Here is a 56,720-nt window from a genome sequence, read left to right as displayed (position 1 = left end):
GCCAGAATGACAGTCTGGTCAAGCGCGTGGATGGCTTCGGTTACGCGTCTTTTGTTGCGCAGATCAAGCAATGTGGTCGGTTCATCCAGCACAATATAGGCAGGCTCCATCACGAGAACGCCAGAGATCGCAAGCAATTGTTTCTGCCCGCCGGACAGCAAATGCGCCGGGTGTTCGCGCAGGTCGGACATGTCGTATCGAGCGAGAATCTCGTCCGTTTTGCGCCGGATATCTTCTTTCGGAAAGCCAAGGTTCTTCATGCCAAAGGCGAGGTCTTCTTCGACCACAGGAAACACGATCTGATTGTCTGGGTTTTGGAATACAAATCCAACCTTCTGACGAATATCTTTACCGTGCGTTCTGGTGTTTTGACCGTCGATCAAAACGTCGCCGGTGGTGGGCAGCACCAACCCATTCAACAGCCGCGCGAATGACGATTTCCCTGATCCATTGGCACCGATAATGGCGATCCGGTGTTCACTCAGGGCAAGCGAGATGTCCCGCAACACTGTGCGGTCCCCATAGGAAAGCGTGACGTTTTTTATCTCGATCATCGGTGCGGCTCTTGGTGCAGTTGGCTGCGTTTACACCAAAGGCTGCGCCGGTTGAAGGTGCGCGAGCATGCCGCAGAGATATTTGTCTCCATTTGGAAGGGATTCACACCTGAGACGGCAACCAGAGTACGATCCATGGGAAAGACACCAGCAAAGCGATTGTGATAGCATCCGCAATGAAAAAGGGTGCAACACCTTTGAAAACGTCCTGCACGCTGACTTCGGGGCGCACTCCGGCCACCACGAAACAGTTGAGGCCAATCGGCGGTGTAATCAGGCAGAATTCGGCCATTTTGACCACGAGGATACCAAACCAGATCGCACACATCGGGCCGGACATGCCAAAGGCACTGTCAGCGGCCGAGACCATTTCGCCACCGTTCAAGGCCATGACGGCAGGGTAGACGACAGGCAGGGTCAACAGCAGCATTCCGATGGCATCCATGAACATGCCCAAGACGGCATAGGCCAGCAAGATCATGACAAGGGTTAGCATCGGCGATTGCTCAAGGCCGGTGATGAAATCCGAAAACGCTCCCGGCAGATCCGCGAAACCAAGGAAACGCACATAGATCAGCACGCCCCAGATGATGGTAAAGATCATCACGGCAAGCTTGGCGGTTTCCAACAACGCGTCGCGGAACTGGGCCCATCGCATGCCCTTCCAGATTGCCATCAGGAACACGACGAAAGCGCCCAAAGCGCCGCCTTCTGTCGGGGTGCCCCAGGCGTCACCGCCAAACGGGTTGTAGATAAAGAAGATGATGATGAAGACCACGAAGAAGATCGGCATCGCAGGCGGCAGGGCTTTGAACCTCTCCGCCCAGGTGAACCCACGCACAGGCGGGCCAAAATTGGGCAGGATCAGCGCCAGTGTCACGATCAGCAACCCATAGATGATGGCCGAGAAAGCGCCCGGAATGAACCCGGCGAGCAACAGTTTGCCGACGTCCTGTTCCACGATGATCGCATAGATCACCAGAATGGCCGAGGGCGGGATCAGGGACGCGAGGGTGCCGCCAGCGGCCACAACGCCAGCCGCAAACTTCTTGTCATAACCATTGGCCAGCATCTCGGGGATGGCGATACGGGCAAATACGGCCGATGTGGCCACGGACGCACCGGAAACGGCCGCAAAGCCAGCGGTTGCAAAAACCGTCGCAACGGCCAAGCCCCCCGGCAACCAGCCGACCCAGCGTTTGGCTGCCTCAAACAACGCCTTTGTAAGCCCCGCGTAGTAGGCGAGATAGCCGATCAGGATGAAGGTCGGGATCAGCGACAAGGCTTGGGTCGACACCTTGGAATGCGGCACTTGGCCAGCAACCTTGACCGAGACAGTGATGGCTTTGCCCAGTTTGTCGGGGGCGTAGCCAAACTTGGCCCAGAAAATCCATACCAGCCCCACAAGTCCGGCCATGCCTGCGGCAAAGGCCACCCGCATGCCCAAGACCACGAACAGCACCATGATGCCCGAGACAACCATGCCGATTTGAATTGGTTCCATGCTGCGGTCCCCTTAGGTATCACTGTCCAGCATGGCAGCCTCTTCGGCGGCCTGCTGTGCGGCGGATTTGATCATGGGAACGGCGACCGGGTCGCTGAGGCCAAAGATGAACGCGCGGCCATAACCCCAAAGCTGAAGCGCAAACCGCAGGCACAATGTGGAAAACGCCACAGGCACGAGCAGTTTGGCGGGCCAAATCGGTAGGGCAATGTCGATCGAACTGTCGTTCGACCACCAGGGTCGCCCAAAGTCAAAACTGCGCTGGAAATGCTCCCAAGAGCCCCAGACCAACAGGATCATCAGGATCAATGCGGCCAATGTGGTGATAAACTCGGCCGCCCAAAGCGCGCGGCCAGACAGACGGCCGATCAGGATATCCATGCGGATATGGGTGCCATCACGTTGGGTATAGGCGATGCCCATAAAGGCAATCAGCGGCATGAGTTGTTCGATCCAGTCGACATAGCCGGGCACCGGCATGTTGATGGCATTGCGGCCAGACACCGACACAACCGCAAAGACCATGGTCGCAAATACTGCAAAGCCCGAGACCAGCGCCAAGACCATTTCGATCTTGTGCAATCGTTGGTCCAGCTTGGAAAGCGTGCTGTCGTCTTCCAGCACGGAAGATCCGCCTGCCATGGTCGCCCCCTGTCATCTGTCAGATAGAAATGCGCCGCCCGGTTATGACAAACGGGCGGCGCGGATCAGCGGCTTACATGCGCTGTTTCTTCAGCGTGTCCATGACCAGATCATAAAGCTCTTGGGCTGGAATGCCCTGAGCAGTCATGTCTGCAATCCAGGCTTCGCGGATCGGGTCGGCGGCCTTGGCGCGGAATGCGTCCAGCTCGGCGTCTGACAACGTCACTTTGGTCACGTTCTTTTCGGCCAGAATGCCTTCCCATTTGGTCAGCAGCTCGCCGTAGTTGGTCAGATAATGCGCGATGGCCTCATCAACCGAGCTGTCCAGCGCTTCGCGCTCTTTGTCGGACAAGGCATCATAGGCATCGACATTCACCACAACCGGGCAGTTTACAGTTCCGGGGTTGAGGTTGGCCGTCCACCATTCCGCCTGATCGATGGTGCGGAAAGCAAGGTGGGCGTGCTGGGCAAAGGCCACGGTATCAACCACGCCACTTTCCATGGCGTTATAGGCTTCGGTCGCGGTCACAGATGTTGGGACTGCGCCCACAGCCGAAAAGGCTTTGCCGATACCACCGGTCGCACGCACCCGCATGCCATCCATTTTGGCCAGCGAGTCGCGCGGCTCGCCTGTGCCAACGATATTGTATTGTGGCATGGGCGAGGTCATCAGCAGTTTGGCATTCCAACGGGCCAGATCGGCCTGAACCGCCGGGTGGCCATAGACTGCGTGGCTGACAGCCACTTCTTCGTCCAGTGTGTTTACGCCAAGGAAAGGCAATTCCAGCACCGTGATGGTGGGGTTCTTGTCGCGGTGATAGCCCGCGCAGAACTGCGCCATCTCAAACGCACCGATGGAAATCCCATCCAGGTTTTCTTTGTTCTTCGACAGACCGCCGTAGCTCACGTTCATCGTGAACTCGCCGTCAGTTTTTTCGCTGACCAACTCGGCCAGTTTTTCTACATGCTCCGTAAAGGCGCGGCGTTTGCCCCAAACCGAGACATTCCATTCCGTTGCCGCCGCTTGCGATGCAAACGCCAGCGTAATAGCCGCAACTGCGGCTTTACCCAAAAATTGGTTCATAAATTTTCCTCCCATAACACGGATCATTATTGCCCGTGTTTGTCACAGCCTAGCGCAGTGCGGGTGCACTTGGGTAGTCCGTAGTATTTGGTATGGGGGGAATACACCTTTGGGGGAGGAATAATTGTGGACGTTGCACAAAAAAAGGGCGCTCAAGTCAGCGCCCTTTCGAAAACCAAATGTGGGACCCGTCGGTCAGGCGAAATATCCGCCAAAGACATATTGTGCGATGTCTTCACGCTTGATGCCGATGTCTGCAAGTTCCCGATCCGAGAGCGAGTACAGATACGACGCTTGACGGCTGCGAGAGTTGGCTTCACCCAAGGTGACCATGAAGTTTCCAATGGCGACAAAAGGCGCCGCCAGAATGTGAAGGATAGGGCTGTGCCCAACGGAATGTAGGTCTAGTTGTGCCATGATACGTCTCGTTTTTTGCGTCTTCAAAGTGTTACAGAGCATGTAGGCCTTGAAGGGCTGAGTTACTACGTACGTTTGGACATGGCCGGGATGCGCCTGCTGCATTGCAGAAAAGGTCAGCGATTGATCGCCTCGATGCGAATGTAATCAAAGCGATCCGGCAACATATCCCTCTCTTTCATTTCGACCAGATAGGCAAAGCCAAAATCCACAAGGTAATTCAACTGCTCTTCATATCCGTCCAGATCGTGGTAGATCGAGATCACCGGCACCATGTCAAACAGGCAGGCCCCGATTTCAACCTGTGTCTTCGGGCCAAAAATATGGCTTTCGTTGTTATTCAAAAATTCGCCCTGAATGAGTGAGATGACCTGAACATCCCAACGGGTGTCTTCAAATTTCGACGGAGCATCCTCCGGGTACAAAAAAGTGGTGCGCGAGCCAGGGATGGCGTGATCGTCCAGCGTATCAAACGCTTCGATCACAAAGATCCCGTCTTGCAATAAATACCGGGATCCGCTGTCAGTGCCGTCATTGTAGACGCCGCGTACCACCCTGTTCGAGAACTCAAAAAAGGTCTCAGTGTCTCCATTGGCTTCGGTCAGCCGCACGCCGCGTGTCATATCTCCGGGCGTTGGACAATCGGCCAAAACCGGAAGGCTGGCGATGCAAAGCAATGAGGACAAAAGACGCATTGGGGGCCTTTTAGGAGGTGCCTGAACCAAAGGCCTAACACGGCCGCGCCTGTTTCGACCAGAAATTAGAAGGCTGTCGTCAAATACAAGTTAGGAGAACCGGGGTGATTGCACTTTTGCTCGCGACCACCCATTTTCGGCACAAACCACGAATCGTCTGCGCGCGGCGCAGCTTAAACAAAAGGCCTGTGCCATGAGCTTTGACCGTTCTCTCAAGATTGCCCCCTCTATCCTGTCCGCGGATTTTGCCAACTTTGGCCAAGAGATTCAGGCCATCGAGGCGCAAGGTGCTGATTGGGTGCATGTTGATGTGATGGATGGCCACTTTGTGCCCAACCTGACCTTTGGCCCACCTGCCGTCAAAGCGTTCCGTCCACATGTGAAAACCTTCATGGATGTGCACCTGATGATCGCGCCGGTCGATCCCTATATTGAGGCTTACGCCGAGGCGGGCGCCGATATGATCACTGCACACGTTGAGGCCGGACCACATATCCACCGCACCATTCAGGCGATCAAGGCGACGGGTAAAATGGCCGGCGTCAGCCTTAATCCCGGAACCCCGCTGGAAAGCATCGAGCATGTGCTCGACCTTGTCGACATGGTGTTGATCATGACGGTAAACCCGGGCTTTGGCGGGCAAAAGTTCATCCATTCCGGCGTCGAGAAAACCCGCCGCCTGCGCCAGATGATCGGTGATCGCCCGATCCACATTCAAATTGACGGTGGCGTGACCACAGAAACCGCCCCCTTGGTGGCCAAAGCCGGTGCAGATGTTCTGGTTGCTGGCTCTGCCGTGTTTAAAGGTGGCAGCGTCGATAGAGCCGAAGTTTACGGTAAAAATATTCGCGCGTTAAAATCTGCGGTTTCGGCTGTTTTGTAAAATTTTTATTCTGTGATGACTAAGGGGAAAGGCTAATTCACAGGCTAAGAATCTCGATAATCAATTGAAGTAAAACAATTAATTTTGTATTTTCGCGTGTTTCCGAAAAGATGACTACGTTTTGCCCCTTTTTGATCTGCCTCAAATCATGTCGTGAATGTGTTAGCTAAGTTGGGTCTCTTAACGGGGATCACAGATGCAACATTACAATTTGGACAAGTCCATTCGCACGCCAATACTGGACCAGCTGTCTCGGTCAGTCCGCGACTGTCTGCTGTCCAAAGCGCAAACCAAGCGTTTTGAGCGTGGCGCATCGATCTGCCTTCAGGACGAAAAAGTCGAGTGTTTGAAAATTGTCCTCAATGGGTGGGTAAAACTGTACCGTGTTTGCCCCAACGGGAACGAGGCCGTTTTGTCTACACTGGAGCAGGGCCAAAGCTTTGACGAAATCGTTGCTTTGCAGGGGGGCACCAGTCCGACCTCGGCCGAAGCGGCCAGCGATTGTACCGTGATGTTTGTAAAGCTGTCGTCGATCTGTTCGTGCGAAAATGCCTATGCAGAGATTTCCAAGGCAGTTTTATCGGCGGCGTCTAACCATCTTGATTCTATGATCGGCCATATTGAGCAACTAAAGGTTAAAACCGGAACCCAAAGATTGTCAGAGTACCTGATCGACCTGAGTGATGCTGCCGGCGGGGCAAGTGAACTGGTGTTGCCGTATGAAAAGGTTTTGCTGGCCGGTAAACTCGGAATGAAACCAGAAAGCCTGTCTCGTGCTTTTGGTCGGCTGAAACAATTCGGCGTGCGCAGCATCCATCGGAGCGTCACGATTAACGATGTTTCGTCTCTTCAGAATTTGGTCAATGATGACCGTGCCTGCGCCTAAGGGGCCATACTTTGGGCTCTGTTGCACCTAGTCCCGCAGCTCTTCCAGCTTTACACCCCACAGGTCAGTCTTGTGCGCCCAGCCTTTGTAACCACCCGAGGTAAGCCTGCACCATTCCGGTCCACATTCCCCGAGCCGCGCCACGACGCCCAGTTCAAGCAACGCCACTTCTGTTGATGCGCCTTCGGGCTTCATGCGAATTGGCATCAGGTCTTCTTCGACAATCACAGTGCGCACGCCCGACAAAAGCGAATAATGGACCCAGCCGCCTGCGCCATCCATATCCTGAACCCGGCGCCAATGGCCGTGTTCCGCCGTGATCTGCAACGGCATGTTGCGGCGCATAAACACCCAGTCGATCCGATGGGTGAGCGATGGTCCGCGGCGTACATTGGCTTTATTGGCCTTCAGCGACACATATCGTGGCATAGGCAGATTGGTCACTGGACCGCGCACTTGCTCGGCCATCAGCGACTGAGCCCCCAACAAAAGGCACATGCTGATCGCACAGCAAAGACCTGACATTACCCGTTTGGACATTTTTGCCTGTTTTTCTGCTCTAGATTGTACGCGGGTTCTTGTGCCCCGTCGGTGTGTGATGCACTCTGACATCAACGCACTGATTTGCAAAGTACTGGGAGGCTTGTCATGCCAAAGGAACGTCTGAGTGTTGTCGTAACGCGACGCTTGCCCGAAGCGGTCGAAACGCGGCTATCGGAGTTGTTCGATGTGCGCCTGCGGGATGACGACAAACCAATGACACGTGCAGAGCTGGTTGAGGCCATGGCGTCTGCCGATGTTTTGGTGCCCACCCTGACAGATGCAATTGACTCTCGCATGATCGCTCAGGCCGGAGAACGGCTCAAACTGATCGCGAACTATGGTGCGGGGGTCGACCATATCGATGTTGAAAGCGCGCGCCGGCGCGGAGTGCTTGTGTCCAATACACCGGGCGTCGTTGCAGATGATACTGCCGACATGACCATGGCGATGATCATCGGCGTGACCCGCCGTATTCCCGAAGGTCTGCGCACAATGGCCAAAGGGGACTGGACCGGCTGGGCGCCGAACGCCATGCTCGGTGGCCGCGTGGGTGGCCGCCGTCTTGGTATTCTTGGTATGGGTCGTATCGGTCAGGCTGTGGCCAAACGCGCCAAGGCCTTTGGAATGCAGGTCCACTATCACAACCGCCGCCGTTTGCGCCCAGAGATGGAACAGGAACTGGAGGCGACATGGTGGGAAAGCCTTGATCAGATGGTGGCACGTATGGATGTTCTGACCATTCATTGCCCACATACTCCGGGCACATTTCACCTGATGAACGCGCGACGTCTGAAACTGCTCAAGGACGATGCCTATCTGGTCAACACATCACGCGGCGAAGTGGTCGACGAAAACGCGCTGGTGCGGATGTTGAAAGCCAAAGATATCGCCGGGGCCGCGCTGGATGTGTATGAAAACGGCGCCGACGTGAACCCCGATCTTAGACGCCTGTCAAACGTTGTTCTATTACCGCACATGGGGTCCGCAACGATCGAGGGCCGGCTTGAGATGGGTGAAAAAGTTCTCATTAACATCAAGACGTTTGATGACGGCCATCGCCCACCGGATTTGGTTGTTCCGGCGATGCTTTGAAACATGGATTCTGTTGAGCGCGTGTAAAGCCGTCAAAAGCTGGAATAGATCCAAAGCAGCCGCCAGACCCGGACGCCAAGTTTGGCGCATGGGCGAAAACGAGCTTTAGCTGCACTCCGGCCAAAGGTTTGCTTTGCGGATAAGGCGGACATAAACTGGTTTGTTCTGTCATTGATTGAAGTTGCATTAACGGGCGATTGCTTCAGTGTGAGTTCAATTGGCTGCAAAAGGGAGTGCAGAAATGTTTCGCGCAAACAACTGTTTTTTCGTGTTTCTTTTCTCGTCGTTCATCATAAGTGCCGCTGCCGCAGATGAGCGACCGAACATCTTGTTGGTCATGGCCGACGATTTGGGGTGGAGTGATGTTGGGTCGTATGGTGGAGAGATTGACACGCCTCACCTAGACGAACTGGCTGCGCAGGGAACACTCTTTACTGACTTCCACGCATCGGTGTCCTGTTCGCCCACCCGCGCTATGTTGATGTCAGGTAATGACAATCACATTGCCGGACTGGGAACGATGAGCGAGATGCTCGTTGATAACCAGCGGGGCCAGCCGGGATATGAAGGTTACCTGAACGACCGAGTAGCAGCGTTGCCTGAAATCTTGCAAGCTGCCGGATACAACACCTACATGGCAGGTAAATGGCATCTGGGACACTCCAAGGAACGACTTCCCTTCAATCGTGGATTTGACACAACGCTGACCATGTTGGTTGGCGGTACGAGCCACTGGGCTGACAGGCTGGGGATTTTGCCCGAGGATGACCCTGCAAAGTATGCATCGAACGGCGAGTATCTCGATGTTCTTCCAGCAGATTTTTATTCAAGCCGGAGCTATGCGGATTTTCTGATTGATGCGATCAGAGCAAACCGAGGCGACGGCAAACCGTTTTTCGGCTATCTCGCGTTTACAGCACCACACGATCCTGTTCATGTGCCCGAACCATGGATGTCAAAATACGCGGGCCAGTACGACGAAGGCTACGATGTTCTGAAACAGGAGCGCTGGAAGGCGGCAAAGTCTCTTGGCCTCATTGCCGAAGATGCGCAATTGCCGGGTTCTCAGCCCCTTGTGACACCCTGGGAAGAACTGCAGCTGTATGAGCGCCGAACAGAAGCTCGCGGAATGGAAGTTTATGCTGGCATGGTGGAGGCAATGGACTACCACTACGGCCGTGTGGTCGATTTCCTGCAGGACATTGGCGAGTTAGACAACACGATTGTGGTATTTTTGTCGGACAACGGATCCAACCCATTTTATTCCGTGGACTATCCGGGGGCCGACGATCCCGGCTTTGTCGCTCAATTCGATCATAGCTTTGAAAACCTTGGGCACCCCGGTTCAAATTATGCGTACGGCCCCGGGTTCGCAGCCGGTTCCAGTGGACCTCTCGGCCTATATAAGCAGACCGTGGGAGAGGGTGGAATCCGAGTTCCTCTGATTGTCTCTGGGCCGGGCATTTCAAAGGGCCAGACCACAAGAGCCTTTGCATATGTTTGGGATATCCTGCCAACGCTGCTTGATGCTGCCGGCGTAGAGTATCCTGAGACTTTCAATGGGCATCAGGTTGAGCCACCACGAGGCCGTTCGATGATGGCGTTGCTAAACGGCGGCGATGATACGCTGTATGATCCCGAGGAAGTTGTCTCAGGAGAAATGGCGGGGGGCAAATGGGTTCGCAAGGGAGATTTCAAAGCGATTCAAGTACCGGCACCCTACGGCGGCGGGGAATGGCATCTGATCAATCTTTCTGTCGACCCCGGCGAAGCACGCGATCTTTCAGAAGAAATGCCCGGCCTTTTGTCTGAGTTGATTGCGGCGTGGGAAGCCTATGCGGAAGAAGTGGGAGTCGTCCCGGCTGAACTGTAGGCCGCCGCACAAAACTTTCGACCCGAAGTAAAAGAGTGTCTGCTCTGGGCCTCACGCCAGCCATTCGCCACGAATTGGGCCAGGGTCTGCGAAGGGCCATTTTTATCCATTTGGCTAACTAAATTGAATGACGGCAAGATCGCACAAGAGCCGATCCTATCAATGCTCCTCCTGCCTTAGGCCTCCATCAGATACACATCAAACGGGAACTGTTCGACAACCGAGTCATACAGCCGCTTGGCGGTGGTGTTGTCTTTGGCCGTCAGCCAGTACACCTCAGGAAGCCCGTCGGCTTTGACCTGCTGGTAGACGGCGTCAATCAGCTTTCGCCCGGCCCCGGTACCACGGGTTTCGGGCAGAACAAACAGATCGTTCAGATAACAGACATCCTCGGCCTGCCAGAAGTTGCGATGGTACAGATAGTTCACCAACCCCACCGCCTTGCCATCCGCATTCCGCGCGATTTGGGAAAACATTGGTTCCTTTGCGTCCAGAATACGTGCCCAACTCAGGTCTTTGATATCCTGTCCGCGCTCGGTTTCGTAGAACTCCAGATACAGTGTCCACAGTGCTTGCCAATCGGCTTTGTCTTCAGTGGCCACGGGGCAAACATTGATCGTCATTGGGGGCTCCTGTTTTTGGTGATCTTGTGGCGGAAATCCACAAAAGCCAAGCGGGTTATAAGGAATCGCATTGTCGTGATCGGTATCTGCGTTAGGCTGATACCAAACCACCAAAGGATGCGTACCATGAAGAGCCTTTTGAGACTATCTGCTATCGCCATGGCCCTTTTCGCATCGGTGACGCTGGCACAGGAAACCGCAGATGGCGTCGCACCAGAACAAACGACTGCGCTGGGCGGGGTAACCGCTGGCATTCTCGCGGCGTCACAGGCTGCCAAAGAAGCGGGTCAACCGGTTGAAGCTGAAAACTGGATGGTCGTCGCGGCGCATCCCCTGGCGGTCAAAGCCGGTGGGCGAGTTCTGGCAGAAGGCGGCACGGCCGCTGATGCAATGGTCGCTGTGCAGGCTGTGTTGGGGTTGGTTGAGCCTCAAAGCTCGGGTCTTGGCGGCGGCGCGTTTCTGGTCTGGTATGATGGCGATACAGGTCAGCTGACCACGCTGGATGGTCGTGAAAAAGCCCCTTTGGCGGCCACGCCACGCCTCTTGCAGGATGACACAGGCGAGCCGCTCAAATTTTTCGACGCCGTTGTAGGCGGGCTGTCGGTGGGTGTGCCGGGAACACCGCTGTTGATGGAGGATGCCCATCTGCGCTGGGGTAAAGCCAAATGGGCGGGTCTGTTTTCCGAGGCTATTTATTTGGCAGAAGATGGGTTTTCTGTGTCTCCTCGCATGGCCGCTTCGGTCGCGCGCGATGCCGATCGGTTGGCGGTGCATTCTGAGACGGCGGCGTATTTTCTTCCTGACGGTGCGCCTTTGCAGGCAGGGCATGTTTTACGCAACCCGGCCTATTCCGATACCCTGCGCAATCTGGCGGCCAATGGCGCGTCTCCGTTTTATCGGGGCGATGTGTCGGATGCCATTGTGCGGGCCGTGCGAGGTGCGGACAACCCGGGCCTGCTGACGCCGATTGATATGGCGCTTTACCGCGTTGAAGAACGCCCGGCGGTCTGCGCCCCATACCGTGGCAATCAGGTTTGCGGAATGGGCCCCCCATCGTCCGGAGCTTTGGCTGTAGGTCAGATATTGGGTCAGCTTGAAGCCTATGATCTGGCCGCGCTGGGCCCGGGTAGTGCCGAGGCTTGGCGTCTGATCGGAGATTCCTCGCGTCTCGCGTTTGCGGATCGCGGGCGCTATGTCGCCGACAGTGATTTTGTACCCGTCCCGGTCAAGGGCATGGTGGATGCCGCCTATATGGGCGAGCGCGGCAAGCTTTTGGCTGGTGATGATGCTTTGCCCGAAGTCTCCGCAGGAACCCCCGAGTTTGAACACGCCTTACTTTGGGCTGATGACGAAGATCGCGCGACCCCATCAACCTCGCATATCACCATTGCCGACAGCTATGGTAACGTGTTGTCGATGACCACAACCATCGAAAATGGCTTTGGCAGTCGGGTCATGGTGCGGGGGTTTTTGCTCAACAACGAGTTGACCGATTTTTCGTTCCGATCGCATCGCGATGGCGTGCCGGTAGCAAACGCTGTTGCACCGGGCAAACGTCCCCGATCATCAATGGCACCAACAATTGTTTTGCGGGATGGTAAGCCTGTGCTGGCCGTGGGCTCTCCCGGCGGCAGCCGGATTATTCCCTATGTGGCCAAGACCATCATCGCCCATCTTGACTGGGGCATGGACGTGCAACAGGCCGTCAGCCTGCCGCATCTGGCCAACCGGTTTGGCACCTATGATCTTGAAGAGGACACCCTGCAAGGCGCGCTTGAGGACATGGGCTATGAAGTCAAAGTGCGCGGGCTGAATTCGGGTCTGCACGCAATATCCTTTGGTGACACAATGCTGGGTGGCGCAGACCCACGCCGTGAGGGTCTGGCTCTGGGTGAGTGAGGCCTTGCAGCTTGGCATCTAACAACGGATAGTCTGCCCGCCAGAAGGGGAGAATAAGCCATGGTTCAAGCCACCGATTTACCGCGCAACGAGATTGGGATCACCGCCGCGCTGGGCGTTTTGAAACAACAATTTGGTGAAAAGTTCCAAACCGGAAATTCAATCCGCGAACAGCATGGCCACACCACAACATGGTTGAAAAACCAAATCCCTGACGCCGTGATTTTTCCTCAAAACACTGGCGAAGTGGCCGAAATCGTTAAAGTCTGTGCCACCCACAAGGTTCCGGTGATCGGATATGGCACCGGCACGTCGCTTGAAGGGCATGTCAACGCGCCCGCGGGCGGCATCTGTGTCGACATGACCGAAATGAACGAAATCCTTGCCGTGCATTCCGAAGACCTTGATTGCGTGGTGCAACCCGGTGTGACCCGCGAACAGCTGAATGTGTATTTGCGCGATCAGGGCCTGTTTTTCCCCATTGATCCCGGCGCCAACGCGTCTCTTGGGGGGATGGCAGCAACCCGCGCCAGCGGCACCAACGCGGTGCGTTATGGCACTATGAAAGACAACGTTCTGGCGCTCGAGGTTGTTACCCCTCAGGGCGAGGTGATCCGCACCGCCAGTCGTGCCAAGAAATCCAGCGCAGGTTACGATCTTACAGGGTTGATGGTGGGTTCCGAAGGCACATTGGGCCTGATCACCGAAATCACCCTAAAACTGCAAGGCATCCCCGAGGCCATGTCCTCGGCGCGGGTGTCATTTGACAGCATCGGGGCCGCTTGCGAGGCGGTGATGATGACCATTCAATGCGGCATCCCTGTCGCCCGGATCGAATTGCTGGACACGCTTTCCGTACAGGCAGTCAACGCCTATTCCAATCTGACGTTGCCCGAAGCGCCACTGCTGCTTCTCGAGTTTCACGGCTCGGAAAACAGCGTGGCCGAACAGGCGGAATTGTTCGGCGGTATTGCCGAAGAATTTGGCGGCACCGGGTTTGAGTGGACCACCAGTGCCGAAGACCGCAACAAGCTGTGGCAGGCGCGCCATGATGCCTATTGGGCCTCTTGCGCCCTGCGCCCCGACGCCAAGGGTATTTCCACCGATGTCTGCGTGCCGATCTCACGCCTTGCGGAATGCGTAAATGCCGCTCAGGAACGTCTGGATGCTTTGGGTTTTATTGCCCCTATTGTTGGCCATGTCGGGGATGGGAATTTTCATACCTTGCCGTTGATCGACATGGACAACCCCGAAGAGGTCGCCAAAGCGGACGAATTTGTCGGCTGGCTTAATGATCTGGCGATCTCTATGGGCGGTACATGCACCGGGGAACACGGTATCGGGCAGGGCAAACGCCCCTATCTGGTCAAAGAACTGGGTGGCGCGGTCGATATGATGGTCGCGATCAAGTCCGCCGTAGATCCGGACAACATCATGAACCCGGGCAAAATCATTCCAGAGGATTAGGTTGTCTTTGGATCGCTTTTATATCCGGTCTGACCTGAGATTGCCCCCGCGCCTGGAACCACGACAATTGGTTTGCGAGAAAACTGGCCAGCGTTCACAAAAAGACAGCGACCCTTGTAAATTCACTTGCAATAGTAGAATAGTTGACGTCATATAGCGTCAGCGGAAAAGGGTATGTGAATTGCACGTTTTACGTGTCAAGCACTTGCTGTTATTCTGCGTTGCGACGTGATCAATTTATTTTTTTGAGGTGCGCTATGTCACCGGTTTTGCGAATTGGTATTTGGGTAGTCCGCGCTGCGGTTCTTTTGGTTCTGGTCGTTTGGGCCGGGTTTGCTTTGGCGAACACATTCGAGGTGCACGTTTTAGTGGTGCATGATGGCAATATTCGTACTGGCGACCGTATTCATGGCCCGGAAGTGAATGTCTTATTGGATCGCGCCGGGCAGTCGGTTGTTTTGGGGCTTAGAAATACTTAGGCGGTGCGCTGACGCGTAAATGTGACGCCAGAAACAAATGTTGAGTCCGTGATTTTGTTCGGGCACAGCGCAGCGCAATCCGAAGCCTTGGCACCCTTTCTGGGCTCCGGAAAATCCCCGGCTATTGAAACGAAGTTCAGCAGAAAGGGGTTTGAGGAGCTCGGTTAAGATGGATCTCTCATAGACATTCCCGTGACTCTTGATGTGCCGAGAATTGGGATGCCGCGCGCCGTTGCGGTGGACGATGAACGCGTGCGGTTGTTTGGCTTAACCTTTCATGGCGACAGCTTTTTGTACCAAAATGACCTAAATACCAACGTCTGGTCGGTTCTGTTGGAGAATGAAAAACGCGACTCTCGCACATATCTTGTCAACACCAGCACCGGAGATTCCTGATTGGTGGCCTATCAGGATCGTCAGCCTTGAGAGTGTTGATCTACGCTACCTGTAGACCTGATCCTCACCCGGAAAGCTCCGGTCCTTGACCTCTTCGGCGTACTGGCCGACAGCGCGTTCTATCGCGGGGCCAAGATCGCCGTAAACTTTGACAAACTTCGGCGTCCATTCGTTCAGCCCTAGCATGTCTTCAAGCACCAGAATTTGCCCATCACAGTCAGCCGATGCGCCAATGCCAATGGTGGGAATGGAAATCTGGGTGGTAATCTTGGCCGCCAGCGGTTCTACCATACCTTCTAGCACCACCGCAAAGGCCCCGGCCTCGGCCACAACCCGTGCGTCTTCTTCATGTGCTGCCCAGCTGTCTTCTTCGCGGCCTTGGGTTTTGAACCCGCCCATGACGTGGCTGGATTGTGGTGTCAGGCCAATATGCGCCATCACCGGAATGCCGCGTTCCACCAGAAAAGTGATGGTTTCGGCCATGCGCTTGCCACCTTCGATCTTGACCGCACCACAGCCGGTTTCCTTCATGATCTTGGCGGCGTTGCGAAACGCCACGCCGGGGCTTTCCTCGTATGCGCCAAACGGCATATCCACGACGATCAACGCCTTTTCAGTGCCACGCACCACCGCCTTGCCATGCATAATCATCAGATCAAGAGGCACACCCACGGTGCTTTCCATTCCATGCATCACCATGCCCAGACTGTCCCCGACAAGGATGAAATCCGCGTATTTGTCGACAATCGCAGCGGTATGCGCGTGGTAGGATGTCAACGACACAATCGGCTCGCCACCCTTGCGCGCGGCGATTTGCGGAACGGTGTTGCGGCGGATTTTGACTTGCTTGCTCATGGTGTTACGACCCTTTGATCCAGCAGAAGAATGCCGCCAAACTCGACCGAAATCATAATGGCAGCAGGAGAAGTGAGCGCGCCTGAAATCTCGGTGAGATCCCCGGCCGCCACAATATCAAGCCCGCGCAGCGTGGCGCGTGGCTCGGCGGTGATGATGTTTTTAATGACGTCGTGCAGTGCTTCAATCGTGGTGCCTTTGGCGGCGGCCTGATCTGCGGCGTTCAACGACCGGGATAAAACCAGCGCGGCCTGACGGTCTTTGGTCCCAAGCCGCACGTTGCGCGATGACATCGCCAGCCCGTCGTCCTCGCGCACTGTGGGCACGCCGATGATCTCGATTGGAAAGGCCAGATCGCGGGTCATCTTCTTGACGACCTGCAATTGTTGGTAATCTTTCTCGCCAAAACAGGCGATGTCGGGCTGTACGAAATTGAACAGCCGGGCCACAACCGTGGTGACACCGCGAAAATGACCCGGGCGCACCTGGCCGTGAAGAATGTTTGCCATCCGGGTGGTTTCGACAATTGTTTCGTCCTCAGCCGGGTAAACCTCAGAGACATCCGGCACCAGCACACAATCGACACCGGCCGCGCGCAGCATTTCAAAATCGCGCTCTTCGTCTCGCGGATAGGCCTCAAGATCTGCCGCTTCACCAAACTGCGCAGGGTTGACAAAAATCGTCGCGACCGTGCGATCCACCCTGGTCTCGGAACAGGCGACAAGGGCCAGATGACCGTCGTGTAAAAAGCCCATGGTCGGCACCAAACCGACGGTCTCACCTGCGAAACGATAGCCCGCGACGATGCTTCGGCATTCTGCGATGGTTCTGCAAATCTTCATGTTGCACGTGTTCCATATTGTCGTGACGCCCTTGATAACAGGTGATGCTGCATTGCGGCAATACCTTTGCAGATTTGCCTCAGAGTGACCGAACGCTGCCAGAAAATCGCCTAATTGCCTGCGCAATTTCGTCAGCCTGCGGGTGCAGACTGATGTCGGGTTGAGTAGAGGAGTGACAAATGGGCCGGGTTTTACCATTTATTTTTGTGTCGATGGCACTGGTCGCGACCGCAGTTGCTCAGGCTCAGACCCTCAAACGCGACGTTTCTCCGGCGCCTGTGGCGATGACAGTCCCGGTCGAAGTCGAATGGCTCGACCCTCCGAACGTTCCCTGAATTTGCCAAAATCCATCAGGACAAATTGTCCTTTTCCGGCCTTTCGGCGACAAGGGGTCGGTTTTGTCCTTTTTTCGGTCGGCTGGACCCGCCGCGCTCGCCTATGATTTGTCAGGTTATGGACAATTCTGTTTTTTAGGAGTCGTCCGACATGAAAACTCAAGTCAAAGCGCTGGTCGTCGGTGGTGGTGCCGTCGGAACCTCTATTGCCTATCATCTGGCCAAAGCGGGCTGGGACGATGTGATGCTGATCGAACGTGATGAGCTGACGTCGGGGTCAACATGGCACGCCGCCGGTTTGTTGCCGCTGTTCAACATGTCCTATGCGACAACCCACATCCACAAATATTCGGTCGACTTTTATAAAGAGCTTGAGGCGGAAACCGGCCTGAACGCAGGCTTTGCCGTGGTGGGCAACCTGCGCATGGCGCAGACACAGGATCGCATGGACGAATACATGCTCTATGCCTCAACCGCCGAAACCTGTGGCGTGGATTACGAATGGCTGACACCGGATCAGATCAAGGAACGCTGGCCACTGATCCGCACCGATGACCTGAAAGGTGCGATCTATCACACCGAAGATGGCTACATTAACCCCGCCGACGTCACCATGGCGATGGCCAAAGGTGCCCGCCAGCGCGGTGTTGAGATTGTGCGCAAGATGCAAGCGGACGCTTTCCACTGGACTGGCACGCACTGGGAAGTGACCTGCACCAAAATGATTGAGAAGGGTGGCAATCTTGTTCCCAGCGACGAACAGGTTGTGATCACCGCCGAGCATGTGGTGACAGCCTCGGGTAACCATGCACAGCGCACCGCCAAGATGCTGGGCATCAAAATGCCCGCAGTCCCCGTTGAGCACACATTCATCGTCATGGATCAGGACCCCGAACTGGTCAAATGGCGTGAAGCTGGCAACCCCGAGCACCCCGTTGTGCGCGACGCCGACGCGCAATCTTATGCCCGTGAAGAGCGTGGCGGGTGGATCTTGGGCATCTACGAAAAAGACGCACCAGCGCGGTTTGAACACGGCGTGCCTGACAGCTTCCGCGCCGATTTGTTCCCGCTCGATCTGGATCGTATCGCCGAACAATACATGGCCATGACCGAACGTGTGCCGTCCTGCGCCGACTCTGGTCTCAAGGACGATTTCAACGGCCCGATCTGCTACACGCCTGACGGCAACCCGCTGGTCGGTCCGGCACCGGGCCTGCACAATATGTGGCTCGCCGAAGGCTTCTCGTTTGGCATCACCGCCGGCGGTGGCACCGGCTATTACCTGGCGCAAATGATGGTCGATGGCGAAGCCGAGATCGACATGGCTTCGCTTGACCCCAAGCGGTACAGCCAAAACTGGATGACAACCGAGTTCGCCGCGCGCAAAAACGAAGAGTGCTACGATCACGTCTATGTCCTGCACCACCCTGACGAAGAACGCCCCGCCGCGCGCCCCTTGCGCACAGCCCCTGCGTTTGACCGTCAAAAGGCGCTGGGCGCGCAATTCGGCTGGGTCAACGGCTGGGAACGCCCCAACTATTATGGCCCGGTTGATGCGCCAGACACCTTTGACCACGACGCGCGCTCGTTCCGCCGTGGTGGCTGGTGGCAATACGCCGTGGACGAGGCCAAGGCCATCCGCGAAGGCGTTGGCCTTGTGGACGCGACCGCCTTTACCAAGCATGTCGTCAAAGGCCCCGGTGCCACCCAGTTCCTGGATTGGTTCACCTGTAACAAATTGCCTAAAGTGGGCCGCATTAACCTGACCTATGCGCTGACCAGCCACGGCACCACCCGCACCGAATACACCATCGTGCGCAACGGCGAAGATAACTACTACCTCGTCTCGGCAGGCGCCTGGACCGAATATGACGCCGACTATCTGCGCAAAGCCGCAGACGAGAAAATGGCAGAGTTCGGCTATATCGAAATTCAGGATGTCACCACGCAATGGGGTGTCTTTGCCATCGCAGGCCCCAAGTCGCGCGACGTCTTGAAAGAGATCATCAACGACGCCGATCCTGAAACCGCCCTGTCGAACAAACGTTTCCCATGGCTGTCGGCCCGTCAGATCGAACTGGGCATGTGCCCCGTGAATGCGATCCGTGTGGCCTATACCGGTGAGCTTGGTTGGGAACTGCACCACCCGATTGAGATGCAGAACTACCTTTGGGATCTGCTGATGTCGGTGGGTGAAAAGCATGACATGAAACTGGTCGGTGCACGTGCCCAAAACTGGCTGCGTCTCGAAAAATCCTATCGCGCCTTCGGCACCGAGCTGGGCCGTGACGCGACCCCGGCCGAGGCCGATCTGCCACGCTTTATCGATAACTCGAAAGAGTTCCACGGCAAGGCAGAAATGGAAGCCAAAGGCATTCGTGTCAAATGCTGCACTCTGTTGATCGACGGGCCTGCTGATGCCGATCCATGGGGTCGCGAAGTGCTCTATACGCCCGAAGGCACCCGTGTGGGACGTCTGACCTCGGGTGGTTATTCGGTGGCGTTCAAGAAATCCATCGGCATGGGCTATGTCACGCCGGAATTGGCAGTTGAGGGCACCAAGTTGAAGGTCAAACTGCAGGACAAACTGTGGGACGCTGTTGTCACCTGTGACAGCCCTTATGACCCCAAAAACGAAACCATCCGCAAGGATGGGTGACGCTGTATCTTGATCACGGCTTCAAATGCCATGGCGACCCCGGTTGCCATGGCATTTTTCATTGGAAAGGCCTGTTTTTGAGCGGTGTCAATTACAAGCCACTGAAAAGGCGTTATAATTACTCTTGGGACAAACACTCGTTGGGGAGGCGGGCGTTCGCCCCTGACATTTGAGCTTGTATGAAATTCTTAGAAATGCTGCGGTCCCGAGCTCCGTTGGGACCGTAATTTGTGAGTTAGCGCAGGAATTTTCCGATCAGATCATCGGCAATCGATCCATCTCCGTCGCTGTCCAGCATTTTCGTGAGCACAGATAGGTCGGCGCCGCCAGCAGACTGATCTTTTTGCCCCATCAGGCCACCGACCAACCCCATCAACCCTTTGGCGCCACCGCCACCCATTATTGGCTCGATCGAAGCGTCAGGCAGGTTCTTTTGCAGCCCACCCTGTAGCATTGCGGCCAATGCGGGCAAGAACTGTGCGACAGTGGCTGTATCCACGCCGGTGCGTGCGGCGGCTTCTCCGGCCAATCCTTGCACCGCGTTCTGATCCCCAAGCAGACCCTCAAGGAACGAAAGCCCATGCGCCTGACCTTCGGGACTGGCGGCGGTGGCGCTGTCGTCAAACAACGATGCACGGTCTTCGCCTTTCAGGGCACCCAAAAGGTTTTGCAACCCGCCAGAGGCGGCTTGTTTCTTGGCGGCAGACCCGATTGCAGGCGCCAGCAATTCTGCCAGTTCAGACGTCTGAGTGGCGTCCAGCCCAAATTGGCTGGCCATTTTGGACAGACCTTGGCCTTGCTGGGCTTGTTGTAATAGATTGAGAATGGACATCTGGATGCTCCGATTGGGCTGCAGGAATTTGGTGTCATCCCAAGAATGCCCCTGCAGTCATTAGAACTGCAGGGGAAAAATCCCAAAGTCATCCCCGAAAAGGGTCAGTCCCCTGTCGTGAATTCCTTGATGTCGTTGAAATCCTGATCGTCAATCTGGCCGTCATTGTTGCGGTCCATTCCATTGAACCATTTACGTCCAGCTGCCATCAGTTCTTCCCGTGTGACCAGCCCGTCAAAATTGGTGTCAACGTACCCACGCGAAAGCCCCGTCACCGCACGCAAGGCCAAAGACGTACCATGTTTGGCAGCTTCTTCTTCGCGGGCTTTGTCGAATGCATCGTATTCTTGGGCATTCAGTGCGCCGTCACCATCTTTGTCGTACTTGGACATGATGGCACTCAGGCGTTGTTCCACTTCGGTCATGGTGACACGATTGTTTGCGTCCAGATCCCAAAGTTGGGAAGAAGCCGTTTCAGAAGACAAAACGGGCGATCCAGCCAGAGCAGCAGCCAGAGCAAAAGGTAAAAGCCGTGACATGAGTTTCCTTTCGGGGAACATAGGGGCGTTACCCCCTATGTAGACTGCCGAGGGTCCCGGCTCAACCAGCAGACAGTTCTTCAAAACATTCCATTGCCTTGGCGGCATACATCATCGACGGTCCGCCCCCCATTTGGATGGTCATCGCAAGAACGTCACCGACCTCATCACGGGTTGCGCCCGCTTTGACGAGCGCAGCAATATGCAACACGATACAGGCTTCGCAGCGATCCGCGACCGCAATTCCCAACGCGATGAACTCTTTGGTCTTAAAGTCCAGAACGCCACCTTCTTTGACGGCTTTTCCCAAGCCCCCAAATGCCCGCGTGGCATCGGGGATGGCTTTGTTCAGCCCGCGAAGTTGATTGCGGGTATCGTTCAGCTTGTCATTCCAACTCATACATCTTGCTCCTTGAATGTGAATTACCTCCTCAGAACACGGTTCAAAAGGCGATTCCTTGACAAAGATCAGTTTTTTGGAATTTGTTCTGCCTTACCGAGCGTAGCGAGGCCACGCCCAACCTTTGCGACATTTTGGATGTCAAAACAAAGGGCGAGAGCCTTGGGGGGACTTAAGCAGGCTTGCGCAAGATAATCGCGAGATTGTTGGCGGGCATTTCGACCATATCCGCAAACTCCAGACCTGCAGCGACTGCCCAGTCCAGCACGTCAAAGTCGCTTTTGTAGCCGATCTCTGGGTCTTGCGCCTGCAGGCTTGCGTGAAAACTTGCATCGCCCTCGCTGATCATCGCGTCATCGCGCATGAAGGGGCCATAGATCATCAAGGTGCCGCCAGATGACAAGGCGCCTGCGGCTTCGTTGACAAGAACCCGCGCCTCACCTTCCGAGATCAGATGCAACAGGTTCACCAGCATGATGAAATCCTGACCGCCATGGTCGGCATGCCATCCGTGTGCTGTTGCATCGAGGTCCGTGGCAGGAGAAATGTTTTTCAACCCGGCCTCAGCGACATACACATCAATGCTGGCCCTCCGGGCCGCGTCGACTTCGCTGGGCTGCCAGTGCAGACCGGGCCGTGCTTTGGCCAGTTGCACCACATGCTGACCTGTTCCGCTGGCAATCTCCAACGCCCGACCTTGTTCTGGTGCGCGGTCACACACCAGGGCCACAATGGCCTCGGCATTGCGCGCGGCAGAAGGTGCAAACATGCGACCATCCTCAGTTGCTTGCGCCACCGAGGCCGTATCAGGCAGGTTCAGACGGCGCGGCATCAGGCAAACCGCGCAGGATCAAGTGCGGCCAATGTCTTGGCATCGAGCACGGACGCGACGCCCGATACTAAATCCGCAACCAATTGCGAGGCTGCCGGGCCGGTTTGAAAACCATAACCGCCCTGTCCGGAAACCCAAAAGAATGATCCGTCGTCCACAGACGGTCCCAGCACCAAATTTCGGTCAGGCGAAAACGTGCGCAGCCCGGCCCAGCTATGTTCAAGCCGCGTCACCGGTTCTGTCACGACTTCTTCATACCGCGCCAGACCCTCGGCCAGAACCATATCATCCGGCCAGGCGTCATGCGGTTCCTGAAGGTGTTCTTCCGACGGGGACACCAGCAGTTTGCCCGCGTCCGGCTTGGCGTACCAGTCTTCGCGCACGCCCAACATCATGGGCCACTTTGAAACATCATGCCCTCCGGGGGCCGGAATGCGGGCCATGGAGCGGCGCAGCGGAGTAAAGCCCAATGGCGTGATCCCTGCCATTTTTGCAATCTCATCCACCCATGCACCCGAGGCGTTAAAGACCATCCGTGACTCAAAATCGGTCCCATTTGCAGTCACGATCCATCCGCTGTCAGTGCGTCGGATGGCTGTCACGGTTTGGCCGGTCAAAACTTCGCCACCCTCCGCGCGGGTCAGTTTCGCAAACGTCTGAATCTCGCGCTCGGTGTCCACGTCATGCGCCGCCTCGTGATAGGCGGCATAGCCCACAACATCCGGGTCCAGAACGGGCACCATGTCAAAGGCGTGATCCAGCGCAATAGGCTCCATGTTCAGGTCTTTGCAAGCGCGCGGAAAATCATCTTTCTCTGAGGTTTTGGCCACCAGCATAAGCCCGCGCGGGCTTAGAAAACCCCCATGTGCATTGGCGTGGAAATCCGCACTGGCAGCCGAAAGAGCCACCGTCGACTCCAATCCATAATTGGCTTCAAACAACGCGGCGGAGCGACCGGAGGCATGATACCCCAACGACGTTTCCCGTTCTAACAGCACCGTTTTGCCCAAGGGCGCCAAACGCGCTGCCGTCGACGTTCCGGCGATCCCGCCGCCAATGACAAGAAAATCAATCATGCTTCTTCAATCCTGTCTGTTGCAGGTGGGGGAGTCGGTGACAGATGTGCCAGACGGTCATACAGAGCGTCGGACATCTCAAACGTCACTGCCGCCAGGGATGGCATCAGCTGAGCAACATTGCGCGCGGACAAAATGGGCATCGGAGCAGATGGATGGCGGGCGGCCCATGCCACGGCAAGGGTCGCCGGATGACACCCGATTTCCGCAGCAACCGCGGCCAGTCCGCTGGCTGTTTCATGCATCCAGTCCAATCCGTAGCGCGCGGCATAACGCTGATCCGAAGCCAGCCGCCCCGTGGCGTTGGCCCGTCTGTACTTGCCGGTCAAAAGCCCACTGCCAAGCGGCGAATAGGGCGCAATTGCGATACCCTGATCGGCCGCCATCGGCAAAAGCTCCACCTCGGCCTGTCGCTTCACAAGGCTGTACATGGGTTGCAGAATGTCAATCGTCAGCCCACGCGCCTCGGCCAGACCCACGGCTTTCATCACTTGCCATGCTGCAAAGTTTGAAAGACCAACGTATGAGATCAGCTTTTCGGATTTCAGTGCAGCAAATGTGTCGAGTGTCTCGACAAGGGGCGTGTCAGGATCAAAGCGATGCAGATACAGGATATCGACATGATCCATGCCCAGTCGTTTGCGGGACATATCAAATTGCGCGCGCAGGTTTTGTGACCCGGCCCCGCCGGTGTACCCCGCCTTGGTGGCAATCACGAGCCGGTCGCGGTGTGGTTTTGCCAGACGGCCCAGAATCTCTTCAGAGCGGCCTTCGGTATAAACATGGGCTGTGTCGAAATGGGTGATGCCCGCGCCAAGGCAGGCGTCGAACAAAGCTTGTGAGTCGCGTTCATCGGCGGCATCACCAAATTGCATTGCCCCAAAGGCAAAGCGGCTAATGGCAGTGCCATCGGAACTCTGGATCACATGTGTCATGGCGGAACGTTGGCACGGTTTTTCCTGGGGGAAAAGGGGCTTTGCCCCTCTTGGGTCGGATCGACCCAATTCACCCCAGAGTATTTTGGAAAATGTGAAAACTCAGGCTTGGCCGAGCAACCAGCCAACCACTTTGTCACGCGCTGGGTGAGGGTGGTCAGGATGCAAGAGGTGGTAGGCATCCGGTGTGTTTGGAGCCTGCCAAATCTCGCTCAGAATGTCAGCGTTGAGAGGGTCGTGCACCAGAAGCCGGGGAACGATTGCAATGCCTTGGCCTGAAATCGCCGCGTCGATTGCCAAAGCGGTCTGGTTGAAACTAAGTGAAATCTGCGGTGACGGTATGGATTGGCTCTTGAACAGATTTGTCCAATGGCGATGACCATCTTCGATAAGGGGCCAGTTTGCCAATTCAGTCAGTGAAAGGGCGCTCTGGGATTGCGCAACCAGGCTGGGGTTGGCGACAGCACACAGATGTAAAGGGGCCAAAGTCCGGGTGACCAGTCCCGAAACCGAAGGACTTGCGCCTTGACGGATCACCAGATCGACCTTTTCGCGTTCAAAATCCGTGAGCCGTTCGCTTGCGCGCAGATCCAACGTCAGGTCAGGGTGGTGCGCCGCAAAATCTCCAAGGCGCGGTACCAGCCATTTTGACGCCAGCGATGGCGGTACCGATAATGTGACTGTTGTTTGGTTCGGTCGCAAAGCCTCTGTCGCACGGTCAATCAAATCCAATGCCTTACGAATATCCTGATGATAACGGGCACCTGCTTCGGTTAGTGCCAGCCCTCGGGGCAGGCGACTAAACAAAGCTTGATCCAGGTCCGCTTCGAGTTTGCGCACCTGTTGCGCCACCGCGCCCTGCGTCAGATACAGTTCTTCGGCGGCCAGACGGAAATTTCCGTGCCGGGCCGCGGCATCAAACATTCGCAGCGCGTTAAGGGCGGGTTTTCTCATTTTCAGACAGTAACTTTTCTACAGTCTAGGAGCAAGAAACATGATTGGTCATGAAGGGTGGCGGACCTTAGATTGGCGGCAACAATTCAAGGAGTATGGATATGAGCAAAGTCGCAATCATCACCGCAGGAGGCAGCGGTATGGGCGCCGATGCAGCACGCAGACTGCATGCTGATGGGTTTGACGTGGCGATCTTGTCGTCGTCTGGCAAAGGCCAGGCATTGGCCGACGACCTTGGCGGTGTCGGTGTCACAGGGTCAAATTTGATAGGAGAAGATCTACAGGCTTTGGTTGACGCCGCGATGGCAAAATGGGGCCGTGTGGATGTTCTGGTGAACTCGGCAGGCCATGGCCCAAAGGGTGACATCATGCAGATCAGTGATGAAGACTGGCATCTGGGCATGGATGTGTATCTGATGAACGTGATCCGCCCATCCCGACTCGTTGCGCCAATCATGGCGGCCCAAGGCGGTGGCGCGATCATCAATATCTCAACTTTCGCCGCGTTTGAGCCAGACCCATTGTTTCCGACATCCGGCGTTTTTCGTGCCGGCCTGGCAAGTTTCACCAAGCTGTTCGCAGACAAATTTGCGCCCGACAATGTGCGGATGAACAACATCCTGCCCGGCTTTATTGACTCACTGCCCGAAACCGAAGATCGCAAGGCGCGTATTCCGATGGGGCGCTATGGCGCCGCCTCCGAGGTGTCGTCTCTGGTGTCGTATCTTGCCGGGGAAGGCAGCTATGTTACCGGCCAGAACTGGCGCGTCGACGGTGGTTTGACCCGTCACGTCTGAGGCTGTCGTGTGGAAAGGTCGCTCCATAGGCCAAAGCCCGGATGCCGTTCATCACGCGTAAGGGTTTTTTGCAGAACGATCTTTGGAAAGTGACCCCTGACGCTCTTCGACCAAGGCCTCAATAGCATCGGCCAAATGCACTTCTTGGATGTTGTAATCACCAGCAGCAACCCGCATCCGATGCGCCCGGATCATTACATCGGCATGGGTGCAGCCCACCGGAGGTTCGAACCGGTAGGAGGCCAGCTCAATTGTCAGGCCCAATGGATCGCGAAAATAGATCGAATCCATAAAGCCGCGATCCTTGATCTTGGTGTGGGCGACGCCTCGGTCATCCAGCCGCTCAATCGCCTGCATCAACGATGCATGTGACACGTTAAAGGCAATATGATGCACGGTGCCTGGATCGCGTGGGTTGGCGGATGAATCCACCTTTCGGGTCTCGTCGGTGAAGATGGTGATCAGTCGCCCGTCGCCGGGATCAAAATACAGATGGCCTTCGTTGGGGTTGTCCAGATTTGGCTGGTCAAAGATGAACGGCATGCCCAGCACACCTTCCCAGAAATCAATCGACGTTTGCCGGTCGGCACCGTTCAGAGTGATGTGATGAACGCCCTGGGTTTGAATTTTGCGCATGGTTTTCTCCCGTCCTGTTGCCCCAGCATACCCTAAATTTCAGGGCGCAGGATAGGGGGCGTTCAGCGCGACGCTTGTGCAGTCTTGCACAGAGGATCCAGCGTTTGTTTGAAAGAAAAAAGAGCGGTTCGACGAAGGGACAGGACCCCGAACCGCTCTTGTAAAGGTAAGCCCGGTGAATTGGAAAGACCGGGGTAACTGCATGTCAGGTGCTCTGGCGAGGGAGGAAGTTTCCAGAGCACCCTTCGTTGCTGTTGAATAAGAAATGGGGGCACATATCGTTTTTACCATTTTAGTTCGTGCCACGGTCATGTGAAAACGTGCCAAATGCGTGTTCGCCCACAAAAAAGGCCCGCCCTACGGGGCGAGCCTTGCATTGGTCTGATTTGCAAACGAGGCTTAGTTACCGCTTTGCTCTTTCAAAACCTTCTGGTTCGCTTCACGCAAACGCCATGCGGCACCCATGCTGTTGCTCAAGGAAGGCGGCACTTTGTCCAGCGGCACAATCAGATCACCGTCCACGGGCCACTCCGTCAACAGTTCAGGATGGTAACCCTCGGGGTAGTAAAGCTTGGGGTCGATTTCCATATCGCGAACGTATGGCTCCTGAATATCCTCGCGTGCATGCGGCGGATGCGGAACCACGAGCTGTCCGTTCGAGAAATCAAACTGCGGTGCACGGCTGTTCGGGAAACGCGGCAGAATGCCTTCACGCACCCAGATCTGATCCTTGGTCACGTTCACAACGATCCCGTCCGGCGCACCAAAATGATAGGGCCCTTTCCAGTGCTCGCGAATTTCCGCAACGGTTTCTTCAATCTGATAGGGGTCATAGCTCATGTGAGTGTTCATCAAGAGCCGTGGCTGTACCAGATTGGCGATATAGCCCGCGGCATAGCTTGGGGTGTGGTGTGTATCCACGGTGTAGCGACCAAGGAACGGTGGCACGCCTTGTACGCCTGATGAAATCTCGAGAATTTCCTGCTGTTGTTCAGTGACAAAGACATCGCAGCCTTTGGCATAAGGAATGTCGATCATGTTCGGACGGCCATCACCGGTCCAGATAAAACACATGCCGTTCCAGTCGAGACGATAACCCGACGCGCCATCTTTGGCGTGGCTCCGTTGCCAGTGAATGACCCGAACGCCATCTTCTTCATAGACGACGCCGCCATTATCGCGGAAATCAAATTCGTTGACTTCGATGTCCCAGCCTTTGCCAACCGGGAACACGCTGAACGCGTCGCGGTGCCAGCCGGTCATCATCTTCATGCCTTCGACCATGGTCGCGGTGCCATATTCTTCGGTGCGCCCCGACGGTCCGTGTACTGTCAGCTGCTCGTGCCAGCCGCCAGCCCAGGTGCCAAACATCCACAGATAGGGCAGGCCACCAAAGTGGTCGACGTGCAGGTGGCTGATAAAGACATCTGAGATCTGGTTCAGCGCATAACCACCGGCAATGATGTTGGCGGGCGAGCCTTCACCAATGTCGAACATGAAAATTTTGCCGTTGCCCAGCTCAACAAGGATCGCAGTGTTCATCTGTCCGGGGCGGATAAACGGTGCTGACCCCATAAAGATGATGCGCATTTCGTTTGGCTGAACGTCTTCCGTTCCGGGGAACCAGTTGGCCGCACTTCTCAACCATGGTTGTGGGCTGATGCCTTCAAATGTCAGACCCTCTTTCCAGCGGCCCATCGGCACGCCGCCGGTCAGTGCGGCTGCAATATCGTCGTCCGTAGACGGCTCACCAACTGGTGGCGCCTCGGCAAATGCCGTTGTGGCCATCAGCGCCACAGCAGCGACTCCGGCCCAAACAGTTTCCAAAATTCCTGATTGTCTCATGCAATACCTCTCCCCTGGTACGTGTTGTTCAGAAGGTAAAGCATTGTTTGATTAAGGACAGAAATTGCTCTGGGAACCTTGGTCAATTGACGAAGGATTCTGGGCGTTTGGCGAAAAAGATTAAGGCTTACAGCCCACTAGCCGTAAAGCGCGCGCGCCTGAGCAAACGATAACAGTTTTTTGGTTTTTTCGTCCCACAGATGCAGTTTGGCGCTGGCCAGGCTTTCACGAATGGTCATCTGATTGCCCTCGGCCAGTTCCTTGTGATCCTTCAGGACTTCGGTCAGGCGGTAAAACGGGATGCGGCTGTACAGATGATGCACGTGGTGGATGCCGATATTGGCGCTGAACCATTGCAGGACTGCTGGCAGGCGATAGTACGAGCTACCGTGTAGTGCGGCGTCGTGCAGTTGCCAGTCTTCGTCCTGGTCCCATTGGGTGTTTTCAAACTGATGCTGCACATAAAACAGCCACATGCCCGCAGTGGCCGCGATCAATGTGGACGGCACAAAAATCAGCACCAAAGGCATCAAGCCACCAAAGTAATACACCAGGATGAGAGCGCCAATAATCGCGATATTCGTGCTCATCGCGCTGACCCAGTATTTGACGCCAGCCATCAGGCCAAGAGGCAAACGATTTTGCAGGAAGAACAAGTAACTCGGGCCGAAGCCAAACAAGGTAATCGGGTGGCGATACAGACGATACATAAAGCGGTCGTATGAGGACAGGGCGTTGTATTCCGTCACGGTTTTGGTGTGGATATCGCCCATGCCGCGTTTGTCCAGATTGCCGTGTGTGCTGTGGTGAACCGAATGGGTGCGCCGCCAGACATCATAAGGTGTCAGCGTCGCCACTCCCAAAAGGCGACCAACCCAGTCACTGACTGTGCGGTTCTTGAAAAACGCTCCGTGTCCGCAGTCGTGCTGAATGGCAAACATCCGCAACAGGAACAACGCATTCACAACCGATATCGCCAATGTCAGCCAATAGCTGATCGACAACGACCACCAGGCCAGCGCCCAAAGCACCAAGAATGGTCCGACGCTCACCGCCAGCTCAAACGCGCTGCGCAACTGATCCGGTTCGCGGTAGTGCGCCAGTTTCTTGATCCAGTCACGCGCAGCAAGTTTTGCAGTTTGGTCGGAGCGTGGTTGTAGGGAGTCGTTCATGAGCCTGCCGTAAGGTTAGTGTTTGCTAGTCGGATAGACTATCGGGTCAGGTAAGCAAGTGAATATAAGGTGAACTCGGCAAAAAATCGTCAATGATCAAAAAAATGAGGCGCCAGCACGTCACAACTCCGCTGATAGCCGCGCGACGCCTTGGATGGATTGCCCAAGGCTCAATTGCTGGGGTGGCTTCCTCAGATGCTTAGCCTTTATCGGGGCCGCTCACTCAGACCGGTTCCCGAACCACATGCGGCGCAAAAGACCGTCTTTGCGCACATATTGGTGCCACAAGCCAGCGCCAGCGTGGCCCAGAATCAACACCCCAAGAACCGTGGCCAAAACCCCATGCGCCGCACGGGGGGGATACATGCTGAAATCTGCGGGCAGGGGGGCACCCGAGCCGCCAAACACAATGCCCGGCAATCCCGCCATATTGGCGATCGCAAGCCCCGAGGCACACATGGCAATCACAACGGCATAGAACAACCAATGCGCGGCCTGACCCAGTTTGTTGACCATCGCATTGCCAATATCCGCATGTGGCGGCCTGGTGGTCAGCAGCCGAAGGGCCAAACGGATTACCATAAGCGCAAGGATAACAATGCCGAGGCTCATATGCATTTGCAATGAGACCAGTTTGGCGGGGTCGTCGTTTGGCGTCTCAGCCAAAACATTGCTGCCCATAACGAGGCCGCCAATAATCATTGCTGCAAGCAGCCAGTGAAGCGTCACAAGCAAAGGATGATAGCGGGTCATGGTACATCTCCGAATTTGACTTGTGTGCATTAAACGCAAAAGAACAGCCCCGTAACAACAAAAAAAGGCCCACCTATTGGCGGGCCTTCTTGTCTGTGTCTGGATGTCCGGCTTACTGCGGAACGTCGCCGTCGATACCTTCGACGTAAAAGTTCATGCCAGCCAGTGTGCCGTCGTCAGCCGTTTCGCCGTCAGCCAACCAGGCCGAGCCGTCCTGTTTGTTCACAGGGCCGGTAAAGGCATGGTACGAGCCGTCAGCCAGCTTGTCTTTCAGCGCCAGAGCCGAAGCTTTGATCTCAGCCGGAACAGCATCGGAAATCTCGCCAATGCCAACCATGCCAGCACCAATGCCGTCCCATGTGTTCACGCTCTCCCAGGTGCCGTCCATGACCGCACCAACACGGGCGATATAGTAGGGCGCCCAGTCATCGATGATCGATGATACGCGTGGCATCGGAGCATATTCGCTCATGTCGGATGCCTGACCAAAGGTGATGACGTTGCCAGCAGCCTGTGCCGCAGCCTGAGGTGCGGTCGAGTCTGTGTGCTGCAGGATCACGTCCGCGCCTTGTTCGATCAGAACCTTGGCCGCGTCAGCCTCTTTGGCCGGGTCAAACCAAGTGTAGGCCCAGACGATTTTGAACTGAACGTCAGGGTTCACTTCTTTGGCGTGGATATAGGCCGAGTTGATGCCCCGGATCACTTCTGGGATCGGGTAGGATCCGATGTAACCAATAGTGTTGGATTTGGTCATCTGACCGGCAATGTGGCCCTGTACGGCGCGACCTTCGTAGAAACGGGCTGAATAGACCGATACGTTGGCAGCTTGCTTATACCCGGTGGCGTGCTCGAACTTCACTTTCGGGAACTTCTTGGCGACGTTGATGGTTGGGTCCATGTAGCCAAACGACGTGGTGAAGATGATGTCGGCACCTTTCAGCGCCATATCGGTCATCACGCGTTCTGCGTCCGGGCCTTCTGGCACCGATTCCACATAGACGGTTTCAACCTTGTCACCGTATTCAGCTTCTACCGCGAGACGACCTTTGTCGTGCTCGTGGGTCCAGCCGCCGTCACCGATCGGGCCAACATAGACAAAACCTACTTTGGTTTTGTCGGCCATCGCCGAGGTGGCAAGACCAGCCACCAGCGCAGCACTGGTCAAAAGTTTGGTCAATTTCATACGTAATACTCCCTGTTTACGTTTTTTATTTGGCCTACTGAGAGGCATGGAATATGCGGCCAAGCGAAGCCGGCGCACGGCTCTTGTCAGCAGACATAATGACAAGCACCAGAATAGTGATGATGTAGGGCGACATTGCCAAGTATTCGACCGGAATTGCAATACCGGCGGCCTGCAGATTGAGCTGCAAAACGTTGATACCGCCAAAAAGATAAGCTCCCAGCAGAACGCGCCATGGTTTCCAGCTGGCAAAAACCACCAGCGCCAGCGCGATCCAGCCGATACCGGCGGTCATGCCTTCAGTCCACTGTGGCACCCGGATCAGGCTGATGTAAGCCCCACCAAGGCCCGCGCAGGCACCCCCAAACATAATGGCCAGAACCCGCACGCGGATGACGTTATATCCCAACGCGTGGGCGGCTTCGTGGTTTTCACCCACCGCACGCAGTACCAGACCAATGCGGCTGTATTTCAGCACGGCCCAGACCGCTGCGACCAGTGCAATACCGATATACAGCACCGGATCGTGGCCAAACAGAATGGGGCCAATCACCGGAAGATCACTCAGGACCGGAATGTGAATGTTGCCCAACGCGGGCGGCTTGATCCCGACATAGCCCTGACCCATCAGGGCCGACAGGCCCAGACCAAACAACGTCAGGGCTAGGCCCGAAGCCACCTGATTGGCCAATGCGAACTGTGTGAGAAAGGCAAACAACAGTGACAGACCGGCGCCTGCGGCCATGGCCGCAACCAGACCCAGATAGGGTGATCCACTTTCGACCGAGACCGCGAAACCGCCGATGGCGCCCACGATCATCATGCCTTCTACGCCAAGGTTCAGAACACCGGCGCGTTCAACGACAAGCTCTCCAACAGCGGCCAGCAACAGTGGTGTTGCCGCCACCATAAGCGAGGCAATCAGGAGGACGGGATTGATGGCTGAGAGATCCATTATGCGGCCCCCTTCACTGCAAATTTGATACGGAAGTTGGTGAGAAGATCGAGCGCCAGAAGGAAGAACAACAGCATCCCCTGAAAGACCTGAATGGCCGCCGCAGGGAGCCCCATGTTCGACTGGGCAATTTCGCCGCCAATATACGTCAGCGCCATCAGCAAGCCCGCCAGCAGAATGCCGACCGGATGCAAACGGCCCAGAAAGGCCACGATGATCGCGGTAAAGCCATAGCCAACACCAAAGTCGATGCTGATCTGACCCGCCGGACCCGAGGCTTCGAACATGCCCGCAAGGCCTGCCAGAGCACCCGAGGTCCCAAGACAGAACAGGATCAACCGGGTTGGATTCACCCCTGCAAAACGCGCGGCCCGTGGGGCCTCACCCGTGAGGCGAATGTTGAACCCAAGGATGTGCTTGTTCAGCAAAACGTAGGACATGATGACCGCGATAAAGGCGAACAAAACACCCCAGTGCATGCCGGTTCCTGTGATCAGCTCGGCATTATGCGCAGATGCATATTCCTGCAGGTTACGCGACCCCGGAAAGCCAAACCCTTGTGGGTTTTTCAGCAGACCCAGCGACACAGAGGCCAACAATTGTTCGGCCACATAAACCAGCATCAGTGACACAAGGATCTCGTTGGTGCCGAATTTCACTTTCAGCAACGCCGGGATCATCGCCCAGACCCAGCCGCCCAAGGCGCCTGCAAGGATCATGATCGGAAAGATAAAGATGCTTTCCATAGGGTAGAACGCTAATCCAGCACCGGCACCACAAATGGCGCCCATGATGTACTGACCCTCGGCCCCAATGTTCCAGATACCTGCGCGGAAACCCAATGACAGGCCAATCGCAATCAGGATCAACGGCCCACCTTTGACCAGCAATTGCGGGCGATAGTAGAACGCAAACTCACCAAACAGCGGTTCCCAAAAGATGGTTCCAATGGCTTCAAACGGGTTCTTGCCAAGGGCTGCAAACAGCAACCCACCGGCGATCATCGTGATGACAACCGCAATGAGCGGCGTCGACAGGGCGAGCGTACGCGACGGTTGGGCGCGTTTTTCCAGCTTAATCATGCGTCCGCTCCTTCGTTGATATGGGCCACTTCCATGCCATGGGCACCGCCCATCATCAGGCCAATTTCGTCAATCGACAGACCCGCAGCCGGGCGGATATCTGACATGCGGCCTTCGTTCAGCGCGCCAAACCGGTCGGAGATTTCCATCAACTCATCCAGATCCTGGCTGATACAGACAATGGCTGCACCGCCCGCGGCCAAATCCAACAGCGACTGGCGGATCGACGCCGCCGCGGCCGCATCCACACCCCAGGTTGGCTGGTTGACTACCAACACTTCGGGTGATTGCAGAACTTCGCGACCAATCACAAACTTTTGCAGGTTGCCGCCAGACAGCGATCGCGCCGCCCGGTCAGATCCCGGTGTGCGCACGTCAAACTCTTTGATGACTTCATCGGCAAATGCCGTGGTGCCGGCCCAGTCAACAAACCCGTTCGACGTCAGATTTTTGCGGATCAACCCGGTCAAAAGCGCGTTTTCGACAAGGCTCATGTCCGGGGCTGCTGCGTGGCCCAGCCGTTCTTCGGGGGCCGCCAGAATACCCAGCTCGCGCCGCGCGTTAGGTCCCAGATGTCCAACATCCCGACCCTTCACTTTGACCGCATCGGGCCATGTGGTTGATTCACCCGAAAGGGCCGCCAGAAGTTCGTCCTGCCCGTTGCCCGCAACCCCGCCAAGGCCAAGGATTTCACCTGCCCTGACTGTGAAGTGGATGTTTTTCAGTGTCGTGCCAAACGGCGAGGTCGGCTGCAGCGACAGACCAGAGACATCCAGCATGACGTCGCCTGTCTTTTCGGTCGAGCGTGTGGGGGTCTGCAATGTATCGCCGACCATCAGCTCTGCCATATCGCGGGCCGAGGTTTCCGCCGGAACACATTCGCCAACGTTTTTGCCCAACCGCAAGATGGTCGCGTGATCGCAAAGTGTGCGAATTTCTTCCAGCTTGTGGCTGATATACAGGATCGACGTGCCTTCAGACTTCAGCTTGTTCAGCGTCTTGAACAGGATTTCCACCTCTTGCGGTGTTAGAACCGATGTCGGCTCATCCATGATCAACAGCTTGGGGTCCTGCAACAGGCAGCGGATGATCTCAACGCGCTGACGTTCGCCCGCCGACAGATCACCCACAGTCCGGTTGGGATCAAGTGGCAGGCCATAGGCTTCGGACACCCGGCGAATCTGGCGGGCCAGATCGCGCATCTTGGGGGGATCTTCCATGCCCAGAGCGACGTTCTCGGCCACGTTCAGGGCGTCAAAAAGCGAAAAATGCTGAAACACCATCGCCACGCCTGATGCGCGGGCGGCTTTGGGTTCGGGCGGGGCAAAGGCCTCGCCGCGCCACGTCATGGTGCCGCTGTCGGGCTTTACCAACCCGTAAATCATTTTCACCAGTGTGGATTTTCCAGCGCCGTTTTCCCCCAAAAGGGCGTGAACTTCGCCTTCTTGGATGTCAAAGGATACGGTGTCGTTGGCGACCACGCCTGGATAGGCTTTGGTCAAGCCTGAAATGCTGAGCAATGTCCCAGTCATGAAATTCTGTTCCCTGTTGCGGCCACGAGTTCGAATGCCCCATGTGCCTTTTTGTTCGAGCGCTCACACCCTAGGGAGCAGGGCCGGGATTCGGCAAGGATAACTTCGGCGCAGAATGACGGGGGTTGAGAAAATCTGGGAAAATCGGCAAATGCGAAGCCTTTGAAAACATGAGGAAAACATGCAGATTTTAGGTGTTGATTATCTTGGAAAAATTGAAAGACCCAATTATACACCGGGTAAACCCGAAGATTAACTTGGCAAAAAGATCTCGAAACGAGCCGTTTCAGACGCCTTTTTTGATCGCCAATCGGGGATCCGCGCAGCCTCCACACCTACTCTACAGACAGTTTCTGGTCATTTGGTTACTGCCATTGCGTCGGCGCGGGTGCACGACCATACTCAAAGCAGCCCAGAAACAATGATAAGGTAGACGCCTCTTATGGCCGAACGTTTCGAACGCCACCGCCAGGCTTGGACCCAGGAAGAAATTCAAAAACTGCATATCTTGGCGGCAAAGGGGATGGGTCTGAAGTCGATCGCCAAAGCGCTCACGCGGTCCGAGGACTCAACAAAGACCAGAGCCAAACAAGACAAGCTCAAAATCAGTAAGCTGCGCTGAATTCCCAATCGCGGGTCGTCACAAAGGTGTCTTGCGGGGCGGCCCCTCGTGGTGCCTGTTCTCTGTTCGGTGACCAAAACGTATAACCAGCCGCCAAACCCCCGTGACCTCCGCCCCCCGCTGCGCTAGCTTGCCCGAATGAGCAAACAGCCCCGATTCATTCATCTTCGCACCCACACCGAATATTCCCTTCTCGAGGGCGCGCTGCGCGTCAAGAAGCTGCCCGGCATGTGCGCTGCTATGGACATGCCCGCCGTCGCGATAACCGACACAAACAATATGTTCGCCGCGCTTGAGTTTTCAGTGACCACCAGCGGGGCAGGGGTTCAGCCTATTGTCGGCTGTCAGGTCGACGTGACCATGCCGCATGATGACCCATCAGGGCGCACACAGCCCCCGCCACCCGCGCCCGTGGTCCTGCTTGCTCAGAATGAAACCGGCTATGAACACCTGATGAAGCTCTCGTCCTGTCTTTATGTCGACAGCGGTGGGCAATTGCCGCAGGTCTCGATTGACGAATTGCAGGTAAATTCGGATGGTTTGATCTGTCTGACCGGTGGCTCGGATGGTCCCATGGGGAGGCTCCTGCGCAACGGCCAGACCGATGCTGCCCAGGCCATGATGCGCCGCTTTCACGAAATTTTCGCTGACCGGCTATATATTGAACTGCAACGCCACCCCGGCGAGGCAGGCCAGCCCGAGGCCGAGCGCCTGACCGAGCGCCCCTTTGTCGAAATGGCCTATGCGATGGATATCCCGCTGGTCGCGACCAACGATGTCTATTTCCCCAAAACCGACATGTACGAGGCCCATGACGCGCTGATCTGCATCTCGGAAGGCGCCTATGTTGACCAACAAGAGGGCCGCCGCCGCCTGACGCCCCAGCATTACTTCAAAAGCCCGCAGGAAATGGTCACGCTGTTCGCCGACCTGCCCGAAGCGATTGAAAACACCGTCGAGATCGCCCAGCGTTGTGCCTTTCAGGCCTATCGCCGCGATCCGATCCTGCCCAAATTTGCCGACGATGAGGTCACCGAACTGCGCCGCCAGGCCCAGGAGGGTCTAAACTATCGCCTGTCGATGATCCCCCACGCGGTCAGCGTTGAAAAATATCAGGAACGGCTCGACTTTGAACTCGGCATCATCGAAGGCATGGGCTTTCCCGGCTACTTTCTGATCGTTGCCGACTTTATCAAATGGGGTAAGGATCAGGGCATTCCTGTCGGCCCCGGTCGGGGATCGGGCGCGGGCAGCCTTGTGGCCTATGCGCTGTTGATCACCGACCTTGATCCATTGCGCTATTCCTTGCTTTTCGAACGCTTCCTCAATCCTGAACGTGTCTCGATGCCCGACTTTGACATCGACTTTTGCATGGACCGCCGCGAAGAAGTGATCCGCTATGTTCAGGAAAAATACGGTCGCGACAAGGTTGGCCAGATCATCACCTTTGGGGCGTTGTTGTCAAAGGCTGCCGTGCGCGACATCGGCCGCGTGTTGCAGATGCCCTACGGTCAGGTCGATCGCCTGTCCAAAATGATCCCGGTCGAAGGCGTGAAACCGGTCAGCATCGAAAAGGCGCTGGCCGATGAGCCGCGCCTGCGCGAAGAGGCCCGCAACGAAGAAGTTGTGCAACGTCTGCTGGACTATGTCCAACAGGTCGAAGGCCTGTTGCGCAACGCCTCGACCCACGCTGCGGGCGTGGTGATCGGTGACCGCCCCCTCGACGCACTGGTGCCGCTTTATCAGGACCCGCGTTCCGATATGCCCGCCACCCAGTTCAATATGAAGTGGGTCGAACAGGCCGGTTTGGTCAAATTCGATTTCTTGGGCCTGAAAACCCTGACCGTCATTCAAAACGCCGTCGATCTGATCAAGGCCGCAGGCCGCGATATCCATTTTTCGGCTGATGGCGCAGAACTCTATGAGCCCCCCGAAGGCGCTGTGAACGAGATCAACGCCATCCCTCTGGATGACGAAGCCAGCTACAAGCTTTATGCCGACGCCGCCACGGTCGCTGTGTTTCAGGTGGAATCCAGCGGCATGATGGATGCGCTCAAGCGCATGAAACCCAACTGTATTGAGGACATCGTCGCCCTTGTGGCGCTCTATCGTCCCGGCCCGATGGAGAACATTCCGACCTATTGCGAGGTCAAAAACGGGCTGCGCGAGATTGAATCCGTTCATCCGCTGATCGACCACATCCTTGAAGAAACCCAAGGCATCATCGTCTATCAGGAACAGGTGATGCAGATCGCGCAGGTCATGGCAGGTTATTCGCTGGGGGGAGCAGACCTTCTGCGCCGCGCCATGGGTAAGAAGATCGCCGAAGAAATGGCCAAGGAACGCCCCAAATTTGAAAAGGGTGCGATGGAAAACGGGGTCGACCAGAAAAAGGCCTCTGAAGTTTTTGACCTTCTCGAAAAATTCGCCAACTACGGCTTTAACAAATCCCACGCTGCCGCCTATGCGGTGGTCAGCTATCAGACGGCATGGCTCAAGGCCAATCACCCGGTTGAGTTCATGGGCGGTGTGATGAACTGCGATATCCATCTCACGGATAAGCTGGCGGTCTACTTCGAAGAAGTGAAGAAAAAGCTCCAGCTGCCCTACATTCCCCCTTGCGTGAACCGGTCCGAGGCCACGTTCACGGTGCGCGAAGGTGCGTTGGTTTACGGGCTCGGTGCGCTGAAAAACGTCGGCGTCGAAGCGATGAAACTGGTCACTGAGGGCCGCAAAATAGACGGCGTCGAAAAACCTTTTGCCACGCTGTTTGACATGGCTCGCCGGGTTGATCTGAAGCGCGTCGGTAAACGCCCCCTGGAAATGCTGGCCCGGTCTGGTGCCTTTGACGAGTTGGACAAGAACCGCCGCCGTGTTCTGGAAAGCCTCGATTCACTTGTTGGATATTCTGCCGCGATCTTTGAACAAAAGGCCTCAAATCAGGTGTCGCTGTTTGGCGAAGCAGGCGACGATCTGCCTGAACCGCGTCTGTCCCCTGTGAGCGATTGGCTCCCGGCCGAACGTCTCGACGAAGAGGCCAAAGCCATCGGATTTTTCCTTTCGGGCCACCCGCTCGAAGATTACATGACTGCGCTCAAGCGCAAGAAAGTGCTGACATTGGATGAAGCCACCGAACAGGCCCGAATGGGGCCTTGCGTGGTGAAAATCGCAGGCCGGGTTTCGGGCCGCCAAGAACGCAAATCAGCACGCGGCAACCGCTTTGCCTTTGCGCAATTGTCCGATCCAACCGGTGCTTATGAGGTCACGATTTTTTCCGACACTCTGGAAAAAAGCCGCGACTATCTTGAAACAGGCTCCAAGGTTGTGGTCACTGTTGAGGCAACGATGGAGGCGGATCAGCTAAAACTGCTCGCCCGCGCGATTGCACCAATCGATACCATCGTGGCGGATGCTGGCGCCGCCGGGCTCAAAATCTATGTCGAGGATATCACCGCCGTGATCCCGGTGGCCAACGTGTTGCAGCAATCCATGCAAACCGTAAAGCGTGGCGCAAAAGGACCGATTATGTTCTGCCTCATGCAAAACGATCTGCCCGGCGAGGTCGAGATGGATCTGGGCATCGAATGCCCGGTCAATCCGCAGATCAAAGGTGCGATCAAATCCCTCGATGGTGTGATGGAAGTCGAAGAGTTCTAGGCGACCCGTAGGGCGGGGTTTCACCCCGCCGATCCTGCCATAAGCAAGCGTTTTTCATTTTGTACAAAACGGAGAGTCCACCCCAAAACTTTTGTACAAAACGGTCATTTTGCCAATTTGGCCTAGTAATGCGGTGGACGCTCGTCTCCCATGATCACACCGCCGCCGCCGTCTGTTTCCCGCGTCGCTTCGCGTTCCATCAGCATCTGCACGCGCCGCGTAAGCACCGCAATTTCGGTGTCCTGACGGGCGACAACCTCGGACAGGTCTTCGACTGTGCGGGTCAAATGGGCGATTTGTTCTTCAAGCTTTTCCATGCCCGCTCGATAGGCTTGGTGGGCGTCTGGGTCAAGCGACGTTGCGTTTGTCTTGCTTTGTCGATGCTCGGACAGAACTCTGGAAAGCAGGAGGACCGCATTATGACAGTGACAGTTGAAACCGAGTCGCGGATCACAGTTGTGACCATCAATCGCCCCCAAGCGCGCAATGCTGTGAACCCTGAAACGGCCCAGAAATTGTATGATGCTTTTCTGGCATTTGAAGCGAATGAGGCGGCGGATGTCGCCATTCTAACCGGTGCGGATGGGCATTTTTGTGCGGGCTACGACCTCAAGTCTGCGGCTTCAGGTGACGGGCAGGATTGGTTGAAAAATGTCGAAATTTCAGAGAGTTGGGTTGATGCTTGCTCTCAACCAGCACCGGGACCAATGGGCCCCTCTCGCCTCGTTTTGTCAAAACCCGTCATTGCCGCTGTCGAGGGCTACGCCGTGGCTGGCGGCCTTGAACTGGCTGCGTGGTGCGACATGCGCGTGGCCGCCGAAAGCGCCATTTTCGGCGTGTTCTGTCGCCGCTGGGGCGTGCCTTTGATTGATGGTGGCACAGTGCGTTTGCCGCGCATCCTGGGGCAAGGACGGGCCAATGATCTGATCCTCACGGGTCGCCCCGTGCAGGCAAAAGAAGCACACTCAATGGGGCTTGCCGATCGTGTTGTCCCAAACGGGCAGGCTTTGGGCGAAGCAAAAAGGCTGGCGGATGCGCTCGTGACATTTCCGCAGTCCTGTATGCAGGCAGACCTTGCCTCTGCGCAGCTCTCGGGACGTGATTTGGCGTTGGCATTGCGGCGAGAATGGGAATCTTTTCAATCATTTAGTGCAGAAGGCGTCGCCGGAGCAGCGCGGTTTTCAGACGGCAAAGGTCGTGGTGGAGACTTCTCTGACATCTGACTTTGAACCACCTGTGACAGAGGGTTAGCTTGCCCCCACGCGGGGCATTGGGTAAAGGCACTGGCAAGTGACTTTCCAAAGGGACCATGACCATGGCCAAAGTGAAAAAAGCCCCTCGCCCCAAGGCAATAACGCCCAAGGGGTTCCGCGACTATTTCGGCGCCGAAGTTTCCGAGCGCTCTGAGATGCTGCAAAAGATTGCCGGGGTCTATCATCGCTATGGTTTTGACGCGCTGGAATCGAGCGCTGTGGAAACGGTTGAGGCGCTGGGCAAGTTTCTGCCCGATGTCGACCGTCCCAACGAAGGCGTGTTTGCCTGGCAGGAATCTGACGATGATGGCAACGGCGATTGGATGGCCTTGCGCTATGACCTGACCGCCCCCTTGGCGCGTGTCTATGCGCAGCACCGCAATGATCTTCCGACACCTTATCGCCGTTATGCAATGGGACCTGTGTGGCGCAACGAGAAACCCGGTCCGGGCCGATATCGTCAATTTTATCAATGCGATGCGGATACTGTTGGTACCTCCAGCATGGCCGCAGATGCCGAAATTTGTGCGATGCTGTCGGACACTTTAGAGACCGTGGGCATTCCGCGCGGCGACTATCTGGTGCGGGTCAACAACCGCAAGGTTTTGAATGGTGTGCTCGAGGCCATGGGCCTGCCCGAAGGTGAAGGCGCGCGTGACAACGTGCTGCGCACTATTGATAAGTTCGACAAAGTGGGTGAGGCAGGTGTACGCGAATTGCTGACCAAGGGTCGGCTGGATGCATCCGGTGCTTTCATCGACGGTGTTGGCCTTAGCGATGATCAGGCAGAGCCTGTGATTGCATTTCTGACTTCCAAGGCCGCGGACGTCGCCAAGACATTTGAAAACCTGCGGGGTGCGGTTGGCACCTCGGTTATCGGTGCCGAAGGCATCGCCGAACTTGAACAGATCGCTGACCTGTTGGCTGCAGGCGGCTATGGTGCGGATCGGATCGAGATCGACCCGTCCGTTGTGCGAGGTCTCGGGTATTACACGGGGCCGGTTTACGAGGCCGAGTTAACTTTTGAAATCTTTGACGAAAAAGGCCGCAAGCGTCAGTTCGGCTCGGTCGCCGGTGGCGGGCGTTATGACGATCTGGTGAAACGTTTCACTGGTCAGGCCGTCCCTGCAACGGGTGTGTCCATTGGCGTGGATCGCTTGCTGGCAGCGCTGCGCGAAAAAGGCCGCCTTGGTGGCCGTGTCGAAGGGCCCGTGGTCGTGACCGTTATGGATCGCGATCGTATGGCCGACTATCAGTCGATGGTGGCGGAACTGCGCAATGCCGGTATTCGTGCCGAGGTTTACCTTGGTAATCCCAAGAACTTTGGCAATCAGCTGAAGTATGCGGATCGCCGCGGCAGCCCTATTGCGGTGATCGAAGGCGGGGATGAGAAAGAAAACGGCGTTGTGCAGATCAAGGACCTGATCCTTGGAGCCAAGATCGCTCAAAGCGCCACCCACGAAGAGTGGAAAGAGCGCCCCAGCCAGTTTGAAGTGCCTCGCGATCAACTGGTCGCCAAAGTGCGCGAAATTCTCGAGGGGCAGGACGGCTGATGCCCAAAAAGGCAAAAATCCGCGCCCGTGGCGCTGAAATCCGTGCGATCTTTGAGGCTGCTGGGGCCAATCCGGTTGAGGCGTCCTTGTTGCAACCCGCCGAGGTGCTTTTGGACCTTTACGGCGAAGACATTCGTGGGCGTGCCTATGTGACGTCGGATGCGTTGCGCGGCGAGCAAATGCTGCGCCCGGACTTTACGGTGCCCGTGGTGCAGATGCATATGGAACATGGGGCTGAACCTGCGCGATATACCTATGCGGGCGAAGTTTTCCGCCGTCAGGAAGACGATCCCACCAAGCCCAATGAATACGCGCAAGTGGGCTATGAGGTGTTCGACCGCGAAAACCCCGGTGCGGCAGATGCCGAAGTCTTTGCCCTGATCCAAAGGGCGTTGGGCACATTGGAATTACGGGCGGCAACCGGTGATATGGGGATATTGAAGGCAGCCGTTGCGGGGTTGGACACAACGGATCGACGCAAAAACGCGCTGATGCGGCATATCTGGCGTCCACGGCGGTTCCGTGCCTTGTTGGATCGATTTTCCGGGCGCAGTCCGGTGCCTGCCAGCCGGGCAGCTTTGCTGACAAATCCGAATCCGATGGCGCACGGTAAACCGCAAATAGGGTTACGCTCGCAAGCTGAGATTTCTGAGCGTATCGAAGCCCTGCGCGAAGATGCCAAGGCGCCGCCGATTTCCGATGGGCAGGTCGCATTGATTGAAGCCATTCTCTCGGTCAGAGAGAAGTTGCCATTTGCCTTGGAGCGACTGCGCGACATCGCCGTTGATATGCCGGCAATCACAGAGGCTGTGTATTGCCTCAAAGATCGGATCGAAGCGCTCAAAGAACAGGGCGTCGACGTGGACGCGTTGGAGTTCGAGGCGAGCTACGGCCGCACCTCGATGGAGTATTACGACGGCTTTGTGTTTGGGCTCTATGCCGAAGGGCGTCCCGATCTTCCGCCTGTCGCCACCGGCGGGCGCTATGATGCGCTGACACGTGTGCTGGGGCAGGGTCGTGAAATTCCGGCCGTCGGGGGCGTGATCCGCCCCGGTCTGCTTTTGGAACTGGAGGGTGCACTATGACAATTAAGCTGGGTGTGCCGTCCAAAGGGCGGTTGATGGATAAAACCTTTGACTGGTTTGGAAAACGTGGCGTGTCGCTTGCGCGAACCGGATCAGATCGCGAATACGCAGGTGCTGTCGAAGGTGTCGAAGGTGTCGAGCTGGTTTTGCTCTCTGCCGGGGAAATTCCGCGAGAGCTGGCTTCGGGACGCATTCATCTTGGTGTCACCGGTACTGATCTGGTGCGCGAGAAGTTGCCCCGTTGGGAACAACAACTGGAAGAAGTCGCACCGCTTGGATTTGGACAGGCCGATCTTATTTTGGCGGTTCCCAGCTGTTGGGTCGATGTGGAGACGCTGGACGATCTGGATGCAGCAGCATCGGCTTTTCGGGCCAATCACGGTTTTCGTCTACGCGTTGCAACCAAATACCACCGGCTGGTGCGCGAGTACCTTCAGCACAATGGTGTCGCGGATTACCAGTTGGTCGACAGTCAGGGCGCAACCGAAGGTGTTGTTAAGAATGAAACAGCCGAGGCGATTGCCGATATCACCTCGACCGGTGAGACATTGCGCGCCAATCACCTTAAGATTCTGGGCGATGGGCCAATCCTGAAATCTCAGGCCACTTTGTGGAGAAGCCGTGTCGCGACTTACTCTGACCCCGACCGCAAGGTGCTGTCGGCATTGCTGGATAAACTGCGCTAAGCTTTCTCAGGCCACCTTACAAAGGTGGCCCCACAAAAGTTTGCCCGTGCTCGGTGGCGACTTTTTCCATGTCCTCAAAAGACAGATCACCTTGGGTGCCCAAAGTCGCGTGCAAAGCCCGAAACATGGCCTCCATCTTTAGTGCGGGCGAAAAGACATAACGCAACCGCCCCGGGGCGTCGCCGACGTTTTTAAAAGCATGAACAGACCCACGCGGCACGAACGCCACATCGCCGGGTGACATGTGATGTAAGACACCATCGACTTCGACATCGAATTGCCCTTCGAGAAAGAAAAATGTCTCGTCCTGATCATGGTGGATATGACGGCCCGGACCCACGCCGGGCTGAGCGATATCTTCGAAGACCTCCAATGTTCCGCCGGATTGCTCGCCGGTCAGCAGGATTTTGAGGGTGATCGCGCCGGGGAAATCGAGTGTTTCTGCGGACGTGTATTGGCTGTGAAACGGGGGCATGACGGGTCTCCTTTTGAACAATCAAAAAGGTAGGGGCCACGTTTCAATCAAGAAAGGGTGATCACTGCACAGGGTCTGTGCGCGCGACACACAAAGGGCGTCAACGTACCCCGATTTCCGCCAGAGCGGTTGCCAGCTCAATGGGCAGGCTATCGTCGTCAATGCGTTGGTCGCGCAAATCTGCCGGGCTGTCTTCGGGTTTGAGATACCGCCACCCCTGAAACGGTCGACGCAGGGCGGTTTCGGTTCGGATGACAGCCGGTTCCAGCACGATCGCGCAGCGCCGGATGCCGTCCACACCAATCACTTCGTCCAGCCGCAGGATACGCTGGCGGCATTGAATAGCCCCTTTGATGACCCAATAGATCGAGCCACCCTGAAGAATTTCAGGCTCGCGTTTGGGCCACATGCGTGTCACGTGGCGGGGTAGGGCATCCTCAGACTGGGCCGCGCGCGTGGCTTGCCAGTCGATCAGCGTATCAACGCTTTCTGATCCGACACTGAGCTTTACAAGATTTACGAACTTATCCACAGCTTACCCACAGATTCTTCCCAAGAAACATCTGTATATTGTAGTTTACTTCGCAACAGCAGCAAGCAGTTGTGTTTTTTTGCGTGTGTTTTGGTTGTGCGGGAAGGTCGATCTGGTCTAATCTGGATGCCTCTTCGCCACACAGAGTTTCAGGGAATCACTAAATGAGCCGTTTTGCCGCCCCCATTGCCGAGTCCATCTGGGACATGAAATATCGCTTCAAAGAAGCGGACGGCAAACCGATTGACTTGACGGTTGAAGACAGCTGGCGGCGTGTTGCGCGCGACTTGGCGAAGGTCGAAAAGAACCCGAATGACTGGGAAGATAAGTTTTACGCCGCCCTTGAAGATTTCAAATACCTGCCTGCGGGTCGCATCACGGCTGGGGCAGGTACGGCGCGCAATGTGACCCTGTTCAACTGTTTTGTCATGGGCACGGTGCCTGACAGCATGGGTGGCATTTTCGATATGCTGAAAGAGGCCGCACTGACCATGCAGCAAGGTGGCGGCATAGGCTATGATTTCTCGACCATTCGCCCACGTGGAGCAGATGTCAAAGGCGTTGCAGCGGATGCGTCTGGTCCATTGTCGTTCATGGATGTCTGGGATGCGATGTGCCGTACGATCATGTCTGCCGGATCGCGTCGCGGTGCGATGATGGCGACGATGCGCTGTGATCATCCGGATATTGAACACTTCATTACAGCCAAATCTGATCCCGCGCGGTTGCGCATGTTCAACATGTCGGTGCTGGTGTCTGACGCGTTTATGGAAGCCGTCAAGGCTGATGGTTCGTGGGAGCTAAAGTTCGGGGACAAGGTCTATCACACGGTTGAAGCGCGTGACCTTTGGAACAAGATTATGCAGTCGACCTATGATTATGCCGAACCCGGTGTGATTTTCATCGACCGTATTAATCAGATGAACAACCTGAACTATTGCGAGGACATCTCGGCCACCAACCCTTGTGGTGAGCAACCTCTGCCACCCTATGGTGCCTGCCTTTTAGGGTCGATCAACCTCGCCCGGTTGGTCAAAGACCCGTTTGAAGGTCATGCCGCGCTGGATGAGGCGGAACTGTCCGATCTGGTCGCAACAGCAGTGCGGATGATGGACAATGTTGTCGATGCGTCGCGCTTCCCGCTGGAAGCCCAACAGCAAGAGGCGCAAGCCAAACGTCGTATCGGCCTTGGGGTGACTGGTCTGGCCGATGCCTTGCTGATGCTGGGGCTGGAATACGGTAGCGAAACAGGTGCCGCACAGACCGAAATCTGGATGAAAGCCATTGCGCGCGCGTCTTATCTGGCCTCTGCCGATCTGGCGCGGGAAAAAGGTGCCTTCCCGCTGTTTGACAAGGAAAAATACCTGTCCGGCGGTCTTGTCAGCCAGATGGATGAGGATGTGAAGGCCGCGATTGCTGAACACGGCATTCGCAACGCGTTACTGACCTCAATCGCCCCTACCGGCACGATCAGCCTGTATGCCGGCAACGTGTCGTCGGGTATCGAGCCGGTGTTTGCCTATGCTTATACGCGCAAAGTCTTGCAAAAAGACGGTAGCCGCACCGAAGAAGAAGTTGTCGACTACGCTGTGCAGATGTGGCGCGACAAGTTTGGTGACAAAGCTTTGCCGGACTATTTCGTCAATGCCCAAACGCTTGCGCCTGCCGCCCATGTGCGCATGCAGGCAGCTGCGCAGAAATGGATTGATTCCAGTATCTCGAAGACAATCAACTGCCCCGAGGATATCGGTTTTGAAGAGTTTAAAGACGTTTACATGCAGGCGTGGGATACCGGGTGCAAAGGCTGCACCACGTATCGTCCAAACGATGTGACAGGATCGGTTTTGGCCGTATCAGAAACCGCGGAAAGTGCGCCCGGCGAAAAACCTGCGGATCACGTGGCAGACGGCGAAGTGATCTATATGTCCGAACCGCTGGAACGCCCGCAATCGCTTGAGGGAGCTACTTATAAGCTGAAGTGGCCTGACAGTGAGCACGCGATTTACCTCACGGTGAATGACACCATCATCAATGGCCATCGTCGCCCGTTTGAGGTGTTCATCAACTCCAAGAACATGGAGCATTACGCTTGGACGCTGGCCCTGACACGGATGATTTCGGCCGTTTTCCGTCGCGGTGGTGATGTTTCTTTTGTGGTTGAAGAGTTGAAAGCCGTGTTTGACCCGCGCGGCGGCGCCTGGATGGAAGGCAAATATATTCCCTCCATTCTGGCGGCGATTGGCGGCGTGATCGAGCGGCACATGATCACCATCGGCTTTATTGAAGGCGAGGGTATGGGGCTTAAATCCGATCCGCAAGCCGAGGTTATGGCGGTAGGCGAAGCGCCGCGTGGCAAAGCCTGCCCTTCCTGTGGCCAGTTCGAGCTACGTATGATCGAAGGCTGCATGACATGTGGGTCCTGCGGGCATTCCAAATGCGGCTGAATTAATCGACAAGGCTTTGTTGTGTATAACCAAGCATAAGATGCCCAATTGGGCGAGTTAAGCCGGTTTTTGCAGGCATAAAATGCCCAAAACTCTACGGGCCCTTATTTTGTTGGGGTTCGAAAGAGGCGCCAGACAGTGTTTTGCGGCAGCAGAATAACGGGTCAACTCACACTGCTGCCCTTGACTGATTTTGGATTTCGATCAATCGTTCTGCATGGATTCGAACAAACACATATCAATCGTGTAAGCCGCTGCCACTTTCTGGTTGGCGGCTCCGTTGACTGGTCATCCTGTTTCTGGATGACCTAAATTCGAACCCAATTTGGGAAACCCCAGAATGAAAACCAGTTTTGAAAAATCCGATGAAGTAGACAATGAGAAGTTCCTCAAGCTTTGTGATCGTTTGTCCGCCTTCTTACTCAAAACACGCAAACGTAATCTTGCCCTGGCCCTTCAGGGAGATGATGATTTCTCTAACGAATTGACCGGTGAAGACTTCGCCACTTTTGAACAGGACCTTACCAGTGGCATGCAATTGACACCGTATGATCAGTTGCGGATTCAAGCGCGGGTCCGGAACTTCCTGAAGTCATCAAATTAGAACGGCGACCGACCTTACCCAGAGTTTATCTCTCTAGGTTGCGAGCCACTTGATCGCCAAAGCCACTCAGCAACAAAACGCAAGAACAAAGACCAATCTCATGCCCTTCCTGCTCACATCATCCTGCCAACGAATATCGGTTTCCATCCGATAACCCGATTTTCGGGAGGCAGCATGGGTATGCGGGCGGGACTTATATCCCTGTAGCTCCAGATTAGAGTGCACGAGTCGGTTCGAGTCCGATGCCTCCTACCAATTCCACATGGCATTGCACGAGGCAAACATGGACAAAGATCTTAAAACTGAACTGAAGCGACTTGAGGTTCTGGGCCCATTGAAATTCTCAGTACTAAAGGACCTCTTCGAAGGTTGGGACCATCTGGATTTCCAGCTTGTTGAGACCGCGATCCAAACAGCCAGCAAACGCCAGCAACTCCGAGAGACCTTGGATCACTTTCGCTGGCACGAGGATGAGGATTGGGCCAGGGCCTTGGAAGAACGCTATTTCAAGGCGTGGAAGGCGGACGGCCACGACAATGTCGGAGAACCGATGTCTTTGTTGAGGCGCCTGTTGCGGGTCACCGACGAAGAAGAGTTCAACACAATTATTGAAGCGTTGAAGGTTCCGTTGCCTGAAGAAGGAAAAGAGCCCGAGCGGCGTTACATTACGGGTGCCCGAAATAAGTCAGATCTACCGCGTTCTGTCCGATCCGGTTTGAACAAATGCGAAAAGCTATTTGTAATTGATGATGTGGCCCACTTCGACCGAGAGGCACTGGCGAATGCGGTAGCCGTCAAATCGCGGTTTCCGAACGCAGGTGACGTGATTGAAGGGCTTCTGGGGGAAATGCGGCGAGGCTTTGCTCTTGGCGACGACATCATTCGAATTCGCCCGACCATCATTCTTGGGGAACCGGGTGTTGGTAAAACCACCATGGTGCGGGCCATGCTTGAGGGTCTTGGTGTTGCGCCCGAGATTGTCTCCGTCGCAGGTCACAATGACTCACAGATCTTCGGCGTATCCGCCGGATGGAGCAGCGCATTACCCAGCGTCATGACGACGGCTGTTCTCAAGCAAGGAGTCCTGAACCCAATTCTGGTTGTGGATGAAATCGACAAGGTGCGCCCCTCGCAAAATGGCGACATCTATTCAGAGCTTCTGCTACTGACCGAGCCAACAGATGCAAGAACCTACCGTGACAAGTTTCTGTCGACGACGACCGACTGCTCAACAATTAGCTGGGTGTTCACAGCTAATTACATCGAGCGCATTCCGGAGCCGCTGCGGAGTCGTTGTGTTGTATACAAGATGGAGACGCCGACACACAGCCAGCTTCCCGCGATCCTGCGATCAATGCATGCGGCCTATGCCGAGGAGCGCGGCGTAGATCAAAGAATGATCCCGCTCACGATGGCGGACCATGAGATGTTGATCAACGATTTCTCACAGCATGCCAGCCTGAGAAGATCAAAAGAGTTGATCCGAATTCTGGTTGATTTTGGGCAGAGTGAAGTGGGTCGTGCCTAGGAAGGGTTTTCAAAGCGTCAATTTGAAAACCCAAGCTCAAACTGAATGACGTTTTCGAATAGCTGCGGTTTGACGGTTACTTTTGTGCACGGGCTTGAAACATGATTGGAGGGGGCGATGAAACAGATGGAAAGTACGAATATGTAATCGGCGGAGCAATACTCGGCCACGGTAGCGGCGGCATTGTGTTGTCGCGGGCGGCGTAAAAGTCGGCCACTTTTGCCCTTTCATTTGATGGGAGGGCTTGGGGATATTCACCGTGGATTTGTATTTGAAGGTTCGTCACGCTCACTATGAGGAAGGTTTGAGCGGGCGTCAGATTGCTCGGGATTTTGGGATCAGCCGAGATAGTGTTTCGAAGATGTTGGCGTATTCCGAACCGCCAGGTTATCGGCGGACTGCGCCGATCAAGCGCCCCAAGCTTGATCCTTACACAGGCCAGATTGACCAGTGGTTATCTGAAGACAAGGCCCGGCCACGCAAACAGCGACACACAGCCAAACGGATCTTTGCGCGGTTGCGCGACGAATGCGGGTTTGATGGTGGTTATACGATTGTAAAAGATTATGTGCGTGCCAGGAAGCGCAGCGGCAAGGAGATGTTTGTGCCGCTGAGCCATCCTCCGGGGTATGGGCAGGCGGATTTTGGCGAAGCGCTGGTTGTCATTGGCGGGATAGAGCAGAAGGCGTACTTCTTCGCCTTTGATCTGCCGCACAGCGATGCCTGTTATATTCGTGCCTACCCTGCTGCTAACACTGAAGCCTGGCTTGACGGGCATGTGCATGCCTTTGCCTTCTTCGGCGCAGTGCCGCGTTCCATCCTTTACGACAATGACCGTTGCCTGGTGGCCAAGATCATGCCGGATGGCACCCGCAATCGCACGCAGCGGTTCAGCGCGATGCTGTCGCATTACGTGATTGGGGACCGGTATGGCCGCCCAGGCAAGGGTAACGACAAAGGCAAGGTCGAAGGTCTGGTTGGCTACGGACGGCGCAACTTCATGGTGCCGATACCACGCTTCGCCACTTGGGATGCGTTCAACGAGTATTTGGAGGAGCAATGCCGCAAACGGCAGGCCGACATCCTGCGCGGTCACAAGATCAGCATTGCTGACCGCCTGGAAGCGGACTTGCTGGCGATGCGCCCCCTGCCAGTCGCGCCTTTTGAAGCCTGCGATCTGCAAAGCAGTCAGGTAACGTCGACATCCGTCGTGCGTTATCGCGGCAATGATTACTCTGTACCCGTGGCCTTCGGTCACCGCGAGGTCTGGATCAAAGGCTTCGTGGATCGTGTTGTGATCGGCTGCGCGGCAGAGATCATCGCAGACCATCCCCGCTCTTATGACACAGGTGATATGGTGTTTGACCCAGTACATTACCTGCGCCTGATCGAGCGCAAGATCATGTCCTTTGATCAGGCCGCCCCATTGCAAAACTGGGAGCTGCCAGAAGCCTTCGCCACACTTCAGCGGTTGTTGGAAGCCCGGCAAGGCAACGCAGGCAAGCGTGAGTACGTGCAGGTGTTGCGCCTGCTGGAACGCTTCGAGATCGAGGTCCTGCATCTGGCCATCAGGGATGCCCTGCGAATGGGTGCGATCAGCTTCGACGCCATCAAGCATCTGTTGTTGTGCCGGGTGGAACGACGCCCGCCTCGGCTGGATTTGGATGTTTACCCGTTCCTGCCCAGAACCAATATCGCCACAACATCCGCATCCTCCTACATGAGCTTGCTGGCGGGAGGTGAGGCATGACAGATGCACCAGAGCTGCTGCTGGCCCATCACCTCAAGACCCTGCGCCTGCCGACGTTCCTGCGTGAGCATGACAAGCAGGCACGTATCTGTGCCGCCGAAGGTGTGGACCATGTGCGCTATCTGGCCCGGCTGACGGAGCTGGAACTGATCGACCGGGAACGCCGCATGGTGGAGCGCAGGATCAAGTCTGCAAAGTTTCCGGCCGTCAAAAGCCTTGATAGTTTCGACTTCAAAGCCATGCCTTCGTTGAACAAGATGATGGTACTGGAGCTGGCCCGCTGTGAGTGGATTGAACGCCAGGAGAATGTCATCGCCCTCGGCCCCTCTGGCACTGGCAAAACCCACGTCGCGCTCGGGCTGGGCCTTGCGGCTTGTCAAAAGGGACTGCCGGTGGCCTTTGTAACAGCGGCGGCGTTGGTCAATGAACTGATGGAAGCCAGAGACGAGAAGCGCCTGCTGCTTCGTCAGCGGCAATTGGCCAAGGTGAAGTTGTTGATTATTGATGAGTTGGGCTTTGTGCCGCTCAGCAAGACCGGCGCAGAACTTCTGTTCGAGCTGATCTCACAGCGTTACGAACGAGGCTCCACATTGATCACCAGCAATTTGCCGTTCGAAGAATGGACGGAAACCTTCGGCACCGAACGTCTCACCGGCGCATTGCTCGACCGGCTCACACACCACGTCAACATCCTGGAGATGAACGGCGAAAGCTATCGCCTGAAACAAAGCCGCGAACGCCTCGCAAACCCTTCAAATTGACAAATGAATAATTGGCCTGGCGGCCAATGCGCCTTGGAACGTGCTTGCTATTTGATGGCTGCACGCTCCAAGGTGCTCGCACCAAAATGGCCTACTTTTACTCCGCCACGGTGGCAGGTTTTTACACCGCCGTTGACAGGCACAAAAAATGGGCACCTTCGGTCTCACCGGAAATTCTGCCGCGGGATGTAGAGATTCGCAACTCGAAATAGATTAAAGCACTCGTAATTCACTTTTTAAGTGTCCCCAATGGTGATACTGTAGCCTCAATAGTATACGAGGCTTTGAATGCGCTTATACAGCATCTCCGTAAGAAATTTTCGCCGACTGAAAAGCATCGATCTGGATTTCGAAGAGAAAGAGACTGTGTTTGTTGGTCCAAACAACAGTGGGAAAACTTCGGCGACCGCCGTTATGCGAAGTTTTCTAGGAAATCGCGACTTCAAGATACACGATTTTTCGGTCAGCAGTATATCAGCGATTGATGCTTACGTGAATGACGAAGGGCAAAGCCTACCGTCGATTGAGCTCGATCTCTGGTTCAAAGTTGATCCCAACGCGGTTTCGTTCGGGCGGGTTTTCGCCCTTGCAACAACTCTATCGACAGATTTTTCCGAAATCGGAATTCGGTGTTCGCTAACGGTTGATGACGCCAAAGAACTCTGGAGGCAGTATGATTTGGCCTTTCCAGCGGCTCAGGATGGCGCTCGAAAACGAACGCTAAGTCACTTTCTGGATTTTGAAGGGAATTTGAGAAAGCACTTTAGTGTGCAGTTTTCGTCGTTGGAGCGCACGGACAACGATCCGCTGCCAACGCCACTGGACCCGAAAGATGGAAAGAAAATTCTTAGCTCACTGGTGCGTGTCGATTTTGTCGACGCACAGCGAAACATCGATGACGAGAATGCTGCAAGGAGCAACAGGCTCTCCGAAGCGTTTGCGACCTACTACAGACGCAATCTTGAGCAAGCGGAACTGGCCGAGGAAGCGATAGCCATCATCGAGCAGAACAACGAAAACCTGACCAGCCATTACACTCAACGCTTTGCACCTTTGATGACAATGATTGGTGGGCTTGGGCTTCCTTCCGACAATGATCGCGCCATGAAGGTTGTTTCAACGTTGAGTTCGGAAGACGCATTGCGCGGGAACACAGAGCTATACTACGTAGACGCCAACACGAGCCATGAGCTTCCCGAAGCCTATAATGGACTGGGGTTCAAGAACCTCGTTTTCATGGCAATTCAAATTGATCATTTCTACAGACAATGGCTTGCAACCGAGGAAGACCGCCCGCTATGTCAGGTGATTTTTGTCGAAGAACCTGAAGTTCACCTCCACGCTCAAGTTCAGCAGACGTTTATTCGTCAAATGTGGGATGTGTTGACTGAAGGCACGCCAGACGGCGAAAGCACCCCACAGCTCGCTGTCACTACACACTCTTCACACATTCTCGATACTGTTGATTTTTCCAAAATTCGGTACTTCCGCCGCAAGTCCGTCAATGATGCTCAAAACGGTGAAACATTCCATGGAACCACAGTGCACAGTCTCGCTCAGTTTCAGCCGGAGCCAATCGATTTGGATGGAGAAATTGTCTCACCAGAAGTGGCTCTTTCCTTCTTGAAGAAGTATTTACGCCTTACCCATTGCGACCTTTTCTTTTCAGATGCGGCCATTCTAGTTGAAGGGTCGGTTGAAAAGCTTCTGTTGCCTCGCATGATCGATTTTTCAGCCAATAGCCTAAACAAAAAATATTTGACCGTTCTCGAGGTAGGTGGGGCGTACGGAATGCGTTTTGCCGGATTGCTGGAATTCCTGGAGATTCCCTACCTTATCATCACTGATATCGATTCTGTTGACCCTGCAAATAGTCGCAAAAACTGTATTGCAACAGCAGACAATGCGGTGTCCTCGAATGCTACTCTTGGTTACTTTTTCGATGATAGCAGCGTAAAAACACTCGCCGCCAAAACGAAAGCGGATCGTGAGCAGGCTGACGGAATGCGTTTCATCAGCTATCAAACGCCTGTCTCGATAGATGTGGGAGGACAAGCGCAAATTTTCCACGGAAGGACACTTGAGGAAGCTTTCGTTTATGAGAACCTTGACCTATTTCGAAACGATGCATTGAGCATTGATATTGATCTACCAGACGATCTTGCCGCCCTGCATAGAGATGTCTGGAAACGTATCAAAAGCTCCACATTCAAAAAAACCGAGTTTGCGATGAATGTGCTGGCTTACGAGCCGCCTCAACAGCATGATGAAGAAGAAGGTGCCAACACTGGCGTCGCGCAGCTTCCCTGGAACGTTCCGCAATACATCTCTGAAGGTCTGGTCTGGTTGGATGGACAACTATGCCAGAATGCCGAGGAGGTATGAATGGAAACTGTTCTGAAGCCGACAGAGGCAGACAGAAGAATTGTCGAGTGTATCTCTGACGAAAAATCGTTTTCTGTAATTGCTGGTGCTGGTTCGGGAAAAACCACATCGCTCGTCGAAGCTCTAAAAAAAATACGTGACAAACATGGAAAAGAACTCCGAAAAAACGGGCAACGCGTCGTATGCATCACCTATACCAACCGTGCTGTCGATGTGATTTCTTCCAAACTCGGATTTGATGATCTTTTTCTGGTGACCACCCTTCATGGGTTTTTGTGGGGCGAGATTTTTCGATTTCAAAATGCAATGCGGGAAGCACTTTGCGAGGATGTAATCCCGAGGCACATTGCAAAAGCGCAAAAGGATGATAACGGCGGAACCTCCCAAAGAGCGAGAAACGCACGGGAAAAGGTTCAAAGGCTGTCGCAAGAGTTGGAAGCGCTCAAAGAGGAGCCAAAGGTCAGATATGAGGAAACGGCGATAAGTGACTACGCCCAGTGCATCCTGAACCATGACGACGTTATCGATGTTGCTTCGTTTCTAATCTCCAACAGGCCGATCTTGCGAAAAGGTCTTGGGTTCAAATACCCATTTTTCTTTGTCGATGAAGCGCAGGACACTTTCCCTCAAGTAATGGCCGCATTGAACGCAATATGCGCAAAGGATGGCCTTCCGTTAATTGGGTATTTTGGCGACCCGATGCAGCAAATCTACGACAAACGTGCGGGAGGCTTCTCGGGGCCGGAGGGTGCAGAGATAATACCCAAGGAAGAGAACTTTCGATGTTCGACGTCGGTAATCGATCTTCTCAATAACTTCAGGTCGGACTTGCAGCAAGTACCAGGAGGCAAGAACATAGAAATCGAAGGAAGCGTTGAAATCACAGTTGTTCAGGCACCTGATCCTTCTGGACCAAGAAACACATATACAGTTGAACAGCTTGATGATGTTACTTCGAAGTACACAAATGCTGTTGCGCAATGGGGATGGGAAAACCTGCCGTCCGTGAAAAACCTGTTTTTGGCCAGGCGTATGATTGCACGGAGATTGGACTTTAAAAATATCCACTCTCTGTTCACCGGTACTTATTCATCCTCGCGTTCACAATCTGTCTACGAAGATGGCACCCACTATCTTTTTAAGCCTTTCGTGGATGGAGTTTTTGAACTCGTTGAGGCCTCCCGAAAGGGCGATGCGAAGAGGATCATAGAAACGCTGCGTCGGATTAGTCCCGCTTTCTCCGATACGGGGAAGAACAAGAGCAAATCGCTGAAAGCGATGCTAGATCACGCTGTGCAACACACCGAAAAACTCAGAGAGATGTGGGAAACCCGGTCTGTGAAGGAGGTGCTTGAATATTGTCACGACAATGATCTGTGTACAATATCTGAACGGCTTGCGTATCAAATGGACCGTAAACCTCGGGAAGAATTTGATCGAGATATGGAGGATCATCAACGTGAGAAAGGCGACTGGCTGGCCGATGAGTTTTTTGAGCTGGGGACCGAAGAGCTGGAGCGCTACTTTAGTTTTCTCGACGAGAGTTCTCCGTTTAGCACGCAGCACGGTGCAAAAGGAGAAGAGTACGAAAACGTCCTTGTTATGATCGATGATATAGAAGCGAACTGGAACACATATAGTTTTTCGAAGTTCCTCACACCGAATGTTGCTGGTCAACCAACGGATCGGCAACGAGAGCTAACAGAAAAACTCGCTTACGTTTGCTTCTCTCGTGCTGAAGTGAATTTGCGAGTTTTGTTTTTCTCTATAGATGCCAAGGCGGCAGGAGCAGAGTTGATTGACGCAGGACTGTTCAGGAAAGATCAAGTTTCCTACCTATAAGTTTCAGGGTTTCGGTCGATTGATAGCAGACAAGAGCTGAGGGAAGAGAAACCGTGGTCAATCCGAGTATTAAGTCCTTGTCCGATAATGACGCGCTCCAAAATAGCCAGTCAAACAGTGGTAGGCTGAATCCCAAGTGTTTCCGGTTGGGTAACAAACTATACGTAACCGGTGTTCTGACCCCACCTTCCTCATAATGAGCTACTCCCCATTTGTTGGACAGGATCTGGCGTAGTTTAAGCTACTTTTCGCTCCTGCTGATCAGGGTTGGTTGTTTCAATTCCCTGCCAAT

52 protein-coding genes (1 of these 52 running past the window's edge) are annotated in these 56,720 nt (G+C 55.3%); 24 read left to right on the top strand and 28 right to left on the bottom strand.

Features of this window, described 5'->3' with window-relative positions; translation table 11 throughout:
- The 6 genes from BUC32_RS17055 to BUC32_RS17030 all read right to left on the bottom strand — a co-directional run.
- Positions 1-554: the 5' portion of an energy-coupling factor ABC transporter ATP-binding protein gene (locus BUC32_RS17055; RefSeq protein ID WP_073255749.1), read on the bottom strand. It extends 121 nt beyond the left edge of the window; the window shows 554 of its 675 coding nt (coding positions 1-554); the start codon lies at positions 552-554; the stop codon falls past the left edge of the window.
- 103 nt (positions 555-657) lie between these two features.
- Positions 658-2,058 (bottom strand): TRAP transporter large permease, encoded by a 1,401-nt coding sequence (locus tag BUC32_RS17050; protein ID WP_073255746.1) that lies wholly within the window; start codon positions 2,056-2,058, stop codon positions 658-660.
- Between the two features lie 12 nt (positions 2,059-2,070).
- Positions 2,071-2,700 (bottom strand): TRAP transporter small permease subunit, encoded by a 630-nt coding sequence (locus BUC32_RS17045; protein ID WP_073255743.1) that lies wholly within the window; start codon positions 2,698-2,700, stop codon positions 2,071-2,073.
- Positions 2,701-2,773: 73 nt separating this feature from the next.
- Positions 2,774-3,784, bottom strand: coding sequence for a C4-dicarboxylate TRAP transporter substrate-binding protein (locus BUC32_RS17040; RefSeq protein WP_073255785.1), 1,011 nt, complete (start codon positions 3,782-3,784; stop codon positions 2,774-2,776).
- Between the two features lie 195 nt (positions 3,785-3,979).
- Entirely contained in the window at positions 3,980-4,201 is a 222-nt protein-coding gene (locus BUC32_RS17035) for a DUF1127 domain-containing protein (RefSeq protein WP_073255782.1), read from the bottom strand.
- A 116-nt stretch (positions 4,202-4,317) separates the two neighbouring features.
- The gene (locus tag BUC32_RS17030; RefSeq protein ID WP_073255740.1) at positions 4,318-4,896 is read right to left on the bottom strand and encodes a hypothetical protein; all 579 of its coding nucleotides are present in this window, start codon (positions 4,894-4,896) and stop codon (positions 4,318-4,320) included.
- A gap of 193 nt (positions 4,897-5,089) precedes the next feature.
- Between BUC32_RS17030 and rpe the strand changes: the two genes are divergently transcribed.
- Positions 5,090-5,779 carry a ribulose-phosphate 3-epimerase gene (gene rpe / locus BUC32_RS17025; RefSeq protein WP_073255738.1) on the top strand — a complete coding sequence of 230 codons (690 nt, stop codon included), beginning with the start codon at positions 5,090-5,092 and terminating at the stop codon, positions 5,777-5,779.
- A 196-nt stretch (positions 5,780-5,975) separates the two neighbouring features.
- Complete coding sequence (locus tag BUC32_RS17020; RefSeq protein ID WP_083599382.1) at positions 5,976-6,665, top strand: Crp/Fnr family transcriptional regulator; 690 nt, start codon at positions 5,976-5,978, stop codon at positions 6,663-6,665.
- Positions 6,666-6,692: 27 nt separating this feature from the next.
- Here BUC32_RS17020 and BUC32_RS17015 read toward each other — a convergent pair whose 3' ends face one another.
- On the bottom strand, positions 6,693-7,163 hold the full coding sequence (locus tag BUC32_RS17015; RefSeq protein WP_245815206.1) for an SH3 domain-containing protein: 471 nt from the start codon (positions 7,161-7,163) through the stop codon (positions 6,693-6,695).
- Positions 7,164-7,313: 150 nt separating this feature from the next.
- Here BUC32_RS17015 and BUC32_RS17010 point away from each other — a divergent pair, with 150 nt between their 5' ends.
- Both BUC32_RS17010 and BUC32_RS17005 read left to right on the top strand, forming a co-directional pair.
- On the top strand, positions 7,314-8,300 hold the full coding sequence (locus BUC32_RS17010) for a 2-hydroxyacid dehydrogenase (protein ID WP_073255732.1): 987 nt from the start codon (positions 7,314-7,316) through the stop codon (positions 8,298-8,300).
- Between the two features lie 241 nt (positions 8,301-8,541).
- Complete coding sequence (locus tag BUC32_RS17005) at positions 8,542-10,173, top strand: arylsulfatase (protein ID WP_073255729.1); 1,632 nt, start codon at positions 8,542-8,544, stop codon at positions 10,171-10,173.
- 176 nt (positions 10,174-10,349) lie between these two features.
- Here BUC32_RS17005 and BUC32_RS17000 read toward each other — a convergent pair whose 3' ends face one another.
- Positions 10,350-10,796, bottom strand: coding sequence for a GNAT family N-acetyltransferase (locus BUC32_RS17000; RefSeq protein ID WP_073255776.1), 447 nt, complete (start codon positions 10,794-10,796; stop codon positions 10,350-10,352).
- A 126-nt stretch (positions 10,797-10,922) separates the two neighbouring features.
- On the opposite strand from BUC32_RS17000, the gene ggt reads away from it, so the two are divergent.
- From ggt to BUC32_RS20700, 4 genes are all read left to right on the top strand, one after another.
- Positions 10,923-12,695: a gamma-glutamyltransferase gene (ggt, locus tag BUC32_RS16995; protein ID WP_073255773.1), complete on the top strand. Its 1,773-nt coding sequence runs from the start codon at positions 10,923-10,925 to the stop codon at positions 12,693-12,695.
- Between the two features lie 60 nt (positions 12,696-12,755).
- Positions 12,756-14,162 (top strand): FAD-binding oxidoreductase, encoded by a 1,407-nt coding sequence (locus BUC32_RS16990; RefSeq protein ID WP_073255726.1) that lies wholly within the window; start codon positions 12,756-12,758, stop codon positions 14,160-14,162.
- 257 nt (positions 14,163-14,419) lie between these two features.
- The gene (locus BUC32_RS16985; protein ID WP_073255723.1) at positions 14,420-14,641 is read left to right on the top strand and encodes a hypothetical protein; all 222 of its coding nucleotides are present in this window, start codon (positions 14,420-14,422) and stop codon (positions 14,639-14,641) included.
- A 219-nt stretch (positions 14,642-14,860) separates the two neighbouring features.
- A complete protein-coding gene (locus BUC32_RS20700; RefSeq protein ID WP_175556960.1) occupies positions 14,861-15,037 on the top strand; it encodes a hypothetical protein in 177 nt (58 codons plus the stop codon).
- Between the two features lie 45 nt (positions 15,038-15,082).
- Here BUC32_RS20700 and panB read toward each other — a convergent pair whose 3' ends face one another.
- Together panB and panC are read right to left on the bottom strand one after the other, a co-directional pair.
- Positions 15,083-15,892, bottom strand: coding sequence for a 3-methyl-2-oxobutanoate hydroxymethyltransferase (gene panB / locus BUC32_RS16980; protein WP_073255720.1), 810 nt, complete (start codon positions 15,890-15,892; stop codon positions 15,083-15,085).
- Positions 15,889-16,734, bottom strand: coding sequence for a pantoate--beta-alanine ligase (gene panC / locus BUC32_RS16975; protein ID WP_073255718.1), 846 nt, complete (start codon positions 16,732-16,734; stop codon positions 15,889-15,891). Before panC ends, panB begins: the two co-directional genes overlap by 4 nt.
- A gap of 179 nt (positions 16,735-16,913) precedes the next feature.
- Between panC and BUC32_RS20695 the strand changes: the two genes are divergently transcribed.
- Together BUC32_RS20695 and BUC32_RS16970 are read left to right on the top strand one after the other, a co-directional pair.
- Positions 16,914-17,069: a hypothetical protein gene (locus BUC32_RS20695; RefSeq protein WP_175556959.1), complete on the top strand. Its 156-nt coding sequence runs from the start codon at positions 16,914-16,916 to the stop codon at positions 17,067-17,069.
- 151 nt (positions 17,070-17,220) lie between these two features.
- Positions 17,221-19,728 carry a GcvT family protein gene (locus tag BUC32_RS16970; RefSeq protein WP_073255715.1) on the top strand — a complete coding sequence of 836 codons (2,508 nt, stop codon included), beginning with the start codon at positions 17,221-17,223 and terminating at the stop codon, positions 19,726-19,728.
- 235 nt (positions 19,729-19,963) lie between these two features.
- Here BUC32_RS16970 and BUC32_RS16965 read toward each other — a convergent pair whose 3' ends face one another.
- The 7 genes from BUC32_RS16965 to BUC32_RS16935 form a co-directional block, all read right to left on the bottom strand.
- Positions 19,964-20,560, bottom strand: coding sequence for a DUF937 domain-containing protein (locus BUC32_RS16965; protein WP_073255712.1), 597 nt, complete (start codon positions 20,558-20,560; stop codon positions 19,964-19,966).
- Between the two features lie 104 nt (positions 20,561-20,664).
- Positions 20,665-21,099, bottom strand: a complete 435-nt coding sequence (locus BUC32_RS16960; RefSeq protein ID WP_073255709.1) for an EF-hand domain-containing protein — start codon at positions 21,097-21,099, stop codon at positions 20,665-20,667.
- Between the two features lie 61 nt (positions 21,100-21,160).
- On the bottom strand, positions 21,161-21,499 hold the full coding sequence (locus BUC32_RS16955) for a carboxymuconolactone decarboxylase family protein (protein ID WP_073255706.1): 339 nt from the start codon (positions 21,497-21,499) through the stop codon (positions 21,161-21,163).
- 172 nt (positions 21,500-21,671) lie between these two features.
- Entirely contained in the window at positions 21,672-22,331 is a 660-nt protein-coding gene (locus tag BUC32_RS16950; protein WP_073255703.1) for a DUF938 domain-containing protein, read from the bottom strand.
- Entirely contained in the window at positions 22,331-23,407 is a 1,077-nt protein-coding gene (locus BUC32_RS16945) for an NAD(P)/FAD-dependent oxidoreductase (protein WP_073255700.1), read from the bottom strand. Before BUC32_RS16945 ends, BUC32_RS16950 begins: the two co-directional genes overlap by 1 nt.
- Complete coding sequence (locus BUC32_RS16940; RefSeq protein ID WP_073255697.1) at positions 23,404-24,342, bottom strand: aldo/keto reductase; 939 nt, start codon at positions 24,340-24,342, stop codon at positions 23,404-23,406. The genes BUC32_RS16945 and BUC32_RS16940 overlap by 4 nt, the downstream gene beginning before the upstream one ends.
- A 102-nt stretch (positions 24,343-24,444) precedes the next feature.
- A complete protein-coding gene (locus BUC32_RS16935; protein ID WP_073255694.1) occupies positions 24,445-25,296 on the bottom strand; it encodes a LysR substrate-binding domain-containing protein in 852 nt (283 codons plus the stop codon).
- Positions 25,297-25,391: 95 nt separating this feature from the next.
- Here BUC32_RS16935 and BUC32_RS16930 point away from each other — a divergent pair, with 95 nt between their 5' ends.
- Complete coding sequence (locus BUC32_RS16930) at positions 25,392-26,093, top strand: SDR family oxidoreductase (RefSeq protein ID WP_073255691.1); 702 nt, start codon at positions 25,392-25,394, stop codon at positions 26,091-26,093.
- Between the two features lie 51 nt (positions 26,094-26,144).
- Here the strand turns inward: BUC32_RS16930 and BUC32_RS16925 are convergent, their stop codons facing one another.
- The 8 genes from BUC32_RS16925 to BUC32_RS16890 form a co-directional block, all read right to left on the bottom strand.
- Positions 26,145-26,729 carry a VOC family protein gene (locus tag BUC32_RS16925; protein WP_073255688.1) on the bottom strand — a complete coding sequence of 195 codons (585 nt, stop codon included), beginning with the start codon at positions 26,727-26,729 and terminating at the stop codon, positions 26,145-26,147.
- A gap of 399 nt (positions 26,730-27,128) precedes the next feature.
- Positions 27,129-28,574 (bottom strand): guanitoxin biosynthesis MBL fold metallo-hydrolase GntH, encoded by a 1,446-nt coding sequence (gntH, locus tag BUC32_RS16920; RefSeq protein WP_245815205.1) that lies wholly within the window; start codon positions 28,572-28,574, stop codon positions 27,129-27,131.
- Between the two features lie 137 nt (positions 28,575-28,711).
- Entirely contained in the window at positions 28,712-29,746 is a 1,035-nt protein-coding gene (locus BUC32_RS16915; protein ID WP_073255685.1) for a fatty acid desaturase, read from the bottom strand.
- Between the two features lie 219 nt (positions 29,747-29,965).
- Positions 29,966-30,499 (bottom strand): cytochrome b, encoded by a 534-nt coding sequence (locus tag BUC32_RS16910; RefSeq protein WP_073255682.1) that lies wholly within the window; start codon positions 30,497-30,499, stop codon positions 29,966-29,968.
- Positions 30,500-30,611: 112 nt separating this feature from the next.
- On the bottom strand, positions 30,612-31,682 hold the full coding sequence (locus BUC32_RS16905; protein ID WP_073255679.1) for a BMP family ABC transporter substrate-binding protein: 1,071 nt from the start codon (positions 31,680-31,682) through the stop codon (positions 30,612-30,614).
- Between the two features lie 34 nt (positions 31,683-31,716).
- The gene (locus BUC32_RS16900) at positions 31,717-32,637 is read right to left on the bottom strand and encodes an ABC transporter permease (RefSeq protein WP_073255676.1); all 921 of its coding nucleotides are present in this window, start codon (positions 32,635-32,637) and stop codon (positions 31,717-31,719) included.
- Positions 32,637-33,719 carry an ABC transporter permease gene (locus BUC32_RS16895; protein ID WP_073255674.1) on the bottom strand — a complete coding sequence of 361 codons (1,083 nt, stop codon included), beginning with the start codon at positions 33,717-33,719 and terminating at the stop codon, positions 32,637-32,639. Before BUC32_RS16895 ends, BUC32_RS16900 begins: the two co-directional genes overlap by 1 nt.
- Positions 33,716-35,251, bottom strand: a complete 1,536-nt coding sequence (locus tag BUC32_RS16890; protein WP_073255671.1) for an ABC transporter ATP-binding protein — start codon at positions 35,249-35,251, stop codon at positions 33,716-33,718. Before BUC32_RS16890 ends, BUC32_RS16895 begins: the two co-directional genes overlap by 4 nt.
- A 442-nt stretch (positions 35,252-35,693) precedes the next feature.
- Here BUC32_RS16890 and BUC32_RS16885 point away from each other — a divergent pair, with 442 nt between their 5' ends.
- A complete protein-coding gene (locus tag BUC32_RS16885) occupies positions 35,694-35,873 on the top strand; it encodes a hypothetical protein (protein WP_073255668.1) in 180 nt (59 codons plus the stop codon).
- Between the two features lie 138 nt (positions 35,874-36,011).
- The gene (gene dnaE / locus BUC32_RS16880) at positions 36,012-39,530 is read left to right on the top strand and encodes a DNA polymerase III subunit alpha (protein WP_073255665.1); all 3,519 of its coding nucleotides are present in this window, start codon (positions 36,012-36,014) and stop codon (positions 39,528-39,530) included.
- Between the two features lie 122 nt (positions 39,531-39,652).
- On the opposite strand, the gene BUC32_RS16875 is transcribed toward dnaE, so the two are convergent.
- Positions 39,653-39,847, bottom strand: a complete 195-nt coding sequence (locus tag BUC32_RS16875; protein WP_073255662.1) for a SlyX family protein — start codon at positions 39,845-39,847, stop codon at positions 39,653-39,655.
- Between the two features lie 102 nt (positions 39,848-39,949).
- Here BUC32_RS16875 and BUC32_RS16870 point away from each other — a divergent pair, with 102 nt between their 5' ends.
- The 4 genes from BUC32_RS16870 to hisG all read left to right on the top strand — a co-directional run bounded on the left by BUC32_RS16870 (position 39,950) and on the right by hisG (position 44,107).
- Entirely contained in the window at positions 39,950-40,753 is an 804-nt protein-coding gene (locus BUC32_RS16870) for a crotonase/enoyl-CoA hydratase family protein (protein ID WP_073255767.1), read from the top strand.
- 92 nt (positions 40,754-40,845) lie between these two features.
- Positions 40,846-42,336 carry a histidine--tRNA ligase gene (hisS, locus tag BUC32_RS16865; protein ID WP_073255764.1) on the top strand — a complete coding sequence of 497 codons (1,491 nt, stop codon included), beginning with the start codon at positions 40,846-40,848 and terminating at the stop codon, positions 42,334-42,336.
- Positions 42,336-43,421, top strand: a complete 1,086-nt coding sequence (locus tag BUC32_RS16860; RefSeq protein ID WP_073255659.1) for an ATP phosphoribosyltransferase regulatory subunit — start codon at positions 42,336-42,338, stop codon at positions 43,419-43,421. Before hisS ends, BUC32_RS16860 begins: the two co-directional genes overlap by 1 nt.
- On the top strand, positions 43,418-44,107 hold the full coding sequence (hisG, locus tag BUC32_RS16855) for an ATP phosphoribosyltransferase (protein ID WP_073255657.1): 690 nt from the start codon (positions 43,418-43,420) through the stop codon (positions 44,105-44,107). The genes BUC32_RS16860 and hisG overlap by 4 nt, the downstream gene beginning before the upstream one ends.
- 16 nt (positions 44,108-44,123) lie before the next feature.
- Here hisG and BUC32_RS16850 read toward each other — a convergent pair whose 3' ends face one another.
- Together BUC32_RS16850 and BUC32_RS16845 are read right to left on the bottom strand one after the other, a co-directional pair.
- Entirely contained in the window at positions 44,124-44,582 is a 459-nt protein-coding gene (locus BUC32_RS16850) for a cupin domain-containing protein (RefSeq protein WP_073255654.1), read from the bottom strand.
- A 100-nt stretch (positions 44,583-44,682) separates the two neighbouring features.
- Positions 44,683-45,114: a DUF1489 family protein gene (locus BUC32_RS16845; protein WP_073255651.1), complete on the bottom strand. Its 432-nt coding sequence runs from the start codon at positions 45,112-45,114 to the stop codon at positions 44,683-44,685.
- A gap of 164 nt (positions 45,115-45,278) precedes the next feature.
- On the opposite strand from BUC32_RS16845, the gene BUC32_RS16840 reads away from it, so the two are divergent.
- From BUC32_RS16840 to BUC32_RS16805, 7 genes are all read left to right on the top strand, one after another.
- Positions 45,279-47,558, top strand: a complete 2,280-nt coding sequence (locus BUC32_RS16840) for an adenosylcobalamin-dependent ribonucleoside-diphosphate reductase (RefSeq protein ID WP_073255648.1) — start codon at positions 45,279-45,281, stop codon at positions 47,556-47,558.
- A 340-nt stretch (positions 47,559-47,898) separates the two neighbouring features.
- The gene (locus tag BUC32_RS16835; RefSeq protein WP_073255645.1) at positions 47,899-48,162 is read left to right on the top strand and encodes a hypothetical protein; all 264 of its coding nucleotides are present in this window, start codon (positions 47,899-47,901) and stop codon (positions 48,160-48,162) included.
- A gap of 283 nt (positions 48,163-48,445) precedes the next feature.
- Positions 48,446-49,690, top strand: a complete 1,245-nt coding sequence (locus BUC32_RS16830) for an AAA family ATPase (protein ID WP_175556958.1) — start codon at positions 48,446-48,448, stop codon at positions 49,688-49,690.
- Between the two features lie 250 nt (positions 49,691-49,940).
- Positions 49,941-51,440: an IS21 family transposase gene (istA, locus tag BUC32_RS16825; RefSeq protein ID WP_139280766.1), complete on the top strand. Its 1,500-nt coding sequence runs from the start codon at positions 49,941-49,943 to the stop codon at positions 51,438-51,440.
- A complete protein-coding gene (gene istB, locus BUC32_RS16820; RefSeq protein ID WP_073255636.1) occupies positions 51,437-52,201 on the top strand; it encodes an IS21-like element helper ATPase IstB in 765 nt (254 codons plus the stop codon). The genes istA and istB overlap by 4 nt, the downstream gene beginning before the upstream one ends.
- A gap of 288 nt (positions 52,202-52,489) precedes the next feature.
- Entirely contained in the window at positions 52,490-54,586 is a 2,097-nt protein-coding gene (locus tag BUC32_RS16810) for an ATP-dependent nuclease (protein WP_073255630.1), read from the top strand.
- Positions 54,587-56,428, top strand: a complete 1,842-nt coding sequence (locus BUC32_RS16805) for a UvrD-helicase domain-containing protein (protein ID WP_073255627.1) — start codon at positions 54,587-54,589, stop codon at positions 56,426-56,428.
- Positions 56,429-56,720 lie beyond the last annotated feature (292 nt).

The organism is Shimia gijangensis (genome assembly GCF_900142085.1).
GTDB lineage: Bacteria > Pseudomonadota > Alphaproteobacteria > Rhodobacterales > Rhodobacteraceae > Shimia > Shimia gijangensis.
The sequence above is the reverse complement of the archived record's forward strand: the minus strand, read 5'-3'. Positions and strand labels throughout refer to the sequence as shown.

What these genes read in the sequence shown, in the direction of transcription:
- BUC32_RS16985 (WP_073255723.1), top strand. Translation starts at nt 14,420, where the DNA reads ATGTCACCGGTTTTGCGAATTGGTATTTGGGTAGTCCGCGCTGCGGTT.
- BUC32_RS16860 (WP_073255659.1), top strand. Translation starts at nt 42,336, where the DNA reads ATGCCCAAAAAGGCAAAAATCCGCGCCCGTGGCGCTGAAATCCGTGCG.
- BUC32_RS16905 (WP_073255679.1), bottom strand. Translation starts at nt 31,682, where the DNA reads ATGAAATTGACCAAACTTTTGACCAGTGCTGCGCTGGTGGCTGGTCTT.
- BUC32_RS16895 (WP_073255674.1), bottom strand. Translation starts at nt 33,719, where the DNA reads ATGATTAAGCTGGAAAAACGCGCCCAACCGTCGCGTACGCTCGCCCTG.
- BUC32_RS16960 (WP_073255709.1), bottom strand. Translation starts at nt 21,099, where the DNA reads ATGTCACGGCTTTTACCTTTTGCTCTGGCTGCTGCTCTGGCTGGATCG.
- gntH (WP_245815205.1), bottom strand. Translation starts at nt 28,574, where the DNA reads ATGAGACAATCAGGAATTTTGGAAACTGTTTGGGCCGGAGTCGCTGCT.
- BUC32_RS16875 (WP_073255662.1), bottom strand. Translation starts at nt 39,847, where the DNA reads ATGGAAAAGCTTGAAGAACAAATCGCCCATTTGACCCGCACAGTCGAA.
- hisG (WP_073255657.1), top strand. Translation starts at nt 43,418, where the DNA reads ATGACAATTAAGCTGGGTGTGCCGTCCAAAGGGCGGTTGATGGATAAA.
- dnaE (WP_073255665.1), top strand. Translation starts at nt 36,012, where the DNA reads ATGAGCAAACAGCCCCGATTCATTCATCTTCGCACCCACACCGAATAT.
- BUC32_RS16940 (WP_073255697.1), bottom strand. Translation starts at nt 24,342, where the DNA reads ATGACACATGTGATCCAGAGTTCCGATGGCACTGCCATTAGCCGCTTT.
- BUC32_RS17015 (WP_245815206.1), bottom strand. Translation starts at nt 7,163, where the DNA reads ATGTGCCTTTTGTTGGGGGCTCAGTCGCTGATGGCCGAGCAAGTGCGC.
- BUC32_RS20695 (WP_175556959.1), top strand. Translation starts at nt 16,914, where the DNA reads ATGGGCCGGGTTTTACCATTTATTTTTGTGTCGATGGCACTGGTCGCG.
- hisS (WP_073255764.1), top strand. Translation starts at nt 40,846, where the DNA reads ATGGCCAAAGTGAAAAAAGCCCCTCGCCCCAAGGCAATAACGCCCAAG.
- BUC32_RS16835 (WP_073255645.1), top strand. Translation starts at nt 47,899, where the DNA reads ATGAAAACCAGTTTTGAAAAATCCGATGAAGTAGACAATGAGAAGTTC.
- panC (WP_073255718.1), bottom strand. Translation starts at nt 16,734, where the DNA reads ATGAAGATTTGCAGAACCATCGCAGAATGCCGAAGCATCGTCGCGGGC.
- BUC32_RS16925 (WP_073255688.1), bottom strand. Translation starts at nt 26,729, where the DNA reads ATGCGCAAAATTCAAACCCAGGGCGTTCATCACATCACTCTGAACGGT.
- BUC32_RS16850 (WP_073255654.1), bottom strand. Translation starts at nt 44,582, where the DNA reads ATGCCCCCGTTTCACAGCCAATACACGTCCGCAGAAACACTCGATTTC.
- BUC32_RS16805 (WP_073255627.1), top strand. Translation starts at nt 54,587, where the DNA reads ATGGAAACTGTTCTGAAGCCGACAGAGGCAGACAGAAGAATTGTCGAG.
- rpe (WP_073255738.1), top strand. Translation starts at nt 5,090, where the DNA reads ATGAGCTTTGACCGTTCTCTCAAGATTGCCCCCTCTATCCTGTCCGCG.
- BUC32_RS17030 (WP_073255740.1), bottom strand. Translation starts at nt 4,896, where the DNA reads ATGCGTCTTTTGTCCTCATTGCTTTGCATCGCCAGCCTTCCGGTTTTG.
- BUC32_RS16990 (WP_073255726.1), top strand. Translation starts at nt 12,756, where the DNA reads ATGGTTCAAGCCACCGATTTACCGCGCAACGAGATTGGGATCACCGCC.
- BUC32_RS17000 (WP_073255776.1), bottom strand. Translation starts at nt 10,796, where the DNA reads ATGACGATCAATGTTTGCCCCGTGGCCACTGAAGACAAAGCCGATTGG.
- BUC32_RS16915 (WP_073255685.1), bottom strand. Translation starts at nt 29,746, where the DNA reads ATGAACGACTCCCTACAACCACGCTCCGACCAAACTGCAAAACTTGCT.
- BUC32_RS16955 (WP_073255706.1), bottom strand. Translation starts at nt 21,499, where the DNA reads ATGAGTTGGAATGACAAGCTGAACGATACCCGCAATCAACTTCGCGGG.
- BUC32_RS17050 (WP_073255746.1), bottom strand. Translation starts at nt 2,058, where the DNA reads ATGGAACCAATTCAAATCGGCATGGTTGTCTCGGGCATCATGGTGCTG.
- BUC32_RS17005 (WP_073255729.1), top strand. Translation starts at nt 8,542, where the DNA reads ATGTTTCGCGCAAACAACTGTTTTTTCGTGTTTCTTTTCTCGTCGTTC.
- BUC32_RS16945 (WP_073255700.1), bottom strand. Translation starts at nt 23,407, where the DNA reads ATGATTGATTTTCTTGTCATTGGCGGCGGGATCGCCGGAACGTCGACG.
- BUC32_RS16950 (WP_073255703.1), bottom strand. Translation starts at nt 22,331, where the DNA reads ATGCCGCGCCGTCTGAACCTGCCTGATACGGCCTCGGTGGCGCAAGCA.
- BUC32_RS16810 (WP_073255630.1), top strand. Translation starts at nt 52,490, where the DNA reads ATGCGCTTATACAGCATCTCCGTAAGAAATTTTCGCCGACTGAAAAGC.
- BUC32_RS16900 (WP_073255676.1), bottom strand. Translation starts at nt 32,637, where the DNA reads ATGGATCTCTCAGCCATCAATCCCGTCCTCCTGATTGCCTCGCTTATG.
- panB (WP_073255720.1), bottom strand. Translation starts at nt 15,892, where the DNA reads ATGAGCAAGCAAGTCAAAATCCGCCGCAACACCGTTCCGCAAATCGCC.
- BUC32_RS16830 (WP_175556958.1), top strand. Translation starts at nt 48,446, where the DNA reads ATGGACAAAGATCTTAAAACTGAACTGAAGCGACTTGAGGTTCTGGGC.
- BUC32_RS17040 (WP_073255785.1), bottom strand. Translation starts at nt 3,784, where the DNA reads ATGAACCAATTTTTGGGTAAAGCCGCAGTTGCGGCTATTACGCTGGCG.
- BUC32_RS16935 (WP_073255694.1), bottom strand. Translation starts at nt 25,296, where the DNA reads ATGAGAAAACCCGCCCTTAACGCGCTGCGAATGTTTGATGCCGCGGCC.
- BUC32_RS17020 (WP_083599382.1), top strand. Translation starts at nt 5,976, where the DNA reads ATGCAACATTACAATTTGGACAAGTCCATTCGCACGCCAATACTGGAC.
- BUC32_RS16970 (WP_073255715.1), top strand. Translation starts at nt 17,221, where the DNA reads ATGAAAACTCAAGTCAAAGCGCTGGTCGTCGGTGGTGGTGCCGTCGGA.
- BUC32_RS16885 (WP_073255668.1), top strand. Translation starts at nt 35,694, where the DNA reads ATGGCCGAACGTTTCGAACGCCACCGCCAGGCTTGGACCCAGGAAGAA.
- BUC32_RS16870 (WP_073255767.1), top strand. Translation starts at nt 39,950, where the DNA reads ATGACAGTGACAGTTGAAACCGAGTCGCGGATCACAGTTGTGACCATC.
- BUC32_RS16910 (WP_073255682.1), bottom strand. Translation starts at nt 30,499, where the DNA reads ATGACCCGCTATCATCCTTTGCTTGTGACGCTTCACTGGCTGCTTGCA.
- BUC32_RS16890 (WP_073255671.1), bottom strand. Translation starts at nt 35,251, where the DNA reads ATGACTGGGACATTGCTCAGCATTTCAGGCTTGACCAAAGCCTATCCA.
- BUC32_RS16930 (WP_073255691.1), top strand. Translation starts at nt 25,392, where the DNA reads ATGGATATGAGCAAAGTCGCAATCATCACCGCAGGAGGCAGCGGTATG.
- BUC32_RS17035 (WP_073255782.1), bottom strand. Translation starts at nt 4,201, where the DNA reads ATGGCACAACTAGACCTACATTCCGTTGGGCACAGCCCTATCCTTCAC.
- BUC32_RS17045 (WP_073255743.1), bottom strand. Translation starts at nt 2,700, where the DNA reads ATGGCAGGCGGATCTTCCGTGCTGGAAGACGACAGCACGCTTTCCAAG.
- BUC32_RS17010 (WP_073255732.1), top strand. Translation starts at nt 7,314, where the DNA reads ATGCCAAAGGAACGTCTGAGTGTTGTCGTAACGCGACGCTTGCCCGAA.
- BUC32_RS16840 (WP_073255648.1), top strand. Translation starts at nt 45,279, where the DNA reads ATGAGCCGTTTTGCCGCCCCCATTGCCGAGTCCATCTGGGACATGAAA.
- ggt (WP_073255773.1), top strand. Translation starts at nt 10,923, where the DNA reads ATGAAGAGCCTTTTGAGACTATCTGCTATCGCCATGGCCCTTTTCGCA.
- BUC32_RS16965 (WP_073255712.1), bottom strand. Translation starts at nt 20,560, where the DNA reads ATGTCCATTCTCAATCTATTACAACAAGCCCAGCAAGGCCAAGGTCTG.
- istB (WP_073255636.1), top strand. Translation starts at nt 51,437, where the DNA reads ATGACAGATGCACCAGAGCTGCTGCTGGCCCATCACCTCAAGACCCTG.
- BUC32_RS20700 (WP_175556960.1), top strand. Translation starts at nt 14,861, where the DNA reads ATGCCGCGCGCCGTTGCGGTGGACGATGAACGCGTGCGGTTGTTTGGC.